At 52.8% G+C, this 57,671-nt stretch carries 45 protein-coding genes and 1 other RNA gene (2 of these 46 running past the window's edge); 18 read left to right on the top strand and 28 right to left on the bottom strand.

Annotated features, from left to right (window positions below; genetic code table 11):
- The 3 genes in view from B0B12_RS17695 to B0B12_RS17685 are tightly spaced (at most 34 nt apart) and all read right to left on the bottom strand, a layout consistent with a single transcriptional unit that may run on beyond the window.
- Positions 1–1,519, bottom strand: partial view of a DUF4957 domain-containing protein gene (locus tag B0B12_RS17695; RefSeq protein WP_076671665.1) — the 5' portion only. 131 nt of this gene lie to the left of the window's left edge; the window shows 1,519 of its 1,650 coding nt (coding positions 1–1,519); it begins with the start codon at positions 1,517–1,519; its stop codon lies off the left edge, out of view.
- A gap of 34 nt (positions 1,520–1,553) precedes the next feature.
- On the bottom strand, positions 1,554–3,365 hold the full coding sequence (locus B0B12_RS17690) for a RagB/SusD family nutrient uptake outer membrane protein (protein ID WP_076671663.1): 1,812 nt from the start codon (positions 3,363–3,365) through the stop codon (positions 1,554–1,556).
- Between the two features lie 18 nt (positions 3,366–3,383).
- Positions 3,384–6,632, bottom strand: a complete 3,249-nt coding sequence (locus B0B12_RS17685; RefSeq protein WP_244554759.1) for a SusC/RagA family TonB-linked outer membrane protein — start codon at positions 6,630–6,632, stop codon at positions 3,384–3,386.
- Between the two features lie 440 nt (positions 6,633–7,072).
- On the opposite strand from B0B12_RS17685, the gene kduI reads away from it, so the two are divergent.
- The 12 genes from kduI (at position 7,073) to xylE (ending at position 20,606) form a co-directional block, all read left to right on the top strand.
- Entirely contained in the window at positions 7,073–7,912 is an 840-nt protein-coding gene (kduI, locus tag B0B12_RS17680; RefSeq protein ID WP_076671659.1) for a 5-dehydro-4-deoxy-D-glucuronate isomerase, read from the top strand.
- A 7-nt stretch (positions 7,913–7,919) separates the two neighbouring features.
- Positions 7,920–8,708 carry a gluconate 5-dehydrogenase gene (locus B0B12_RS17675; RefSeq protein WP_076672134.1) on the top strand — a complete coding sequence of 263 codons (789 nt, stop codon included), beginning with the start codon at positions 7,920–7,922 and terminating at the stop codon, positions 8,706–8,708.
- 36 nt (positions 8,709–8,744) lie between these two features.
- Positions 8,745–9,770, top strand: coding sequence for a LacI family DNA-binding transcriptional regulator (locus B0B12_RS17670; RefSeq protein ID WP_076671657.1), 1,026 nt, complete (start codon positions 8,745–8,747; stop codon positions 9,768–9,770).
- 173 nt (positions 9,771–9,943) lie between these two features.
- Positions 9,944–11,371, top strand: a complete 1,428-nt coding sequence (locus B0B12_RS17665) for a tagaturonate reductase (protein ID WP_076671654.1) — start codon at positions 9,944–9,946, stop codon at positions 11,369–11,371.
- 102 nt (positions 11,372–11,473) lie between these two features.
- Complete coding sequence (gene uxaC, locus B0B12_RS17660; RefSeq protein WP_076671651.1) at positions 11,474–12,907, top strand: glucuronate isomerase; 1,434 nt, start codon at positions 11,474–11,476, stop codon at positions 12,905–12,907.
- Positions 12,908–12,912: 5 nt separating this feature from the next.
- A complete protein-coding gene (locus tag B0B12_RS17655; RefSeq protein WP_076671649.1) occupies positions 12,913–13,932 on the top strand; it encodes a sugar kinase in 1,020 nt (339 codons plus the stop codon).
- Positions 13,922–14,584: a bifunctional 4-hydroxy-2-oxoglutarate aldolase/2-dehydro-3-deoxy-phosphogluconate aldolase gene (locus B0B12_RS17650; RefSeq protein ID WP_076671647.1), complete on the top strand. Its 663-nt coding sequence runs from the start codon at positions 13,922–13,924 to the stop codon at positions 14,582–14,584. The genes B0B12_RS17655 and B0B12_RS17650 overlap by 11 nt, the downstream gene beginning before the upstream one ends.
- 33 nt (positions 14,585–14,617) lie before the next feature.
- Entirely contained in the window at positions 14,618–16,006 is a 1,389-nt protein-coding gene (locus tag B0B12_RS17645) for an MFS transporter (RefSeq protein WP_076671645.1), read from the top strand.
- A 91-nt stretch (positions 16,007–16,097) separates the two neighbouring features.
- Positions 16,098–16,232 (top strand): endo-1,4-beta-xylanase, encoded by a 135-nt coding sequence (locus B0B12_RS17640; protein WP_342039374.1) that lies wholly within the window; start codon positions 16,098–16,100, stop codon positions 16,230–16,232.
- 29 nt (positions 16,233–16,261) lie between these two features.
- On the top strand, positions 16,262–17,746 hold the full coding sequence (locus B0B12_RS17635; protein WP_076671642.1) for a xylulokinase: 1,485 nt from the start codon (positions 16,262–16,264) through the stop codon (positions 17,744–17,746).
- A gap of 33 nt (positions 17,747–17,779) precedes the next feature.
- Positions 17,780–19,111, top strand: a complete 1,332-nt coding sequence (gene xylA / locus B0B12_RS17630) for a xylose isomerase (RefSeq protein WP_076671639.1) — start codon at positions 17,780–17,782, stop codon at positions 19,109–19,111.
- Positions 19,112–19,151: 40 nt separating this feature from the next.
- On the top strand, positions 19,152–20,606 hold the full coding sequence (gene xylE, locus B0B12_RS17625; RefSeq protein ID WP_076671636.1) for a D-xylose transporter XylE: 1,455 nt from the start codon (positions 19,152–19,154) through the stop codon (positions 20,604–20,606).
- Positions 20,607–20,768: 162 nt separating this feature from the next.
- On the opposite strand, the gene B0B12_RS17620 is transcribed toward xylE, so the two are convergent.
- The 21 genes from B0B12_RS17620 to B0B12_RS17520 all read right to left on the bottom strand — a co-directional run bounded on the left by B0B12_RS17620 (position 20,769) and on the right by B0B12_RS17520 (position 41,039).
- The gene (locus tag B0B12_RS17620) at positions 20,769–21,305 is read right to left on the bottom strand and encodes a TetR/AcrR family transcriptional regulator (RefSeq protein WP_076671634.1); all 537 of its coding nucleotides are present in this window, start codon (positions 21,303–21,305) and stop codon (positions 20,769–20,771) included.
- Between the two features lie 384 nt (positions 21,306–21,689).
- Positions 21,690–22,712 (bottom strand): rod shape-determining protein, encoded by a 1,023-nt coding sequence (locus B0B12_RS17615; protein ID WP_076671631.1) that lies wholly within the window; start codon positions 22,710–22,712, stop codon positions 21,690–21,692.
- A 46-nt stretch (positions 22,713–22,758) separates the two neighbouring features.
- Positions 22,759–23,163 (bottom strand): nucleoside diphosphate kinase regulator, encoded by a 405-nt coding sequence (gene rnk, locus B0B12_RS17610; RefSeq protein ID WP_076671629.1) that lies wholly within the window; start codon positions 23,161–23,163, stop codon positions 22,759–22,761.
- Positions 23,164–23,839: 676 nt separating this feature from the next.
- Positions 23,840–26,287 carry a TonB-dependent receptor gene (locus B0B12_RS17605; protein ID WP_083704287.1) on the bottom strand — a complete coding sequence of 816 codons (2,448 nt, stop codon included), beginning with the start codon at positions 26,285–26,287 and terminating at the stop codon, positions 23,840–23,842.
- A gap of 3 nt (positions 26,288–26,290) precedes the next feature.
- Positions 26,291–26,842: a GNAT family N-acetyltransferase gene (locus B0B12_RS17600; RefSeq protein WP_076671626.1), complete on the bottom strand. Its 552-nt coding sequence runs from the start codon at positions 26,840–26,842 to the stop codon at positions 26,291–26,293.
- 139 nt (positions 26,843–26,981) lie between these two features.
- Positions 26,982–28,205, bottom strand: a complete 1,224-nt coding sequence (locus B0B12_RS17595; protein ID WP_076671623.1) for a porin — start codon at positions 28,203–28,205, stop codon at positions 26,982–26,984.
- 131 nt (positions 28,206–28,336) lie between these two features.
- Positions 28,337–29,104 (bottom strand): ABC transporter ATP-binding protein, encoded by a 768-nt coding sequence (locus B0B12_RS17590; RefSeq protein WP_076671621.1) that lies wholly within the window; start codon positions 29,102–29,104, stop codon positions 28,337–28,339.
- The gene (locus B0B12_RS17585) at positions 29,101–30,108 is read right to left on the bottom strand and encodes a FecCD family ABC transporter permease (protein WP_076671618.1); all 1,008 of its coding nucleotides are present in this window, start codon (positions 30,106–30,108) and stop codon (positions 29,101–29,103) included. Before B0B12_RS17585 ends, B0B12_RS17590 begins: the two co-directional genes overlap by 4 nt.
- Entirely contained in the window at positions 30,105–31,142 is a 1,038-nt protein-coding gene (locus tag B0B12_RS17580; protein ID WP_170871906.1) for an ABC transporter substrate-binding protein, read from the bottom strand. The genes B0B12_RS17585 and B0B12_RS17580 overlap by 4 nt, the downstream gene beginning before the upstream one ends.
- 183 nt (positions 31,143–31,325) lie before the next feature.
- Positions 31,326–31,814: an urease accessory protein UreE gene (locus B0B12_RS17575; protein WP_083704285.1), complete on the bottom strand. Its 489-nt coding sequence runs from the start codon at positions 31,812–31,814 to the stop codon at positions 31,326–31,328.
- 6 nt (positions 31,815–31,820) lie between these two features.
- The gene (gene hypB, locus B0B12_RS17570; RefSeq protein ID WP_170871905.1) at positions 31,821–32,540 is read right to left on the bottom strand and encodes a hydrogenase nickel incorporation protein HypB; all 720 of its coding nucleotides are present in this window, start codon (positions 32,538–32,540) and stop codon (positions 31,821–31,823) included.
- A gap of 5 nt (positions 32,541–32,545) precedes the next feature.
- Positions 32,546–32,911, bottom strand: coding sequence for a hydrogenase maturation nickel metallochaperone HypA/HybF (locus B0B12_RS17565; protein WP_076671615.1), 366 nt, complete (start codon positions 32,909–32,911; stop codon positions 32,546–32,548).
- Between the two features lie 9 nt (positions 32,912–32,920).
- Positions 32,921–33,928 (bottom strand): urease accessory protein UreD, encoded by a 1,008-nt coding sequence (locus B0B12_RS17560; protein WP_076671613.1) that lies wholly within the window; start codon positions 33,926–33,928, stop codon positions 32,921–32,923.
- The gene (ureG, locus tag B0B12_RS17555; RefSeq protein WP_076671610.1) at positions 33,921–34,547 is read right to left on the bottom strand and encodes an urease accessory protein UreG; all 627 of its coding nucleotides are present in this window, start codon (positions 34,545–34,547) and stop codon (positions 33,921–33,923) included. Before ureG ends, B0B12_RS17560 begins: the two co-directional genes overlap by 8 nt.
- A 28-nt stretch (positions 34,548–34,575) precedes the next feature.
- Complete coding sequence (locus B0B12_RS17550; RefSeq protein WP_076671607.1) at positions 34,576–35,262, bottom strand: urease accessory protein UreF; 687 nt, start codon at positions 35,260–35,262, stop codon at positions 34,576–34,578.
- 5 nt (positions 35,263–35,267) lie between these two features.
- Positions 35,268–35,747, bottom strand: a complete 480-nt coding sequence (locus B0B12_RS17545; protein ID WP_244554758.1) for an urease accessory protein UreE — start codon at positions 35,745–35,747, stop codon at positions 35,268–35,270.
- A 61-nt stretch (positions 35,748–35,808) separates the two neighbouring features.
- Entirely contained in the window at positions 35,809–37,644 is a 1,836-nt protein-coding gene (gene ureC, locus B0B12_RS17540) for an urease subunit alpha (protein WP_076671601.1), read from the bottom strand.
- A 21-nt stretch (positions 37,645–37,665) separates the two neighbouring features.
- Positions 37,666–38,076 carry an urease subunit beta gene (gene ureB / locus B0B12_RS17535; RefSeq protein WP_076671599.1) on the bottom strand — a complete coding sequence of 137 codons (411 nt, stop codon included), beginning with the start codon at positions 38,074–38,076 and terminating at the stop codon, positions 37,666–37,668.
- 32 nt (positions 38,077–38,108) lie between these two features.
- Complete coding sequence (ureA, locus tag B0B12_RS17530; RefSeq protein ID WP_007653127.1) at positions 38,109–38,414, bottom strand: urease subunit gamma; 306 nt, start codon at positions 38,412–38,414, stop codon at positions 38,109–38,111.
- A 563-nt stretch (positions 38,415–38,977) separates the two neighbouring features.
- Positions 38,978–40,360: a sensor histidine kinase gene (locus B0B12_RS17525; RefSeq protein WP_083704284.1), complete on the bottom strand. Its 1,383-nt coding sequence runs from the start codon at positions 40,358–40,360 to the stop codon at positions 38,978–38,980.
- A gap of 1 nt (position 40,361) precedes the next feature.
- Positions 40,362–41,039: a response regulator transcription factor gene (locus tag B0B12_RS17520; RefSeq protein WP_076671593.1), complete on the bottom strand. Its 678-nt coding sequence runs from the start codon at positions 41,037–41,039 to the stop codon at positions 40,362–40,364.
- 402 nt (positions 41,040–41,441) lie between these two features.
- Here B0B12_RS17520 and B0B12_RS17515 point away from each other — a divergent pair, with 402 nt between their 5' ends.
- The gene (locus B0B12_RS17515; protein WP_076671590.1) at positions 41,442–42,095 is read left to right on the top strand and encodes a trimeric intracellular cation channel family protein; all 654 of its coding nucleotides are present in this window, start codon (positions 41,442–41,444) and stop codon (positions 42,093–42,095) included.
- A 518-nt stretch (positions 42,096–42,613) separates the two neighbouring features.
- On the top strand, positions 42,614–43,846 hold the full coding sequence (gene nhaA / locus B0B12_RS17510) for a Na+/H+ antiporter NhaA (protein ID WP_083704312.1): 1,233 nt from the start codon (positions 42,614–42,616) through the stop codon (positions 43,844–43,846).
- Positions 43,847–43,984: 138 nt separating this feature from the next.
- Here nhaA and ssrA read toward each other — a convergent pair.
- The 3 genes from ssrA to B0B12_RS17495 all read right to left on the bottom strand — a co-directional run bounded on the left by ssrA (position 43,985) and on the right by B0B12_RS17495 (position 48,365).
- Positions 43,985–44,354, bottom strand: a transfer-messenger RNA (tmRNA) gene (ssrA, locus tag B0B12_RS17505).
- Positions 44,355–44,496: 142 nt separating this feature from the next.
- Positions 44,497–45,633 (bottom strand): transglutaminase-like domain-containing protein, encoded by a 1,137-nt coding sequence (locus B0B12_RS17500; RefSeq protein ID WP_076671584.1) that lies wholly within the window; start codon positions 45,631–45,633, stop codon positions 44,497–44,499.
- Positions 45,634–46,007: 374 nt separating this feature from the next.
- Positions 46,008–48,365, bottom strand: a complete 2,358-nt coding sequence (locus tag B0B12_RS17495) for an ABC transporter permease (RefSeq protein ID WP_076671581.1) — start codon at positions 48,363–48,365, stop codon at positions 46,008–46,010.
- Between the two features lie 292 nt (positions 48,366–48,657).
- Between B0B12_RS17495 and B0B12_RS17490 the strand changes: the two genes are divergently transcribed.
- From B0B12_RS17490 to cfa, 3 genes are all read left to right on the top strand, one after another.
- Positions 48,658–50,037 (top strand): sigma-54-dependent transcriptional regulator, encoded by a 1,380-nt coding sequence (locus B0B12_RS17490; RefSeq protein WP_076671578.1) that lies wholly within the window; start codon positions 48,658–48,660, stop codon positions 50,035–50,037.
- Positions 50,027–51,385, top strand: a complete 1,359-nt coding sequence (locus B0B12_RS17485) for a sensor histidine kinase (RefSeq protein ID WP_076671575.1) — start codon at positions 50,027–50,029, stop codon at positions 51,383–51,385. The genes B0B12_RS17490 and B0B12_RS17485 overlap by 11 nt, the downstream gene beginning before the upstream one ends.
- 82 nt (positions 51,386–51,467) lie before the next feature.
- Positions 51,468–52,589: a cyclopropane fatty acyl phospholipid synthase gene (gene cfa / locus B0B12_RS17480; RefSeq protein WP_076671572.1), complete on the top strand. Its 1,122-nt coding sequence runs from the start codon at positions 51,468–51,470 to the stop codon at positions 52,587–52,589.
- A 78-nt stretch (positions 52,590–52,667) separates the two neighbouring features.
- On the opposite strand, the gene B0B12_RS17475 is transcribed toward cfa, so the two are convergent.
- Complete coding sequence (locus tag B0B12_RS17475) at positions 52,668–55,763, bottom strand: T9SS-dependent M36 family metallopeptidase (RefSeq protein WP_244554757.1); 3,096 nt, start codon at positions 55,761–55,763, stop codon at positions 52,668–52,670.
- Between the two features lie 378 nt (positions 55,764–56,141).
- Here B0B12_RS17475 and B0B12_RS17470 point away from each other — a divergent pair, with 378 nt between their 5' ends.
- On the top strand, positions 56,142–57,671 hold the 5' portion of the coding sequence (locus tag B0B12_RS17470; protein WP_076671569.1) for a DNA polymerase III subunit gamma/tau. 372 nt of this gene lie beyond the right edge of the window; the window shows 1,530 of its 1,902 coding nt (coding positions 1–1,530); it begins with the start codon at positions 56,142–56,144; its stop codon lies beyond the right edge, outside the window.

Here is a 57,671-nt window from a genome sequence, read left to right as displayed (position 1 = left end):
GCACATAGCTTGGGAAGGTAAGTTCTACCGCTGGAGTAGCACCATCCAGTAGCTTAAAGAAGTTGTTATTCTTAACTACAAGAATGGAGGAGCCGTCTGTAGAAGCACGCAGTAAGCTGGTGCCTACTGTACCCTCTTTTGGCGTGTTAGCCACAATGCTGTTCTGCATTGTAAACTCTACAGCGTTTGCGTTTGCATCCAATAGAATGTTATTTCTACCAGAGAAGCCAAAATTATTGATGGTTGTCTGATTGATTGAGATAACAGGCTTTGCGGGAGCAGTCATGTTAGTAGCCCATCCGATAAATGCTCTTCCAGAGTTGTAGAAAGTTGAATTCTCGATTTCCAGCTTTTTGAACTCCAGCTTGTCAAGGTGGAAATAGTGATAGGATCCTGTTCCGTTATTAGAGCCTACCGTATTTTTTACGACTATGCTCTCAATTTTATGTGTACCGTTTGAAGAGCCACGGTTAGCACGCATAAAGCAGTTTGCAGTGAAATTTACGGTACAGTTTTCAACTAAGATCGAGGTGAAGTTTGCAGCCTCTCCATCTGAACCAAGCCCAGCCAGGTTTAAGAAATAAGCTGCACTAGCTGCCGTTCCATCGAAACCGATTCCGGAAAGTTTTACACCTGCGCCGTTTCCTTTCAGCGTGATTTCCTTGAAGAGCACCGTTGTATTGGCCGGATCTCCGGAAACAGACTGTAGCGTCAGGTGCTTTTCGCTGATCACGAGGTTATTCGCTGAGTGATCGTAAGTACCCGGTTCCAGACCAATCACATCACCAGATGCAGCTCTTGCAATGGCTGCCTCAAGCTCAGCGGCCGTCGCCACCGTTTCTGTAAACACACTTGGCTCTTTTGTAGTGAACGAAACTGTCCCTTTATGCTTCGTGCCTGCAAAGATGTCTGCTTTGTAAGAGGTGGTTGCTGCTAAGCCTGTAATTGTTTTAGCGCTGGCCTCAATCTCCTCAGCCGAAATCTCATATTCTACAGGTGCCCCATTGGCTGGTGTAACCACAATCTTAGTTAAGCCAGTTGTTGGTCTCCAGCGCAGCACCACCGTCTTATCTCTGATCTCTTTGTTGACGAGAGGAGCAAAAATCTGCTCTCCCCTGATGCTGAACCTGTTACTGGTCACCCATTTCGACTCAGGTCTGGTATCAAGGGCGTTTGCCTTGATGCGGGCATAGTATAATTTCTTAACCTCCAGTTGGTCTTCAGTGAATACAACTCCGGCCGTATCCGTCTGTACCGAAACAATGACAGGAGTTTGAAACATTGAATCAGCCGCGACCTCTACCGTGTAGGTCACGCCGCTGGTAGCTGTGGTGTACAGAGATGGGTTCCATGTCAGTTTTACTTTCGTTTCACCGCTGGTCGACTTCATGGCTCCTGCTGGTGTAAACATCCTCATGGGCTCCACATGATCCGTCTCCTCTTTGCAGGAAATCGCCAGAACACCGAGAAGAACGACAGGAAGAAAGCTACTGGCTATCTTGGTTAGATTTTTTTTCATGCTATGTGAATTTACTTTCATGATTCGCCTATGATTAGTAACCGTAATCCTGTTTCAGGTTGTAATTCTGGTTCAGGACACCTGAGTAGATTGGGAACAGCTCCGATTTATTTTCCTGGAAGGCTACTGCAAAATCCTTTACAAGAGCTGCGTTTACGGCCGCACCCCAGTTCACCCTGGTATACCCCTCAGGTCCTGTACTTCCAGGGCCCGGCGTATAGAACACATCTGAAACCGATCCTCCCGCCAGTTTAAGATCTGCTATCTCTTGCGGAACAGAAGCATTGACTAATGCGCTTGGCTGGTAGTATACATAGCGTGGCACATTGGCATATTCGCCCGTCTGGTTCATCATGTGGGTCAACTTAGCTCTGGTTTCGGTGATTGTCCTTGCAAGGAGGTTCCAGCGAATCAGGTCATACTTGCGGATGCCTTCACCACCAAACTCAAGCAAACGCTCCTTAACGATGGCCTCGAAGAAGCTGCTCTTATCCACTGGGGTAACTCCTATTCTGCCCTCGTTGCCAACAAAGGCTCTTTTTCTTACCGCTTCAAAAGCAGCGATTGCCTCCGCTGTAGGACCGTTCAATTCATTCTCTGCTTCAGCAAACATCAGGAGCACATCAGCGTAGCGTAGCACCGGCCAGTTTATACCTAAGTTCTGGTTTGTGCCGGCTATACCGGTCCAGTATTTTCTGAACTTGCCATCGCGCATGGTGTTGGCAGTGACCACCTCTTTCTGGTCGTCCTTGTTGATTTGGAAGTAAGCCAGCGTCACATCTCTTCTCACATCCCCAACCGGGTCAAACTCATAGAAGTAAGTCGGCAAAGCTTCCAACTGACCGTTGGCCTGGCCATACTTGGAAGTGCGGTCTATCCTGATGCCATTGCTGTAACCCAGCTTACTGTCAGTCCTGGAGTTGCCACCGTAGGCGCCTATTTCAAAAATCAACTCGTTCGTTGGGTCTATGCGCGCTGAAGTATGCAGAGTTCTGAAAACGTTTTCATACACCGGGTTCAGGGCGTGCTGGCCACTTTCGATGATGCCTTTGGTTTCCTCTCTGGCAATCTCATAATACTTTTGATAGTCAGCACGGCGCTCCATTACACGGCTGTCTCTTCTTAAAGCATAGCCACCGCGCGACAAGGCCAACCTGGCTCTGAGCCCTTTTACAGCAGCCTTGGTGATGCGGGTGCTGACCTCACCGGATTCTGTTCTCCAGGGCACGTATTCAGTCGCCAGTTTCAGGTCTTCCAGCAAGCGGTCGTAAATTTCGTCCTGGTTTGTTTTAGGGATATAAAGGTCCGGGATGTCTGCCGATGGCTCAAACTGCGCAGGCACGTCACCCCAGTTTCTGATCAACTCATGGTAGAAAATGGCACGGAGCGTTAAGGCTTCGCCCAGCATCTTTTTCATCTGGGCCTGCTCAGCATCAGTACCGCTTACATAGGCCGCTGATAGCGGGATGTATTTGATGGCAATGTTGGCCCGCTCTATACCTGCGTAGAGTTGCAGAAAGGGTTTGTTCAGCTCTGTGTTATCGGGATGCACGCCAAACCCGCTGATTCCTCTGCGGTCTAGCGGGTTGTAGGCCCCTCCTACTCTGAAATCGTCAGCTGCGTTCGGATACAGCGTGGAGATACGGCTCCCATAGCCATCATCCCCCATGAGCGTGTTGTAGATACCGATAAGCGCGGAGTTGGCATTGGAGACGGTGCTGAAAGCCGCCTCCTGTGAGATGGTAGATGGGTTTTCCACATCCAGGTAACTTTCGCAGGAAGAGAGGGTCATTGAGCCACCTATGGCAAGGGTCAGCAAAAGGGCTTTTATATTATTCTTTTTCATTACTGATCAACTTAGAAATTAGAAAGTTACATTAACACCACCTAGGATGAAGCGGCTGCGCGGGTAAGCGGCATAGTCAACAGCAGGCGTCAGCGGGTTGTTTCTTCTGGTGTTCGCCTCAGGGTCGTATCCAGAGTATCCGGTAATGGTCAGCAGGTTGTTAACGGTTGCGTAAACTCTCATTTTTGAAACCACCCTTGTTTTCTGCAGCAGGCTCTCCGGTAGCGAGTAACCCAGGGTCAGGTTGCTGATGCGCAGGAAGGAGCCGTCTTCGATAGCAAATGAGTGCAGGAAGTATTGGCCACCGGCGGGCGTCCAGTACTTGGTGTTCTGGTTCATGGCGGCAAGCTGCTCAGGGTCTGTCACCAGTTGTCCGTTGTCATCATACCACTTCCATCTGTCGTTCATCAGGCTGAGCATGTTGTTGTCGCGGTACAGGTACTGTGTGGTAAATTCCAGCTTGTTGGCGTTGTACACCTTATTGCCGTAAGAGAAGTTCATGAACACGCTGAGGTCGAAACCCTTGTAGGCAAACTGCTGGTTAATGCCGCCAGTAAACTTAGGCTGCGCATTGCCAAGCACAGTTCTGTCTTCGGTCGTGATCAGCATGCTTTCCGAGTCGGAAAGCTTCTTGAGCTTGAGGTCGCCTGGTTGTGGCGCTTTGTTGCCCAAGGCAACAGCACGGCTATCCGGCACGCCATCTTTCAAGGTATAAGTCTGGGTGGCCGCATCGTAATTAAAATCATTCAAGGAATAGTAACCATCGGTCACGTAACCGTAGAACTGCCCGATAGGCTGGCCAACCTGCACAAGATAATCCTGGTAAGAGCTGCTCACCCATCCGGACTCCACGAGGTAGGAATTAACCGGGCTACCATTAGGGGCAGTTCCCAGGCTTACAATCTTGTTCCTGTTGAAGGCCATGTTAAAGTTGGCGTTCCAGGTAAAGTCCGAGGTAGAAACCACAGCGCCATCCAACTGAATTTCCAGGCCTTTATTCTCCGTTTCGCCGATGTTCTGGAATTGGGCATCATAACCGCTCGTCTGAGGGATTTTTCCTCTCAGGAGCAGGTCCGTTACGCTGTTTTTGTAGAGGTCTACTGAGCCGTTAACTCTGCCGTTCAGGATGGAGAAATCCAAACCTACGTTCCTGGAGATGGTCGATTCCCACTTCAGGCGAGAGTTTGCCAGTTCCTCCGCAATCGTGCCGGGTGTAACTGACTCGGTAAACGCATAACCATAGTTGCTGGAAGTAGTAAACATCGTCTTCCACAGGTCTACTCCGATGCGGTTGTTACCAACAGCACCCGCACTTACTCTAAGTTTTAAGTCAGACAACCAGTTGCGTGTGCCCTCCATGAAGCTTTCTTCGCCGATGTGCCAGGCTAGTGATGCAGAAGGAAAGTATCCAACCCGGTTTCCAGGAGCGAACAGAGAGGAAGCATCGCGACGCAGATTGAACACAGCACGGTATTTGTCGTTGAAGCTGTAGCTCAGGCGACCGAAGTAGGACAACAATCTTTCCTCTTGCTCAAATGTTGTAGGTGCAATCTGAATCATGTCGGCAGGAGGCGTTGCTTTGTCTATACCTGCAAAAGCCTGCTCCGGCGTAATATCAACTGGAAGCCATTTGGTTATGACATTTCTGTTTTTAGAGCCACGCTGCCAGATTTCCTGTCCGATCAAAGCATTTATATCATGCGCTTCCCCAAGCTTAAACCTATAGTTCAGCGTGTTCGAATTAGTAATCGACAAGGCCTCGCCCGCTCTTAACTCTACTACAGGCTGGTCATTGTTTTGTCTGGCCACGCTCGTAACCGGACCATCAAATTCATTTACATCTCTGTTTGTAGTGGTAATACCTGCCACGCTCTTGAAGGTCAGGTTCTTGATGATATCATAGCTAAACCAACCGTTCAGAAGCAGGTCGTTTCTGTAGTCATATCGCAGCTCCTGATTGGCAAGCAGCACAGGGCTGGTCAGGTTGGTCAGGTTGGCAAACTCAGGATCAAACTCATCCACCTGCTGCTCCATACCCGGCGCTACAAAAGGCCTGAACCGAACGGCATTTCTCAGCCTGTTTGTGCTTTGCGTGCCGGTACTGGATGTACCTACCCCCTCAATTGTCTGGCGGCTGTAACGGGTATTCAAACCTACCTTGAAGCGATCATTGACTTTGTGGTCAAACTTGAAGGAAGCCATTGTTCGCTGGAAGCCAGAGTTAAGCATGATGCCCTCCTCATCTGTATGGTTCAGCGAAAGGTTGAAAGAAGTTGTTTTGGAACCGCCCGTTACGCCCAGAATGTGCGTTTGATTGAAGGCATTTCTGCCAAATACTTTGTCCTGCCAATCAGCAAAGGGCATGTCCCTATAAATATCCAGGTCTTCATAACGGCCGTAGCGCTCTTCAAAAGACTCTCTTGTTTTCTGGTCCGTGTTGAAGTTATAAATCTGGTGCTGATACTTCACGTAGTCGTACGGGCTCATCACATCCAGCTTGTTCACGATGCTTCTGACACCGGCGAAGCCATTATAAGTCACCTGCGTTGGCATCTCCCGGCCTCCTTTGGTTGTGATTACAATAACCCCATTGGCACCACGCGCACCATAAATGGCCGTAGAGGCGGCATCTTTCAACACGTCAATCGACTGAATTTCCTGGGGAGACAGAAAAGACAAGGCGTCTTCTACCTGCACTCCGTCCACTATATATAAAGGTGAGTTGTCCTGCGTAATGGAACCGCCCCCACGAACACGGATCTGTATCTGCGCTCCTGGCTGGCCTTCAGACGTTGTTACCTGCACACCGGCCAACCTACCGGCAAGTGCCTCAGCAGCCGTACTTACCGGCACATCCTGCAGCTGCTTGGCGCTGATCGACGACACCGAGCTTGTAAGTTCTTTTCTGGATACTGTCTGATAACCTATGACCACTACTTCCTCCAGCGCTTTCGCATCGGGCTGCAGCCTTACATCAACTGTGGCACGGCTGCCTATCTGTACTTCCTGCGCCTGGTAGCCTATAAAGCGAAACACCAACACGGCATCACCACTTGGGGCAGTCAGCCTGTAGCCACCCTCGGCATCCGTAGGCGCTGCCACTGTGGTACCCTTCACCAGGACAGTAACGCCGGGTAAGCCCTCCCCTTTCTCATCCACTACTTTACCGGAAACAGCAAAGCCCTGGGCAAACGCGCTGGCAAAGGCGGCGAAGACAAACGATACCGTGAGCAGGTACTTCATCTTCTTTAGTAAAACAAGTTGCATAGGTATAGATTAGTTTGTTATAATAAGGACTGTATTGATTCTCCAGGTATAAAACCTTGTGCATGTAATTTCGGCGCGTTGCTGGCTAAGCTTAAATTCCTGCAACGGTTACTTAGTTGCACTACTTGAACTCAAACTTTTGCTTTGCTTGCACAAATTATTTGCGCAACCGATTGCATTTTAATAACTCTCCTCAAAAAAAACAATAAAAAGTTCTTTTATTTTTCAAATAATCATTCCGCAACATGTTTGTTTAAACATTTTTGAAAATAAGATAAGAAAGGAGTCTATTTATTGACATTTTGAAATCTCCATCTAAAAACCAATTCTCCAGCTTCATCCTGCACGCGGACAGCAATTTTTCTAAAAATATTATTGTTGTGTAAAAAAATTTACTACTTTGCGCAAACGATTACGCAAACTGACAGTATAAATCAGCCATGAGCATATCCTATACCGTAAGACACGCCACCCACCCAGCTGACAGCCGGAACTATGATACAGCAAAACTGCGCGAGCACTTCCTGATCGAACAGCTGTTTGAAGCGGACACCGTGCACGCGACCTATACCTTGCACGACAGATTGGTGGTAGGAGGCGCCCATCCGGTGGGGCAGCCTCTGAAATTAGAGTCCTTCCCGACGCTGCGTTCCGAATATTTTCTGGATCGCCGGGAGATTGGCATTATCAATGTTGGAGCGGCCGGAAGTGTGACCGTGGATGGCGAGATTTACGAGCTAGCCCCTAAAGAGGCCTTGTATATAGGGAAAGGCGCCAAAGAGATCTATTTCAACACAAGCGAAGCAGGAAAGGCACTCTATTACTTTAACTCTGCCCCCGCGCACCACACCTACCCTACGCGTAAGGTATCGCTGAGCGAAGCCGAGACAGTAGAACTGGGCGCTCTGGAGAACTCGAATCACCGCATCATCCGCAAAGTGCTTATCAATAGTGTGGTGGAGACTTGTCAGCTGCAGATGGGCATTACCGAGTTGCAGCCGGGCAGCGTATGGAACACCATGCCGGCACATACCCATGACCGCCGCATGGAGGCGTACTTCTACTTTGAACTGCCGGAAGACCAGGCCGTGTGCCACTTTATGGGTGAGCCGGAAGAAACGCGCCACCTTTGGGTGAAGAACAACCAGGCCATCATTTCGCCGCCCTGGTCCATCCACAGCGGTGCCGGAACCTCCAACTATACCTTTATTTGGGGTATGGCCGGAGAAAACCTGGACTACAACGACATGGACAAAGTAGCACCTACTGACCTGAAGTAAGATGAACATGAACGGATTGTTTGACCTGAGCGGACAAGTTGCCTTGATTACCGGCGCCACCCACGGTTTGGGCATGGCCATGGCCACCGCAATAGGCAAGGCCGGAGCTACGCTGGTCATCAACGGCCACACGCCCTCCAAAATGGAGGAGGCCCTCGCAAGTTACAGAGCAGCAGGCCTGACTGCCTACGGCTACTTGTTCGACGTCACGAACGCACAGCATGTAAAGGAAAGCATTGCGCAGATAGAGCAGGAAGTAGGCCCGATCAACATTCTGGTAAACAATGCCGGCATCATCAAACGCATACCTGCGCTGGAGATGGACGAGGCAGATTTCAGACAGGTACTCGACGTGGACCTGACCGCCCCCTTCATCGTATCGAAGCACGTGGCCCGCTACATGGTGGAGCGCCGGCAGGGTAAGATCATCAACATCTGCTCCATGATGAGCGAACTGGGCCGCGACACGGTTTCGGCCTACGCGGCTGCCAAAGGCGGCCTTAAAATGCTGACGCGCAACCTTGCCACGGAGTGGGCCAGGTATAACATACAGGTGAACGGCATCGGGCCGGGCTACTTTGCAACAGAGCAAACAGCCCCTATCCGCGTGGACGGACATCCGTTTAACGACTTTATTGTGCGCCGTACCCCGGCCGGTCGCTGGGGCGATCCGGAGGACTTGGGCGGTACTGCTGTTTTTCTATCCAGCAGAGCGAGTGATTTTATAAATGGCCAGATTATTTATGTAGATGGTGGTATATTAGCAACCATCGGTAAACCGGCCAACGAACAGTAGGGCACCGGCAATCCGGAAAAGGCCCTCAAGACAGATATGTCCACAAAGACGAAAGTAACGATACATGATATTGCAGAGAAGCTGAATATTACGGCTTCTACGGTGTCGCGCGCGCTCAATGATAACCCGCGCATCAGCGATGCCACCAAAAAAGCGGTGCTGAAGACGGCCAAACAGCTGAACTACCAGCCCAACAACATCGCGGCGGCACTGCGCCATGGCAAGAGCTACATCATCGGTGTGATCGTGCCCACGGCGGATCGTTTCTTTTTCGCCTCGGTGGTACGGGGCATTGAGGAGATCGCCAACAACTTGAATTACAAGGTGATCATCTGTCAGTCGTATGACAACTACGAGAAGGAAGTACAGACGATCGAGGCGCTGCTGAATGCACGCGTAGACGGCATTATCGCCTCTATCGGCAAGAACACAGAGAACTTCGACCACTTCAAAAAGGTGCAGTCGAAAGGTATACCGCTGGTGCTGTTTGACCGCACTACCGACGAGCTGGAAGTGAGTCAGGTGATGATCGACGACTACCTGGGCTCCTATAAAACGGTGGAGCACCTGATCCAGCAAGGCTGCAGGCGCATTGCGCACTTCACCAGCCCGAAGAAGGTGAGCGTTTTCAAGGAGCGTCTGCGCGGCTACACCGATGCACTCCGTGACTACGAGATACCATATGATGAGCAGTTGGTCATCAAGAGCGACCTGCAGCTGGAGGATGGCAGAGAGAGCATGAAAAAGCTGCTCAAGCTCAAGCAAATGCCGGATGCGGTGTTCTCCGCCAGTGACTACGCCGCCATGGGCGCCATGCAGGTGCTGAAGGAGCGTGATATCCAGATACCAGAGCAGGTGGCACTGGCCGGGTTCTCGAACGAACCGTTTACCTCGTTCACAGATCCGCCGCTCACGACCGTGGATCAGCGCAGCATCAAGATGGGCAATATCACGGCCGAGCTCTTTTTTGAGCACTTCAAGGCCGGCGAGAAAGGCATTGTGTCTCAGAAGACGGTGTTGAAGCCGGAACTGATCGTCCGTAAGTCGACGCTGCGCAAGTAGCTGGAGGCGCCGGAAGCAAGGCACCAGCCGCTGTAAAAGGCGGCTGTTTTTTAGAAGCAGCATACAATCGATTGCACAGTTTTGTCAAAAACAGGGTGCCATCTGCATCGCAGAAAATATCAAGAAGAAATATTCAACAACAGGAGCTTATACCTATTCAAAATCAGATCATTATGAAGCAGCTCAACCGTCGCACAGCCAGTTTGCCGCAGCAGCACCCAGTAAAGGTATTGCAATTTGGAGAAGGCAATTTTCTCCGCGGTTTCGTGGACTGGATCATTGACTTGCTTAATGAACGTACCGACTTCGATGGGCAGGTGCACATCGTGCAGCCCTTGGACAAAGGAATCGTGCATCTGCTACAACAGCAGGAGGGGCTGTACCACGTTCTGCTGGAAGGTATACAGGGTGGCGAAACGACCCGCGAGCTGCGTCTGATCAGCTGCATCGCCGATGCGACCAACCCTTACGAGAACTACAAGGCCTACCTGGCACTAGCCGAAAACCCGGAGCTGCAGTTTGTCATTTCCAACACCACGGAGGCGGGCATCGCTTTCGATGGAGCCGACACAGGTATGGAAAGCTTGCCGAACAGCTTTCCGGGTAAGTTGACGGCTTTGCTATACCATCGATTCCGTCATTTTGCAGGCGCTCCCGACAAAGGGCTATACCTGATCCCTTGCGAACTGATCGAGAAAAACGGAGAGGCCCTGCGATACGCCATCCTGGCCTACGCCAAACACTGGAACCTCCCGGCTGATTTCACCGCCTGGGTCGAGCAGCACAATCACTTTTGCAACACGCTGGTAGACCGTATTGTACCAGGCTTCCCGAAAGACAACATACAGGAAATACAGCAGGAACTCGGCTACGAGGATAACCTGGTGGTGAAAGCTGAGCCATTCCACCTGTGGGTGATTGAGGCTCCTGAAGTGGTGAGAGCTGCTTTTCCGGCCCACGAAGCTAACTTGCAGGTAAAATTTGTGGAGGACCTTACCCCTTACCGTACCCGCAAAGTGCGCATTCTGAACGGAGCGCATACCGCTCTTGTGCCAGTCGCCTACCTGCAGGGACTCCGCACGGTGCGCGAAGCCATTGAAGACAGCAAGGCGGGCAGCTTTATCCGGAAAGCTATTTTTGAAGAAATCATCCCGACGCTGGACCTGCCACAGGAAGAGTTGGAGCAGTTTGCCAACGACGTAATTGAGCGTTTCCAGAATCCGTTCATCTACCACGAACTGATCAGCATCTCCCTTAATTCAATTTCAAAATACAGGGTGCGTGTGCTGCCATCGGTGCTGGAGTACCATAAGCGCAAAGGTGAGTTACCTAAACGACTGCTGCAGTCACTGGCGGCACTTATTCTATTCTACAAAGGAGAATGGAACGGAGAACGCATTCCGCTCAACGATACTCCGGAAATACTCGCTTTCTTCAAGCAGGTATGGCAACTGGAGTCAGCGCAGGAAGTTGTAAATGCTGTGCTGGCTAATAAATTTTTCTGGGATACCGACCTGACTGAGATCCCGGGATTTGCCGACTTAGTAGCAACGGAACTGCAGGCCTTGCAACGGGCAGAAAAGCAGACGAATATAGCCTAGCGGCAGGTATAGCCGGGCTATACTCGCTTAAAACAGAAAGCTCCGAAACAGGGACTTTCAGGTATACATCAAATTTTAATAGGCATTGCCTATACCATACCCATGAGAAACACGATTACAGACACTTACACCATTACCCCTTTCCTGGACGAGAACTTTCTCCTACAGACAGAGACGGCACGCAGGCTATACCATGAACATGCCAAAGACATGCCCATTGTCGATTACCACTGTCACTTGTCGCCACAGGACATTGCCAATGACCGCAAGTTCGAGAACCTGACACAGATCTGGCTCGAAGGCGACCATTACAAGTGGCGTGCCATGCGCACCAACGGGGTGCCAGAACGCTTCTGCACCGGTGATGCCGATGATTATGCTAAGTTTGAAAAGTGGGCCGAAACCGTGCCTTACACCATGCGCAACCCACTTTACCACTGGACGCATATGGAGCTCAAGCGCCCCTTTAGCATTGACACCATCCTCAAACCGGAGACAGCGCGCGAAATCTACGACGCCTGCACCGCCATGCTGCAGACTGACGAATACAGCGTGCGTGGCATTCTCAAAAAGATGAACGTGGAGATCATCTGCACCACAGATGACCCGATCGACACGCTGGAGCATCACCAGAAAATAAAAGCCGACAACTTTGGCATTCAGGTTCTTCCTGCTTTCCGCGCCGATAAAGTACTGGCCATTGACGATGAAGCCGTGTTCCTACCTTACCTGCAGAAACTGGCTGAGGCCTCAGGTATAGCCATCGACAACTACCAGGGATTACTGGACGCCCTGCAGCAGCGCCACGACTTCTTCCACGAGAACGGTTGCCGTCTTTCTGACCATGGCTTGGAATCGATGTATGCCGAACACTATACTGAGCAGGAAGTAAAAGCCATCTTTGAGAAGGCGCTGCAAAAGCAGTCGCTCACGAAAGAGGAAGTGCTAAAGTTTAAGTCGGCCATGCTGATGCAACTGGCCCTGATGGACCACGCTAAAAACTGGACGCAGCAGTTCCACCTCGGAGCGCTCCGCAACAACAACACCCGTATGATGCGCGAACTCGGTCCGGACACTGGTTTCGACTCGATCGGTGACTTTGACGTGGCGCGTCCGCTGGCCAGGTTCATGGACAAACTGGACAACTCGAACCAACTGGCCAAGACGATCCTCTATAACCTGAACCCGAGCCAGAACGAGCTATACGCCACCATGATCGGCAACTTCAACGACGGCAGCACGCCGGGCAAGATCCAGTACGGCTCGGCCTGGTGGTTCCTCGATCAGAAGGACGGTATGGAGCGCCAACTGAATGCCCTGAGCAACATGGGTCTGCTGAGCCGCTTTGTAGGCATGCTGACCGACTCCCGCAGTTTCCTGTCCTATCCGCGTCACGAGTACTTTAGAAGGATCTTGTGCAACATGATCGGCAATGACGTGGAAAACGGCGAGCTTCCGGCCAGCGAAATGGCCTGGTTAGGCCAACTGGTCGAGGACATTTGCTACAACAACGCCAAATCTTACTTCAATTTTTAAAACACATGGGCAAGGTACTTTCTTTTGGCGAGTTGCTCCTCAGGATATGCCCTGACGAGGACGGACAGTGGCTACGCGAGAACAACCTACCGTTCTATGTAGGCGGCGCAGAAGCCAATGTGGCAACGGCGCTGGCCCTTTGGGGTGTCCCTTCTGCTTACCTGACCGCCCTGCCTGACAACTTTGTAGCGGAGCAGCTGGTCGGCTACCTCAACAGCCGCAGGGTGCAGACGGATCACACGGTGTACGGGGGCAACCGGGTCGGCCTGTACTTCCTGCCAAAGGGAAAAGACCTGAAAAACACCGGTGTGATCTATGACCGGGCCGGGTCGGCTTATGCTGATCTGAAGCCAGGCATCATCGACTGGGATAAAGTATTTGAAGACGTAAGCTGGTTTCATTTCAGCGCGATCTGTCCCGCTATCAACCAATCCGTGGCTGATGTGTGCGAAGAAGCCCTGAAGGTAGCGGTGCAGAAGAATATTACCATCTCGCTGGACCTGAATTACCGCGCCAAGCTCTGGCAGTATGGCAAAGACCCGGTGGAGGTAATGCCTGCCCTGGCGCAATATTGTGACCTGATCATGGGCAACATCTGGGCGGCCAACAAAATGCTGGGCATACCGCTGGATGAGGGCCTGATCGCAAACCTCGACAAAGAAAGCCTGGAGCAGCATGCTGCACTAACCTCCAAGGCTATTCTGGAAAAATTCCCGAAATGTCGCACGGTTGCCAACACCTTTCGATTTGATTATCAGCAGGGCATTCGGTACTTTACTACGCTGTTAGAAGCGGGTAGTCTGTATACCTCGCATGAATACCAGGTAGAGCAGATTCTGGATAAGGTGGGAAGTGGCGATTGTTTTATGGCAGGTCTGATCTATGGTTTCTACCACCAGCTCCCCCCTACTGAAACATTGGAGTTTGCCACAGCCGCTGCCTTCAAAAAGTTATTCATCCCGAGTGATGCCACCACCACCACAGTTGCAGAGATAAACGATACCATTTCAGCTTATGCAAACTAAAGAAAGCGCCCTAAACGCCATTCTGGAACAGGGTATACTGCCCTTGTTCTTCTACGAAAACCCCGAGGTGAGCCTGGAGGTTGTGAAGACACTGTATCAGGCTGGCATCCGAACGCTGGAGTACACCAACAGAGGCCCTGCAGCACTCGAAAACTTCAAATTCCTCAAAAAGGAACTCTCCGAACTATACCCTGACCTGCACCTGGGCATCGGCACGATCAAAACCGTCGATCAGGCCGAAGCTTTCATAGAGGCGGGAGCAAACTACATTGTGTGCCCGATCGTGAACCCTGCCGTGGGCGATCTGACACACGAAGCCGGCCTGCTCTGGATACCGGGCTGCTTTACCCCAACCGAAATACACACGGCCCAGCAGCACCAGGCAGCGCTTATCAAAATATTTCCGGCCAATGTGCTGGGGCCTGCGTTTTTGTCGTCTATCAAAGAACTGTTTGCAGGGCAGCTTTTCATGCCCACCGGCGGTGTGGAACTGGAAGAGGAGAACTTTCGCACCTGGTTCGAAGCTGGTGTATGCGCTGTTGGCATGGGAAGCAAACTTATCAGCAAGGATATCATGGTCAATAGAAAATATGATACACTGCACGAGCTAACCCTGAAAGCAATCGGGCTTGCAAAAGCCTCTCGCCCATAAAAGCCTTTCACTAACCTACAAACTATCTCTCCCATGCAAACGACTAAACTAGCCTCGCCCACCCGCGAAAAAATAGGTGGGTACCGATGGACCATCTGTGCCCTGCTCTTTTTTGCTACCACGGTTAACTACTTGGACAGGCAGGTGCTCAGCCTGCTACAGCCCTTGTTGGCAGAAAAGTTTGGCTGGACTAACACAGACTACGCCAACATTGCAGCTGTATTTCAGTTTACGTACGCTATTTCTATGCTGTTTGCTGGCCGCATTATTGACAAACTTGGGACCAAATGGGGCTATGCCTGGGCATTGATCATCTGGTCGCTGGCGGCAATACTGCATGCCTTTGCAGAACCGCTGGGACGATTGGTTAGTCCGCTTTTCACTACGATAGGCTTCGCTGCCATACCTGTTTCCGTGCTCGGTTTTATGGTAGCCAGGGCCTTCCTGGGCTTCGGCGAGTCTGGCAACTTTCCTGCTGCGATTAAGGCTACTGCTGAATATTTCCCTAAAAAGGAGCGTTCACTGGCGACTGGCATCTTTAACTCCGGATCAAACGTGGGTGCCATCCTGGCACCTATCACTGTGCCTTGGATCGCTTCTCACCTTGGTTGGGAATACACTTTTTTCATCATAGGCGGCGTTGGATTCTTCTGGCTTATTTTCTGGTTTATGTACTACGAACTGCCAGAGAAACAGAAGCGATTGTCAAAAGCGGAAGCAGAATATATCTCTAGTGATAGTGAGCCGGAACTGGAGTCTTCTTCAACCACTGCTGCAGAGAAAGTGTCTTGGTTCAAACTGCTGAAGTTCCGGCAGACCTGGGCTTTCGTGTTTGGCAAGTTTATGACAGACGGGGTATGGTGGTTCTTCCTCTTCTGGTTGCCTGCTTACCTCAAGGCACAATACAACTTAACAGGTATGGATGTAATGCTTCCGCTGGGTGTACTTTATAGCATGACCATGATTGGTAGCATCGGCGGAGGTTGGTTCCCAATGTACTTCATCAACAAAGGCTACAATCCGTACGAAGGCCGTATGCGCGCCATGTTTGTGATAGCCCTTTTCCCACTGCTGGTACTGGCAGCCCAGCCACTAGGCGATTACAGTTTCTGGTTACCGGTATTGCTCATCGGTATAGGTGCCTCCGCGCATCAGGCCTGGTCAGCTAACATTTTCACGACCGTGTCAGATATGTTTCCCAAGAAAACTGTGGCTTCCGTTACGGGTATCGGGGGCATGGCCGGAGGTCTGGGCGGCGTTCTGATCACAAAATCGGGCGGCTATCTATTTGACCACTACCAGATATTAGGACGGATTGAGACAGGCTATACAATCATGTTCAGCTTCTGCGCCGTGGCGTATCTACTAGCGTGGTTTGTGATGAAAGCTCTTGTACCAAAGATGAAACCTGTGAATATTTAATTCACATAAAGCTCGCTAAATAACAGAAGGCAGCTATTAAACTACCTTCTGTTTTCGCGTTTTCCACCACCACAGCGGTAAAATCAGCCGCGTGACGTTCTGGGGCTCGTCTGATGCCAACCCTTGGCTCAACGACTGGCCGATCAAGGGCTGCACCAGCTACCCGCTATTATTTGACCGCAACTACCAGCCAAAACGACGCTGGAGGCGGTACTGCAAACGGTAAACAAACAAGCCAACGCACAATAATTACTTATGCTCCTATTAGGTATAGACGTAGGCACTTCTTCGATCAAGGTCTCTGTGGTGGATGCCCAGACACAGGCTTGCCTGGCTTCGGCCCAGCATCCGGAAGAAGAATCAGACATACTGGCACCAAAAGCTGGCTGGGCCGAGCAGTCGCCGGAGATGTGGTGGGAACATGCCAAAGCTGCCATCCTGAAAGTAAACGCTACCGGCAGGTATAACCCCGACGATATTGGCGCGATAGGTATAGCCTACCAGATGCACGGCCTCGTGGTCGTAAACAAAGAACAGCAAGCCCTGCGCAATGCCATTATCTGGTGCGATAGCCGCGCCGTGGAAATTGGCAACCAGGCTTTCAAGGCGATCGGCGAAGAAAGAAGCCTGTCACGACTCCTCAACTCCCCGGGCAATTTCACTGCCTCCAAACTGGCCTGGGTCAAGGCCAACGAACCAGAACTCTACGATAAGATCGACAAAATCATGTTGCCGGGCGACTACGTGGCCATGCGACTCACCGGCGAGGTTACCACCAGTGTATCGGCCCTGTCAGAAGGTGTTTTCTGGGATTTTCAGGAGAACGAACTTTCCAGCGATGTGCTGGGCTACTATAAATTCGACAGTGGACTTATACCTGCCATCCATCCTGTTTTTTCAGAACACGGCAGCGTACAGCAGCACGTAGCCGACGAACTGGGTCTGAAAGCAGGTATACCGGTGACCTATAAATCAGGTGACCAGCCCAACAATGCCTTGTCGCTGAACGTGCTGCAGCCCGGCGAGGTAGCGGCCACGGCGGGCACCTCCGGCGTGATCTACGGCGTGAGCGACAGGCTGCTCTACGATCCGCAGTCCCGGGTGAACACCTTTGCCCACGTCAACTACACCGACTCCCGGAAAAGGCTGGGCATGCTGCTGTGCATTAACGGCACGGGCAGTCTGAACCGCTGGATGAAAAACATAGCCGGCCCGGGTATAGGCTATGCCGACATGAACGGAATGGCCGCCGCTATACCTGTCGGCAGCAATGGCCTGCTGGTGATTCCTTTCGGGAACGGAGCCGAGCGAATGCTCAACAACAAGATCGTCGGGACACACTTCCACAACATCGACCTTAACCTCCACTCCAAAGCCCACCTGTTCCGGGCAGGGCAGGAAGGTATAGCCTTTGCTTTCCGCTACGGCCTGGACATCATGCGCGAGAACGGTATGAACCCCAACATCATCCGGGCGGGCCATGCCAACCTGTTCCTAAGCGAGTGTTTCACGGAAGCCTTTGTGAACGCTACCCACGTGCCTGTCGAGCTATACCTGAACGATGGCAGCGTAGGCGCCGCCCTGGGAGCTGGCATCGGAGTGAAAGCCTTCACCTCCGAGAAAGAGGCCTTCACCAACAGCAAAAGGCTGCGAGTGGTGGAGCCTAAGGCCACTGACCAGTACGAACCGGCTTACCAGGAATGGAAAGCACTGCTCGAAAAACACCTCAACGAAGCATAACCTTAATCGCAAACAAGCTAACACCTATACCTTATGGCAAACACGACACTAACCCAATCAGAATATTTCAAAGGTATAAGCACCATTAAGTTCGAAGGACTCGAGTCTGACAATCCGCTGGCTTACCGCTGGTATGATGAGAACCGCGTGGTGGCGGGTAAAACACTGAAAGAGCACCTGCGCTTCGCGGTGGCCTACTGGCACTCCTTCAACGCCGACGGATCCGATCCCTTTGGCGGACCTACGCTCAGGTTTGCCTGGAATAAGCAGGACGACGTGATCGGCAGAGCCAAAGACAAAATGGACGCCGCTTTCGAGTTCATCACCAAGCTGGGCCTGCCCTACTACTGTTTCCATGATGTGGACGTGGTAGACTATGGCAACGACATCCTGGAGAACGAGCACCGGTTACAGACCATGGTGGAGTACGCCCAGCAGAAGCAGCAGGAAACAGGTATAAAACTCCTGTGGGGCACGGCCAACGTGTTTTCACACAGCCGCTACATGAACGGTGCCTCCACCAATCCCGACTTCCATGTGCTCACGCACGCCGCCGCGCAGGTGAAAGCCGCACTGGACGCCACCATCGCCCTGAACGGCGAGAACTACGTGTTCTGGGGTGGCCGCGAAGGCTACATGACTTTGCTGAACACCAACATGAAGCGCGAGCAGGAGCATTTTGCCCGCTTCCTGCACACGGCCAAAGACTATGCCCGCAGCCAGGGCTTCAAAGGTACCTTCTTCATCGAGCCGAAACCGATGGAGCCGACCAAGCACCAGTACGACTACGACGCGGCCACTGTCATCGGCTTCCTGCGCCAGCACGATCTGCTGGGTGATTTCAAACTGAACATTGAGGTGAACCACGCCACGCTGGCCGGCCATACCTTCCAGCACGAGTTGCAGGTGGCCGCCGATGCCGGTATGCTGGGCTCTATCGACGCGAACCGTGGCGACTACCAGAACGGCTGGGACACTGACCAGTTCCCAAACAACCTCAACGAATTGACGGAGGCCATGCTGGTATTCCTGGAGGCCGGTGGCCTGCAGGGCGGCGGCATTAACTTCGACGCCAAGATCCGCAGAAACTCCACCGACCCGGCCGACCTGTTCTTCGCTCACATCGGAGGCGCTGATACCTTTGCCCGCGCCCTGATCACGGCTGACAACATCCTGCAAAATTCCGATTACAAGAAGATCCGTGAGGAGCGTTACGCCTCGTTTGATAGCGGCAAGGGAAAGGAGTTCGAGGAAGGAAAACTGACGCTGGAGGACCTGCGCGACTATGCGTTGGAGAACGGTGAGCCGGAAGTAAGAAGCGGTCGCCAGGAGTACCTGGAGAACCTGATCAACCGCTTTATCTAAAAAGCTGGGAGCTAAACATCCACCCCTCACTCACTTCCTTATGATAAAGAACGAAACAGCGACGGCGGAGCAGAACCTCCCCTACATCGCCGGCATTACGTTGATTGCCACACTGGGCGGGCTCCTCTTTGGGTACGATACGGCCGTGATATCAGGCGCCGAGAAGTCGGTACAGCAGTATCTGATCACGAGTCAAGGACTAAGCACCTGGGTGCATGGGGCTACCATCTCCAGCGCCCTGATCGGCTGCATCATCGGGGGAGCTATCTCAGGTCTCTTTGCTTCCGGCATCGGACGGAAAAAGACGCTGATTCTAGCTGCCATGCTGTTCTTTCTCTCTGCGCTGGGCTCAGGGTATCCGGAGTTTCTGTTTTTTAACAAGGGCGAGCCGACGATGGGTTTGCTTTACATGTTCAACTTCTACCGCATCATCGGCGGCATAGGCGTCGGGCTGGCCTCGGCCGTTTGCCCGGTATACATCGGCGAGATTGCGCCGGCTAACCTGCGCGGTCGCCTGGTGTCGCTCAACCAGTTTGCCATCATCTTCGGTATGCTGGTGGTGTACTTCGTGAACTGGGGCATTGCCAATGGTCAGCCGATTGAGTGGATAAATGAAGTGGGCTGGAGAAGGATGTTCCTTTCAGAGGCTATACCTGCCGGTTTGTTTGGCATTTTGCTCTTTTTCGTGCCGGAGTCACCGCGCTACCTGAGCATGGCGAGCCGGGACAGCGAAGCGCTGAAGATCCTGACGAAGGTGAACGGTCCATCGCGTGCCAGCCTTATTTTGGCAGAGATCAAAAACACGGTAGAACACCACTCGGGCAGGCTGTTTTCTTATGGCAAAACCGTGATCGTGATCGGTATTTTGCTTTCGGTTTTCCAGCAGTTTGTGGGCATCAACGTGGCCCTGTACTACGCCCCGAGAATCTTCGAAAGCATGGGTGCCGGCAAGGATGCCTCCATGCTGCAAACGGTCGTGATGGGCATCATCAACGTGATTTTCACTGTGGTGGCTATTATGACAGTGGACCGATGGGGCAGAAAGCCGCTGCTGATGGTGGGTTCGGTTGGGATGGCTATCGGTATGTTCGCCATTGCCGGCCTCTCCTATTTTGAGGTGATCGGCATCAGTACGCTCGTGTTCATCATCCTCTACACTGCTTCGTTTATGATGTCGTGGGGCCCAATCTGCTGGGTGCTTATCTCCGAGATTTTCCCGAACAAGATCAGGGGCCAAGCGGTGGCAGTGGCGGTGGCAGCGCAGTGGGCAGCCAACTACTTTATCTCCTCTACTTACCCGTCCATGATGGAGTTCAGCGGGGCCTTCACCTATGGTTTTTATGGTGTAATGAGTGTGCTATCGCTGCTCTTTGTCTGGAAGATGGTGCCGGAAACCAAGAATAAGTCGCTGGAGGAAATGGAAGCGCTGTGGACCGGTGAGGCGGCGCTTGCCCGGCATAAGGCAGCTCCAATAGCTGCCAAAACAAAGGTATAGCGGCGCATAATTTTTTGATTGTTTTTTTGAAAGAGTCTGTCAGGTATAGGAGCCTTTCTTCCGATTGACTGGCAGACTTCCTTTTTCCTCGCTTGTAGCCGGGCACAAAAAAGGAGCCTCGTGGGCTCCCTATACTTAAGATGCACTCGTATATTGAATCTCCTACTGCCTGGCATACTTGGATTTGATCAGTGCTACCATCTTGCGGCAGTGTTCCTCGTCGCCATTGGTTACGAAAAGTCGCCAAAGCCCTTCCACGAGCAGCATCAGCACTTCCGACTCCATTTCAGGATCATTGTAGCCTAACTCCTTAAAGGCCTGCACCAGCTTTTGCATCACCGAGTGGGTATAGCGGTTGTGGTGTTTCTGCGCAATCTCTTCATCGACAAGGCGGAACTGCATACGCCAGAAATTCCTCTCCTCTTCCACCAGACGCTGGGGCATATCGAGCACGCTGTTGATCAGTTTCTGCGGGTCCTTTTCCATGGCCAGGCCCTTGCTTTTGTCCGTAATGCGCCGATACCCCGCTTTGATCACCTCTTCCAGTAAGTTCGCCTTATTGCTATAGTGCTTGAAGATAAGTCCTTCGGACACATCCGCTTCCTTGGCGATAAGGCTGGTAGGCGTGGCCTCGTACCCTCTATCGGCAAATAAGTCTAAAGCTTTTTCTAAAATATACTCTTTCTTTGATTTAGACATGCTGGTGAAGGACTAATAGTTTCTATGGGAATGCAAACGGAAATGCACTGGCAGGGCAAGCTGAAAGTGCGTGGGTTGATTTTATGCAAAAATAAGGGCTCGCCGGACAAACCAAAAACTGCAAGCCTGTGAGCCGAATAAATTTAAAGATTAATTAACAGTAAAGCTACCCACAAACTGTGAATGAAGCCCTCTCAACCCAAGCTCTGATCCTAGCTGCTGTGCTGCGAATCCTGCTATTCCAGGTATAGCTCGCTAATTGCAATTTCATCTTGGTAGCTCCTCACAAAATAAACCCCACCGGTTTTTCCAGTGGGGCTTTTAGAGTAGCAAGCTCAATTATTAACTGCCAGCTTATACCTAGCGCACTTAGTCCTGACGGATTTAGCGCATCAGGAACCGGAAGCGGTCGATGTTGCGGGTGGCAATGCCAGTACCTCGTACCACAGCGCGGAGCGGGTCTTCCACCACATGGGTCGGCAGCTTTGTTCTGGCAGAGATCCTTTTATCGAGGCCACGCAGCAGGGCGCCGCCACCTGTTAGGTAAATGCCTGTTTGGTGGATGTCGGCCGAGAGCTCGGGCGGGGTCATCTCCAAGGTCTTCATCACGGCCTCTTCTATTTTGGCCAGCGAGCGGTCCAGGAAAAAAGCAACATCCGAATACGAAACAAAAACCTGCTTTGGCAAGCCGGTCAGCAGGTCGCGCCCTTTAATGGCCACATCTTCCGGCGGGTTCTGCAGCTCAGGCAGGGCCGACCCTACCTCCAGCTTTATTCGGTCGGCGGTGGACTGCCCGATGAGCAGGTTGTGGTGCTTGCGCATGTAGTGCACTATGTCGGCGGTAAAGCTCTCGCCAGCCACTTTCAGGGACTGGTCACACACGATGCCGCTGAGGGCGATGACGGCAATCTCGGTGGTGCCGCCGCCAATGTCGACAATCATGTGCCCGTTCGGCTCTTCTACATCCAGTCCGATGCCGATGGCCGCAGCGATTGGTTCGTGCACCAGGTATAGCTCCCTTGCCCCGGCTATGACGGCCGAGTCGCGAATAGCGCGCTTCTCCACTTCGGTTATACCGGATGGCACGCAAATGACCATCCGGAACGAGGAGCCGAACTTTCTCCTGCCGCCGTTGATCAGCTCCAGCATCCCCTTCATCATGTGTTCTGCCGCATGGAAATCCGCAATCACGCCGTCCTTCATGGGCCGCACGATGCGAATGTCCTCGTGCGCCTTTCCTTCCATCTGCATGGCCTTGCGGCCAATCGCCAACACTTTGCCCGATGATCTGCTATAGGCTACGATGGACGGCTCGTCCACCACTACTTTGTCGCCCTGCATGACCAGAAAATTGGCCGTGCCCAAATCAATGGCAATATCCTCTCTGAAAAAATCTAAAAAACCCATTCTCTATGGCGTAAAAAAATTCTTCTCCAACAAACCCAATCGCCGACTAAAGGTTAAGGTCCCCTGCAGCCTCGGGTTGATACAGCACCTCCATCACCTCATACACCACCGTGCCCTTAGGCCCAGGCCGTTCTACCTGGTCGCCCACTTTGCAGCCCAGTATGGAAGTACCCACCGGGGCCAGCACCGAAATCTTGAACTTGGAAAGATCCGCATCTTTGGGATATACCACGGTAACCTCCATTTGGGCACCGCTCTTCAGCTCTCTCAGTTTCACAAGCGAGTTCATGGTTACCACGTCCTCCGGAATCTCTTCGGAGGCCACTACTTGGGCGCGTTTCAACTCCTGGCTGAGCGCTGCCACCGTATGGGCGCCGCTTACCTGACGCTGCGCCTGTACCAAGGCATGCAGTCGCTGGAAATCTTTTTCAGTTAGATAGATCGGGTTCATATAAGTTAAAATCTTAAAGCTTTGTATGTTAATGCAGCAGAACAAAACCATTGTACTTCACTGATTAACAGGAAACTAAATTAAAATATTGGTTGAAAATCGAATCGTGAGCTTGTCTCCAAGTGTAGCGTACTGCCCGGCCCCTGTGGCGGACGCTGGGCCTCCGGCGCACCGGGCGTAGAGGCGATTAAAAAGGCAAACACACAAAAACTCCCCTACCTGCGGACATGGCGCTGTGTAAAGGTGTCTTGTGGAATAGCAAATTCTGGAGAGTTGAGCAGGTTAACCTGCCGCAAAGGATGGTGGCTTTCGCCCGGGGCCGGAGGGTTCCGGCTTACTTAATGAAGGCCTTAGGCGTTGTATAGAAGAAAAGACAATAGCCGTTCAGCACATCGCTTTGGGAAACGTGATGCGATGCCGCCACGAAGCCTGTTAGGGATTCTGAATAGATATGAATTGTTCTAATATAGGGATGCACGGTTCTGCTAGTATTCCTTCAAAGTAACGGAAGAAAGCCCATAAATGCAAGAAAACAACCGCTTTACCACCTGTTTCAGGTATAGCGCGCAGCCTTATACCTGAAACCAGAATACCTGCAGCTATCGCTGAGACGGGTTATGCCTTTCTATCTCAGCTCAAAGCCCTTAGCCCGACTGCGCAGGAGTACTGACCGCCGTCAGAAGGTATAGCCTACCGAGAGGATGAAGTGTCGGGGCGCGCCGGGGAAGGCGCGCTGGTAGTCGTAGCCGCCCACGAAGTAGAACTCATCGAGCAGGTTGTTGACGTTCAGGCTCAGCCGGAACTTGTTGACCCGGTAAAATGCCGCTGCGTTCAGTACCGCATACTCCGGCCAGTAGTCCCAGATCCAGTTCCCTGTGTGAGTGTCCTGCACTTGCAGCTCCATCCGGCGCTCCCCTACGTAGTTCCCGCCCAGGGCCAGCCCGAAGCCCTCCAGACCAGCTCCGGTGAAGGTATACTTGGCCCAGAGGCCGGCCGAGTGCCTGGGCGCATTCGGTGTCATGGTCCCCCGCTCGGCTTCCAGGGCGCTGTTTACTACCTCGGTGTGGTTAAAGGCATAGTTCACGCTCAGGTTGAAGGCAGGGCTGATGCTGCCGTTCGCCTCCAGCTCCACACCCTGCGACTTGATGCTCCCGTTTTGCCGGTAGATGGGGTTGCCCGTGTCCGTCACCTGCCCGGTGTTCACCAGCGTGTTGCGCTTCTCGATGTGGAAGACCGACATCGAGGCAAACAGCCGCTTGTTCAGAAACTCCCCCTTCAGCCCGGACTCTGCCTGAAAACTGGTTTCGCTTTCGAATGGGGCTTCGCTGCCATAGTTCTGTGGGTTGCGGACAAAGGCGGGGTCCACGGGTTTGAAGCCCTGGCTGTAGCTGGCAAAGTAGTTCAGGTTGTCCAGCAACTTGTAGGTGAGCCCCACCCTTGGCAGGAGCACGTTCTGGTGCACTTTTTCTTCTCCGTTGTCATACACCCGCTGGTCGCGGAAAAACTCCTGCCGCAGGCCCAGCAGCAGGCGCATACGATCGGTCACGGTGACCTGGTCCTGCAGGTATAGCCCCGTGGTGCTGTAGCTGGTGTTCAGGTAATCGACAAAGAACGGCGACAGGGGCAGGCGGACGTACTTGCTCGGGTCACGCAGCTCGTAGGTCGGGTTGTTGAGATCGAAGGTGAGGGGAACGCGCTGCCCGTTCACTTCCGTCTGGCGTGCCTCCCACTGGTGCCCCCGTCTGTCCACCTGATATTTAACGTAGTCCATACCTGCTACCACATCGTGCCGCAGCCAGCCGGTGTTACCGCTGAGGGCAAAGTAGGCAGAGAGGTTGTCGGTATAGTCGTTGATCTTCTTCTCCAGGTACCGCATGTTCATGATGGTGTTGGCCGGCGCATCGGCGAACGTGTTGAGGGTGCGGTGCTCGCTCAGCTCTTCGTGGTAGACAAACTTCATGTAGGCGGCGTTGAAAGACAGCCAATCCGTGAGGCGGTGATTGAGCGAGCCGTTGAAGGAAATATCGTTCACGCGGTAGTAGTCGCTGGGCTGGCTCAGCGTAAAGGACCGCGGGAGTGCGTACAGGTCACCGCCCCGGATACCCATGCCCCGGTCGAGGTAGCCGTCGAATTGGCTATACACCAGCTCGGCGTTGACGGTCGTGTTTGCTGTTGGGCGGAAGGTGACGGTAGGTGCAATCATAAGGGAGCTGCGGTCGTTCACATCCCGGAAGGTTTTGGTGTCTTCGTAGCCGATGTTGAGGCGGTAAAGCAAAGACTTATCCTCGTTGAGGGGGCCCGTCAGGTCGAGGCTGGTGCGCATGGTTTGGAAGCTGCCAACCGAGAAGCTCACCGCCTTCCGGTTTTCGTCCAGTGGCTTTTTGGTCACCAGGTTCACCGTGCCGCCCGGGTTGATGTCGCCGAAGAGGGCGGCACCGGGGCCCTTGAGCACTTCCACGCTCTCCAGGTTGACGGTGAGCGGCACCCTAAAGAAGCTCGTGCCATACCCGTAGCCGGAGCGCAGACCATTCACCAGCCTGTACCCGGTATCAAATCCGTTACGGAAGCCCCGGATGGTGAAGTCATCATAGACAGAGTACTGGTTCACCCCCGCGAGGTTCTTTACTACATCTGTTACCAGAAAAGCCTGCTGGTCCTCGATCAGCTCTTTGGTGACAGAGGAGATGGTCTGCGGCACGTCCACGACCCTGCTCTGCAGTTTGGTGCCCACAAAGCTGTAGTCATTCACATAATTAGTCTCCTTGCGGCCCGTTACCAGCACCTCCTGCATCACGTGGGTCTGCCGGTCCAGCACCACATCCAGCCACACATGCGGCGACTGCTCGGTCAGGGCAAACGGGATGGTTTTATCCACCATGCCCAGCCCCTTTACCAGCAAGGTATAGCGCCCGTGGGCCAGCCCGCTCAGCTTGAAGGTGCCATCCAGCGCCGTGACATCCCCCACGGAGGCATCTTTTATGCCCACCGAAACGCCTACCAGCGCCTCCCCTTTTTCGTCCTTCACCTTGCCACCCACGCTACTTGTTGGCTGTGCGAAAACAGGTATACAGATTAGGTATAGCAACAGGGTGTTTCGTATACCTTGCATCAACTTTGCAGTCATGGGCTAGGTTAGTTTTAGCGTTGCTCCGGATTGGAGGTATAGCTGTGCATCCGTGGCCGCTTTCAGTTGCAGGTCCATGTGGATGGTTTTGTAAACGGGCGTTTCGTCCTGACAAACCAGCTGGAAGCCTTGTTTTGTCCAGAACTCCCGGGCGCCGGGAAGGAATGGGTGCGTGTGCAGGTATAGCATTTCGATGCCTTTGTGCTCGGCCTCTTCTTTCAGAGAGTTGAACAGAAGAGTACCGAGCCCGAGCTCGCGCAATGAGGGCTCTACATAGAGTTTCTGCACCTCTGTGGTCAGCTGCCCTCCGTAGTTTAGGTGCTTGAAACGATGGTCGTAAGTGCGCATGCCGATAGTGCCGACGATGGCACCAGACAGGTCGGTGGCAATCAGAAAGGCGGCATACCTGTCTTCCAGGTAAGTCTGCTCAAAACACGCCAGGTCGGGCGGCAGTTGGCTATGGTCTATCATCGGAAACAGCTCCCTGCGGAAATCCACCACATAGCGCACCAACTCCGGAATCCGCTCTTTTTCGATTGCCTTTATCTGTATCATCCTGTCTGTTAATTTTTCCTGGCACCACTTTTTACTATATTTTTCCTCGTCCTATTACTTGACACCTCACTCTACCCTACCTTTATCGCCATGCTAAGCCCGCTGATTCGCTGGCGGCGACAGAAAGGTATAGCCAGACTTAAAAAGCATTGACGAAATAGAGCACACCCACTGCGAAGAGGTGCATTTTCTGATTCGCGTTTACCTGGGCTACCGCATTGTTGTAGCGGGTCGTGTTGTAGTAGTAATAGCTGAATAACCGCATATCCTGGCTCGCGATCGGCTTGTATTCCAGACCTGCCCAATACCCCATGTTCTTTCTGAAATTATCGCCAATGCCGCCATCTTCGCGGTGGCTGGCCGTCTCGTAAAAGCCCTTCGTCGTGAGGAACCACTTGGGTATAAACTCATAGTCCAGGCGCAGCACGGCTGTTTTGTAGTTGACATCCTGCAGAAAGGTGGGTACAAACGCCGGAGAGGCTGCCTCTAATGCATTGGCAGCAGGCGACCCGATGTTCGGATAGTCGACGGCTAGGTTGGTACTCTGCAGATCTAGGTAGCCACTCAGTCTACCCAGCGCCACCTGATTGCCGATGGAGAATCCGTGATTTGTCTTATCCCGGGCAAACTGCGAAACGTTGTAGCTGTAAAATGTCTGCCACTTTTTATCAAACATGTTTCCCAGCCATGCCACGTACAAACCGAGAGGCGTTTTGGATGGCCTCAATCCGTCTTTATCGTAGCCTGCCGAGTTAAAGGTCTCGTTGAAATCGTTGTTGAAGGTGTTGTGCAACTGCACCTGAAAGATATGGTTCTCGGTGACATCGTAGCCTAGCTTCATAGCCAGCAAAAACAGGTTCAGCTGCCTGCCCACATACTCGCTATACTGGTACTCGAACGTGGGGTTCTTGTCGAACTCCCAGCTCCCGACACTCGCGGACTGCTTGCCGGCAGTCAGGTGCCATTTCTTCTCATTGCCAAACCGGTACGTTACATTGGCATGGTCAATGGAGCCCGGCGCATTGTCCAGGCTATTCTGTGCTGAGCTCCTGTTCAGCCGGTACCTCACCCGAAAACTGAGCTCCGGTGTCAAATCTCCCCTTACCTCCAACCGCGATTCATTCAGCCTGATAGCGCCTTGGTTATTAGAGCCACTCGGAAACTCCAGGGAGCTCCGGAATAGAAAATTGATGTCTATCTTTTCGCTTAAGCTCGATAAAATGCTTTTCTCGAGCCCTTGGTTTGCCGGTGTTTTATTCGTGCTGGTACTATCCGTATTAGTCTGCCCGACAGAAGCAGTTGGGGCAAAGGCCGACTGAACCACAAGCAATAGGAAAGCGAAAAAGAGGTAACATTTATTCATGGGTATGATTTATTTAGATACTCCTACTAAAACTTAGAGCTTGACGCCTCTGCTGTTGAAAAAAGATATTGAACAGGTATAGGGCACAGTAAACTCAAGCACTTAATTATCTTTCTGCCAGACACTTGTATTTATCTACCGGGTACTACCATCAGTTTATCGTTCACCATCACGGTCGTGAAGCGCACGTCGTACACATACTCCAGAAAAGCGCTGGCATGGTAATCGAACTCATCAGTTGGCGTTACCACGGTGCGGTCTTTCATGAAATAGCAATGGTCAGCATATAAAAAGGCCATGTTCGGGTCGTGCATGATGGCAATGACGGTCAATTTGTTTTCGGTCAATTTTTTGAGCCTGTCGAGCACATAGGTCTGGTAGTACACATCGAGGTGGTTGGTGGGCTCGTCTAGGAGAATGACTTTCGGGTTTTGGACCAGCACGCGCGCGATCATCACCAGTTGCTGTTCGCCCCCCGACAGCTCGGTATAGGGTCTGTCGGCCAGGTGGCTGATGCCCAATTCCTCGATGGCCTGCCCTACTTTTTCCATGTCGCTTTTTTTGGGTGTGAAAGCCGAGAAGGCGGCCCTGCCCGTCAGTACCACATCCTTCACCTGAAAGGGAAACACTGACTTGTGGAACTGCGGAAGGAAACCTAGCACGCGGGCGCAATCCGAGAAAGACATCTTGCTCCGCTCCTTGCCAATCAGCCTCACAGAGCCCTGCTTATACTTCTGCAGACCCGCCATGATGTTGAAAAGCGTGGATTTACCGCTGCCGTTCCGTCCGAGCAACACCGAAAAACGGTTGGACGGAAAGGCCACGTTCACGTTCTCCAGAATGGGGGTCTGCCCATACCCGAAGCTGAGGTTTTCTACTTCTATTGCCGCATCTGTCATACCCAGTTGATTTTGTTTTTCTTCATCAGAAAGAGGAAAAAAGGCGCTCCCAGCAGCATCGTGAAAATGCCGATCGGAATTTCGAAGTCCATCAGGGAGCGGGAAAAATTGTCGATGATCACCAGAAAGGACCCGCCGAAGAAGATGTTGGCCGGCATGGCTTTCCGGTTGTCAGGCCCCACCATCATGCGGGTGAGGTGCGGAATGAACAGGCCATACATGCTGATAACGCCCGCCGCCGCCACTGAGGTGGAAGTGGTGAGCGTTGCCAGTGCGACCAAGGTTGCTTTGTCAGCTGTCGGATTTACGCCCACCGCTTTTGCCTCCTGCTCGCCCAACGCCAGCAGGTTGAGGCGCCAGCGCATCAGGTACATGCCCACGATGCCTATACCTACTGGCAGGGCAGCTGTCTCAATTTTGTCCCAGGAGGCGTGGTGCAGGTTGCCCATCGTCCACTGCACAATGGCCTGCAGCTTATAGGGGTCGCTCATGTACTGCACCACTGTAAGCGATGCCGTAAAAATACCCGACACGATCATGCCCGATAGAATGACTGCTACGATGGAGGATTTGTTGTTGCTGAAGGCAAAGGAATAGGTCATCACCACGGAAGCCACGCCCAGCACAAAGGCCATCACGTTGATGTGCAGCAGTGGAAAAGCAATGGCCAGCGCCGCCCCAAAAGCAGAGCCGGACGAAATACCCAGCACATAGGGATCTACGAGCGGGTTGCGGAAGATACCCTGCAAGGCCCCCCCGGAGGCTGCCAGACCCGCCCCGATGATGAAGGTGAGCAGCACCCGCGGCAGACGCACATTCTCGATGATGTTGTTGAGCATGTAGATCTTGGTCGAGCTCTCGTGGATGTCGCCCTGCAGCGCTGCCTTGCCCCAATCCCAGTAGTCAGCAAATACCAGCCCCTGCGACGGACCCACCGTCAGGGAATACAGCAACAGCGGTATAGGCAGGCCGTAAATCAGGAAGCCGGTCAGTACTTTTCTCATTCAAACAGGGCAGTGGCTTTGGCACCGTACAGATTCGTCATAATCTCCCTCCGGTCCTTTTCGAGGTCGAAGTTTTGGTTCGCACCATAGGCAACATTGTGCAGCTCGATGGCGGCATACATGATTTTGAGGGTATGGGGGTCGTAGAAAAAAGGTGGGTTCAGCACATGCACGTTTTTGTTTTTGACCGCCGTCAGCACCGCCAGTTCTTTTTTGTCATACAATACCTGTGGGTCGGTGCTCCAGAGCAGAATCAGGTCAGGGTCCCACGAAATCAGCGTTTCGGGGTTGATGTTGGGCTGGTCCACCTCGAAGGTGCAGGCATTGCGCACACCGGCCAGTTCAAAACACTCATGCATGCGACTGTTCTGCCCCGAAGTGGAGTAGATTCTGCCCCCCGACCAGGCGTAGTACACCGATTTCTTTTGCTCGATATGTTTGGTCGCTTCCGCTATTTCGTCCAGCATGCCACGGGTATAGCTCAGCAGTTCCACGGCCCGGTCGTGCGTGCCTGTCAGCTTGCCAATGTTCTCGATCTCTTCGAACAGCTGTTCGTTGTTCTGTGGCGACACTGCATACACGTTGATGCCCAGACTCTCGAGCAAACGAATGGCATCGGTCTGGCCGGAGGCAATGATCACCAGGTCAGGTTTAAGGGCCAGCACGCTTTCGATGTTGGTGGAGGTCTCCCAATTGCCGGGCGACGGCAATTCCTTCCAGGCGATGCGCGGATCCAGTTTGCTGAAATATTTAAAGGTTTCGGGATTGGTGTAGATGTTGTTCTGTATACCGACCACGGTGTGTTCCGCGTTCAACATGTACATACCATCCAGCGCACCTTGGTATAGCACGATCACCCGTTTGGCCGGCTCGTTTAAACGAACCTCCTTGCCGCGGATATCTTTCACGGCAATAGCACCGTCAGCAGCCACGGTGGCTTCCCCATTTTCGCTGTTGCATGCGCTCAAAAACAGCAGGCAGGCACTCAGCGCAAGCACCAAACGGGAGGCCATCTTTTCTCTCCAACTTCTCATATATCTTTCACCAAGTCGCTGTGTGCCTCCTTTAAAGATCATCGTGCAGAACAGTTTTGTCTATCTAAAATATTGAATACCAAAAGGCAGACTGCTCCTGCTGAAGCGGGAAGAACAGTCTGCTTTTATAAATAGGATGTACCAATCAGAATTTATAAAATCGGCCAGGGTATAGCGTCATCCTCATTTTTTCCTGGCCAGGTTGCCATAGGCTTTCACCATTTGGGCAGGATGCAGCACCCGCTCCTCTATCTCCATCACAAAGCCTCCGCTCAGCAGCAGCTGGTACAGCGGCGCATCGTAGGCCACGCATACCTCCTGCGCATCGTTCATGAAAATCGGGACGTGCTTGTTGCCGATCTCAAAGCAGATGGTGCCCACTTCCTGCAGGCTGCTCGGGTATAGCACCACACACTCGCAGGGCTTTATCTTCAACAGAATGGCCAGGTCCTCCGACAGGTATAGCAGGTCCCCGTCTTCCAGGGGTTCTCTATGCGCCTTGTCGACCAGCACCTCCACTCCACCCTGCGTCTTCTTCCGCATTTTCGATCGGGAGGCTTCGTACCATTCTATCTCGAAGTAGTCGACCGTGCGGCCGCCTAACTCCTGCTCTCCAGCAAGCGCCTGCGTCACCACAATTGGCTCCGTCAGCATAGACAATTCGGTCGCCATGGGGTATTATGCCGTCGCCAGTTTGGCTTGCTTTTTTTCCTCTACTTTGGCCAACAGCCAGTTGCACCAGTCGTCCATGCCCTCGCCGTTCAGGCTGCTGATGGACATTACCTCGATGGTCGGATTCACTTCTCTTGCGTCCTGCGCAGCGGCCTCCACCGAGAAAGGCACGTAGGGCAAGAGGTCGGCTTTGGATACCACCATCAGTTCGCTGGTCAGGAACATGCGTGGGTATTTTTTCGGCTTGTCGTCGCCCTCAGTCGCGGCCAGCACCGTTACCCGAATGTCCTCACCCAGGTCGAAAGCGGCAGGGCACACCAGGTTGCCCACGTTCTCGATGAAAAGGAGGTCCACACCCGTCAGGTCGATGTGGTCGAGTGCCTGCAAGATCATTTGGGCCTCGATGTGGCACATGCCGCCGGTTACGATTTGCAAGGCGTTGATACCCACTTCTTTCATGCGCACCGCGTCGCGGTCGGTCTCGGGGTCGCCCACCAGTACGGCCATGTTCAGCTTGTCGCTCAGGCGCTTGCCGGTTTCCTGCATCAGGGTGGTTTTGCCGCTTCCTGGCGAGGAGCATACGTTGATCACCAGCACGTCAGGCAGACGGTCGCGGATGGCCTTGGCCACGAAGTCGTTGGCTTTTAACAGGTTGAGGGTGGTGTTATCGCACTGCACAGAGCCTACGGGCATTCTGTTGCTTTTGGGCATGGATGATGTACTCATATCTATTACGCTTTTATATCTTGTGGTTCGTTCTCTAAAAATTCAATGCGGCTAATCTGCAATTCCTCCCCCTGCACTATTTTTTTGGAGGGGGTGCCGCAGTCGCAGACAAACTTGTGCCGCTTCACTTCAAAGTCTTTGTCGCAGGTATGGCAGTGGGCGATAATAGGCAGCAACAGCACTTCCAGCTCCACATCGGCCAGCTGCGGCTCTTCCATAATCAGCGCCTCAAAGGCATTCTGAATCAGGATGGGCTGTATGTTGCTCAGTAGCCCCGCCTCTATCTGCACCTTGGTTATCCGCTCAAACTTATCGGGATAGGTTTCCTGCAAGGTTTGAAAGACGTTCCGTACAATCGAAATCTCGTGCATGGTTTCTCCTTATTTCTCGGCCACCGCTTCGGCAAGCTCTTCTTCTAACTCCTCTCCAACAGGTTGTACAGGTATAGCCTTTGCTTTTTTGGCAGTGCTTTTTGCGGTTGCTTCTTTTTTCGCTCGTTTGGCGGTTTTTTGCTTTGTTTGTTTTTCAGCTACAGGCGCTGTTTTTTCTTCGGCTTTCGGTTCAGTTGTCTGCTCAGCGTCCAGCTTCGCCTGTTCCTCTTCCTGCTTGTGCACCGTAAACTCCCAGCACAGCTGCCCCATGGCACTCAGCCAGTCATACAGCATCACGCCCTCGTTGCCCATGGCCCGTATCATGACGGCATTGGGCGCGCACTGCGTAAAGCCAAAAGTGAACTCCTCGTACTGGGTGGTCAGAATTTCATCCAACTCCGCTTTCAGCTCCGCGGCATAAGGCGACACATACATCAGCGTGGCCTGGTGGGTATAGCGCTCATAAAACAGGATAGAATCGAAAGGCTGGCGGCCAGGCTCGAGCAACTGGTTGTCGTACAGCACCAGCTTTTTGCCGCTGTATACCTTGGTAATGCTGTGCAGCCGCGAAAACTGAAACGACTCTCCCGAATGCACCCGCCCCGACGCAATGATGTCGCCCCAAATCAGGTTGGCGGTTTCATCGAGCTGAATCTCGTTCACCGTCCTGAAAATGGAGTTGGCAAATGGCGTAATCGGGTGCGGAATAAACTTGTAGATGCCGCCTTTCTTCACCAGCACGTTCGTGCGCTGCACTGCGCCTTTCTCCATGGGGTGCAGCCTGTTGAACGACTGCGTGAAGAGCTTCAACTGGGCGTTCTCGTGCACGTTCACCTCAATGTCAATCTCGTCGCCATCCATAATGCCTGGGGAGGCACTCATCATAATCAGCTCCAGATGCTCGTGCAGGTGTCTGGAACCGTAGTGGATCACCTTATAGGGTGCATTGTGGCTACTCTCTTTCAGAAGCGTCAGCGGCCCCTCCCTCTCTGCATTCACTTTGATGGTACTATGCATGCGCCTCTGTTTTTTCTAGTAAAGCATACGTCTTAATCCAGTTAATCACGTCGTCCAAGCCCTCCAGTTTCATCAGGTTGGTGAAGATGTACGGTCGTTCGCCACGCATTCTTTTGGTGTCGCGGTCCATCATATCCAGGTCGGCGTTCACGTAGGGGGCCAGGTCTGTTTTGTTGATGATCAGCAAATCGGATTTGGTAATGCCAGGGCCTCCCTTGCGCGGCATCTTATCGCCCTCGGCCACATCAATCACAAAGATGGTGACATCGGCGAGGTCGGGGCTAAAGGTGGCCGACAGGTTATCGCCGCCGCTTTCCACAAACACAATCTCTGTATCGGGGTGGCGCTCCACCAGTTCTTCCACGGCCTCAATGTTCATCGAAGCGTCTTCGCGGATGGCGGTATGCGGGCAGCCGCCTGTCTCCACACCCATGATGCGGTCGGCGGGCAGGCAGGAATTCTTTGTCAAAAAATCAGCATCCTCGCGGGTATACACGTCGTTGGTCACAACACAGATGCTGTACTCTTCGCTCATCTTGCGGGTCAGCCTTTCAATCAAAGCTGTTTTTCCTGACCCTACTGGACCAGCAACCCCTATTCTTACATGTTTTTTTGACATAAAGTATCTCGTTAGGTGATGGTTTGCTTTATGATATGTATAGTCTTGAATATTGCTTTTCGTGCTGCATGCACCGTATCTCCTGCCCGATGCAACAGAGCCCGACCATTTCCTCGTCCATGCTTTCCTGTTCATCCACCAACTGTTTGATGGTAGCCTGCAGGTCGAAGAGGATTTTCTGGGCATCGCCCTGCCCGATGGGTACCAGCTTGGCGCAATTGGTCACAATGCCGTTGAGCGTGTTATAGTAAAAGGCGAGCAAGGCATCTTTCAAGGTAATGCCACTGCCGTGCGCATACATGGCAAAGGCCACGGCATAGTGCCCGTGCAGCTTGCCCTCCTGGATTTTGGCCAGGTAGTTACTGCAGCGCTTAATGGGGTGCAGCTCCTGCGTCAGCTTCAGGAAACGGATAGCCAGTTTTTTGCTCGCGTCCCGAATTTCGGCTGGCGCTTTCAGGGCCGTAATCAACTCGTCCAGCTTCTGAAACTCCCGCACCGATTTCTTCTCCTCCAGCAAGGCCCAGGCTTTCTGCAAAAAGGCGGCGTCGTTATAGTAAATGCTGTGACGCAGCATGTTGTTCGCATATACCTTGGCCGATGGCGTGTCGTGCACAATGCCCTGACTCACGTAAGACTCCAAGCCATAGGAATGCGTGAAGCTTCCGATGGGAAACATGGAATCGTTGATTTGCAGGAGGGTTAAGAGTGGCTGCATAGCTGTTATTTAATGTTTATTTTTCTGGTGTAGTTGTTTCCATGCCGGCGCACCCGCAAGGCATGCGTCTTCAGGAGTTTGCGCACTTCCCGCCGTGGCTCGTAGCCCGAGCGTTCCAGCAAGCGGTACAGCGGGTTCTCAAACTCGACCAGCACCTCGGCTGCCTCGTTGATGAAAATAGGGATGTGCTTGTTCCCAATCTCGAAGCAAATGGTGCCCATGTCTTTGAAGTTGTCGGGCTTGAACACAATGCACTCGCAAGGCAGTATGTTGATGGCGATGGCCCGCTCCCCGTCCATGTATAGGATGTCGCCGTCTTCCAGCGGCGTGGAGTCTTTGCGTATACCTATTTCCTGTCCCGCCCTTGTTCGCTTTCGCAGGGTAGTCTTGCCCGTATCAAACCAGTCGAGGTCCAAAAAATCAATCGAAAGGTGACTTGTCGATGTGGTAGATAGGTTGCCGATGACTTTTTCTACTAAGAGCATAGGGTGGTAAAAGGGCTGTCGGCACAGGTATAGCCCTGCCGACAGCACCTTGATAACAGGTTTAGAACAGGAAATAACGCTGCGCCATCGGCAGTACTTTCAGCGGCTCGCATGTCAGCAGCTCGCCGTTGGCCGTTACGGCATAGGTTTCTGGGTTTACCTCCAGCTTCGGCATGGCATTGTTGTGGATCATGTCCTTCTTGGTCACTTTACGGCAACCCCTTACGGGCAGGAAACCTTTGCCCAACCCGAGCTTGTTGATGCTGCCATTCTCCAGCGACACCTGCGACACGAAGTTGAAACCGCTTGTCTGGATAGACCTGCCGTTGTAACCCCACATCGTTCTGTAGATCACGGGCTGAGGCAGGGAAATAGAGCCGTTCGGGTCACCCATACGAGCGCCTACCGCTACGCCGTTCTTGAAGATAATCTCTGGTTTCACCCCGAACATACCAGGATCCCAGAGCACCAGGTCCGCATACTTGCCTACTTCAACGGAGCCCACGTAATCGGCCACACCGTGCGTTTTGGCTGGGTTGATGGTGTATTTGGAGATGTAGCGTTTCACACGCAGGTTATCTGCCCCAGAGGCCTTGTCTTCCTGTAATGGTCCACGCTGCACTTTCATCTTGTGGGCCGTCTGCCAGGTGCGCAAAATAGTCTCGCCGATACGTCCCATGGCCTGGCTATCCGACGACATCATACTGAACACACCCATATCCTGCAGAATATCCTCAGCGGCGATGGTCTGCGGACGGATACGGGAGTCGGCAAAAGCCACGTCCTCAGGTATGCTCTTGTCCAGGTGGTGCACCGACATCAGCATGTCCAGGTGTTCATCCACGGTGTTGATGGTATATGGCTTGGTTGGGTTGGTAGAAGACGGCAGCACGTTCGGATACATGGCTATCTTGATGATATCGGGTGCGTGGCCACCACCTGCCCCTTCCGTGTGGTAGGTATGGATCACACGTCCGTTGATTGCCTTAACAGAATCTTCCAGGAAGCCCGCCTCGTTCAGCGTGTCGGAGTGAATGGCAATCTGCACATCATACTTATCGGCCACCTGCAAAGCGATGTCGATGGTAGACGGCGTGGTACCCCAGTCTTCGTGCAGTTTCAAACCGAGCGCACCTGCCTCGATGGGCTGTGCAGCTGTCTTGAAAGTAGACGTGTTGCCTTTGCCCAGGAAACCGAAGTTCATCGGGGTAGACTCAGAGGCCTCAAACATGCGCTCCATCCAGTATTTGCCTGGGGTTACGGTAGTGGCAAGCGTACCGTCCGATGGCCCTGTACCGCCGCCAATCATGGTTGTTACGCCACTGAAAAGTGCTACCTCCACCTGCTGCGGCGCGATAAAGTGAATGTGGGTATCGACTGCACCTGCCGTTACAATCTTACCTGCACAAGCCTGCACCTCGGTGGCCGCTCCGATAATCATGCCTTTGGTCACACCCTGCTGGGTGTCAGGGTTACCTGCTTTGCCTATCCCTACAATCTTACCGTCCTTTATACCAATGTCGGCTTTCACAATGCCCCAATGGTCAATGATAATGGCATTGAGGAGTACCAGGTCAAGCACCTCGTCCTGCCCTGCGGAGGTAGACTGGCCCATGCCGTCGCGCACCGTTTTGCCACCGCCGAACTTATTTTCGTCGCCGTATACGTTGAAATCTTTTTCTATTTGTATGAAGAGCTCTGTGTCCGCCAGGCGCACTTTATCGCCAGTGGTAGGTCCAAAGAGCGCAGCGTAACGGTCGCGGGGTATGTATAGTTCACCGTCCACATACTTTACCGAAGAAGAATCACTTCCTAATGCATTGAACCCAAGCATTGAGAGCCCGGCGGTAGAAAGCCCTACTACCTTTATCCATTCGCGTCTATTCCAGTTTGACATGGTTTCCCTGATTAAATGATGTTATTTTCTATTTCTTCTGCCCTTGGCAGGTGCGGCAGCGCCTCCCGCTCCCTTAAATCCTTCCTTCTGTGCTTTCAGAATAGCGGCATCGCGCACGGCTTTCTTCGTCACGTCACCTTCCGTCAGGTTGTTGAAGCCGCTGATCAGTTTGTTGCCTCCGAACTCTACCAGGAACACCGCCTTTTTCTCGCCTGGCTCGAAGCGCACAGCTGTGCTGGCAGGTATGTTGAGGCGCATGCCAAAGGCAGCTGCCCTGTCAAACTCGAGCGCCTTGTTAGTCTCAAAGAAATGGTAATGCGAGCCTACCTGAATCGGTCGGTCTCCTGTGTTGGCCACCGTTACACGCACGGTTTTGCGTTTGTCGTTAGCCTTTATCTCGCCTTTCTGTAATATATATTCACCTGGCTTCATAGTATAAGTGTTTTAGTTGTTCGTAGCTTGCTTTAGCGGATAGGGTGGTCTACCGTCACCAGTTTCACACCGTCGGGAAATGTGGCTTCAATCTGCACGTAATGCAGCATATCAGGCACACCCTCCATCACCTGGTCTTTCTTGAGGAGCTTGGTGCCCTCCTCCATCAGTTGCGCTACCGTTTTTTTCCCATCACGGGCCTCCTCCATCAAAATGCCACAGATGTAAGCAATGGATTCTGGGTAATTTAGCTTCACACCTCGTTTCAGCCTTTTGGCCGCGAGCTCACCAGCCAGGTGAAGCAGCAGTTTTTCGTGTTCTATCGGATTTAAGTGCATACAACTTTTTTGTTTATATAATTGATTACAGAAATGTCTGAAACTGAAAGATCCCCCTAGCCTTTTGTGGTGATGATATGGGGTTTGTGGTTGATGTATATGCTTGGCTCGCTATTGAAGTCCCTAATACTCTGAGCACACGCCGCTATAACCGATACCTGGTATATGGCAATTAAAAATAAGACTTTACCCATACGAACGCCATCAATTTAACTTAACTCATAATAAAATGAACTAATTTAGGTGTACTTACCTCATTACGAAAAGGTTTTGTGGACAAGTAAGCCTAGCTAAACGCAAGATAGCGTGGGGGTATTAAGCTGATTTAAGAGCGGTATTAGAGCGAGATTAGAATCCGGGAAACCACACAAACAGGCACACGTGATTTGGAGCGCCCTGTCTGTCAACAGGTTCCTTTGTAAGCAAGCAGGTATAGAGGAGCCAATGCGGACCGTGCCGCAGGTATAGGAGCCGGAAAAAGTGACGAGGAGAAAGAGGCTAACCGCCTCAGAAAAGGATTGGCTCCGCCGCTTGATTCTAAGCGACAGGGCCAAGGTATAGCACTATGCGCTTTGCGCAGCGTATGCGGCAGGCAGCACGACTTCCATCGTGGTTCCCTCGCCCACATTGGAGCTTACCCGGATCGTGCCTTTGTGCGTTTCCAAGATTTTCAGGGCCAGGGGCAGCCCGATGCCGAAGCCTTCATAGTCGGCCGTGTTGGAAGCACGGAAATATGGGTCAAATATCTTGTCGATCTCCGAAGAAGGTATACCGATGCCTGAGTCAATGACCTGCAGCTTTACCTCAGTGCCATCAGCTGCCAGCTTTAGCATCACATGCTGGTTGTCCGAGTACTTAAACCCATTCAGGATGATGTTGCAGATGGCCAGTGTCAGCAATTGCTCGTTACAGTTCACATACAGCATGGCCTCATTTTCAGGAAACCCGCTGTAGTCTACCCTGAGCTTGAAGCTTGTGTCCATTTTGCTGATCGTCTCCTGCACATTCTCCAGTATCTCGTCCAGCCTGCGCACGCTCCATGGTTGCCCCTCCCGGTTGTTTTCCGTCTTGGCCAGCTCCAGCAGGGTGTTGATGATGTGCTTGAGCTTTTCGGTTTCCTGCATGATCATCTGAAGTGAGTAGGTGGCCCGGTGGTTTTGCTCCAGTTGCGAGAGCGCTATCTCGGCCTCACCAGCTATAACAGTAAGAGGCGTGCGGAGCGAATGAGAAATGTTGCTGACATAAGCCTGCTGCGATTTGAAAGCGACCTCAATCCGTTGCAACAGCCCGTTGAGTGTGTCCTCCAGCTCGCTTATCTCATCCAGGCTATGCTCCTTCTCGAGTCTGTCGTTCAGGTTAAAGGCATTGATGCTGTTCACCTTTTTGATGATCTTGACCATGGGCCCGAAGAGTCTTTTCGAAAAGAAAACTGTCGTGAGCGTCATCACAAAAACAGCCGCCAGGAAAGCGATGGTCAAGGTGGTTTTTAACCTTTTGCGGTAGGCGTCGCCCTCCACGTCGCGGGCAGAAGACACCACCAGTATGTCATCGTTTCCGTCTGCATTCTCCTTGAACAGCCCCACATAATGCACGCCGTCCTGGTAGTGCCGGGCCCTTCCATTCCGGATCGCCTCCCAGTAAAAATCCTCGTCCAATGGCAGCACCTCGGGGAATTTGATCTGGTCGCTTTCGCGGTCGAAACGGAGAATGTACTCTTCCTCATCAGCCAGATGCTGCAGAATGCTGTTCTTGACGGCATAGTAATCCTCCGCTTTTTCCTGCTTCAGCACCGCGCTGGCCACAATGGTGGAGCTGTTCTCGAGGCTCAGGAAAAAGTTATGCTGCCTATACCCGGATGACATGGAGTACATCACCAGGTTTATACTTAATAGTATAAGCACCATCAGGCCTGTAAACAGCACGATCAGCCAATATTGTAACCTCATATTACTGCACTCTCATCACATACCCTACTCCGACCACCGTGTGGATCAGGCGAGAGCTAAAATCCTTGTCTATTTTTTTGCGGAGGTAGTTGATGTACACATCCACCACGTTTGTGCCCATGTCGAATTCAGAGCCCCACACGTTCTCCAGAATATCCAGACGCGGCAACACCTTGCGTTTGTTCCTGATCAGGTATTCCAGCAACCGGAACTCTGTCACGGTGAGGGCCACCACCTTGTTGCCGCGCGTCACTTCCATGGTGTCGAAGTTAACGCTCAGGTCGGCTATGGTGGCTACGTTCTGCTGTGCCAACCCCCTGTTCGATCTTCTGATGAGGCTCTGCATGCGTGCCCGTAGCTCAGCCAGATTAAAGGGCTTTACCATGTAGTCATCAGCCAGGCTGTTCAAACCGTTCACTATATCCTGTGTAGAATCCAGGGCCGACAAGATGAGGATGGGCGTATTGGGGTCTGAGTCGCGGATGCTTTTGCAAACCTCCAATCCGCTGAGGCCGGGCACCATCACATCGAGTATGATAAGGTCGTACTGGTTCAGTCCCGCCATTTTCACGGCCGTGTAACCGTCCATGGCGACAGTGAACTCAAGCCCCTCGCCTTCCATTCCCCTTTTGATAAGGGAGATTACCTTTGGCTCGTCTTCTAAGAGTAGTACCTTCATATATCAATTTCATCTGGAAGTCAGTCCCTGTGGGATGCACGCGGCTTGCTCCGGGCATCTGGCAGCTCCCGCAACTAATAGCCATAACTCACTTCTGCTGTTTTGTTATATTTAAATGGCAGGGGCAGGTATATCTTCTACGAAGATCAGCTGCACTAAATTAAGAGGTTCCTGTGAGAACTTCGGAAAGAAACGGCCTGAATCTTCCTCAAATGCCGGGAGACACTCACGGCAGGGCGCGCCAATCTCACGTTTACCGGCGAGACATTAGGTACACTTGCTCGCTGCCAGCAAACGTGGCACAAATCAAAAAACACTTTATAGCTATATAGCCCGAACAGCCGTATCTTCGTGAGTGGGTCTGGGTATACATCCAACCGCTACAACCGCGCAGGCAAGATTATGATAGAACTTACAGCACAGAGTTTTACCACCTTTTTGGACCTCCTGGGGACTTTTGCGTTTGCCGTGAGCGGTATCCGATGGGCTGCCAACAAGCAGTTCGACTGGTTTGGAGCCTATGTCATTGGGCTGGTAACGGCCATTGGTGGCGGCACAACCCGCGATCTGCTGCTCAACCTCCCTCCTTTCTGGATGCAGAATGCCAGTTACCTCATCGTGACAGGTATAGCCCTGCTTGCCACAGTTGTGTTCCGGAAACAACTTTTTCGCTGGGGCAGGGCCTTGTTCCTCTTCGACTCTATAGGCCTCGGTCTGTTTACGGTAGTGGGGGTAGGAAAAAGCCTGGAAGCGGGGCAGCCGTTCTGGGTATGCATTATGATGGGAGCCATCACCGGTTCGGTGGGAGGTGTTATACGGGACGTGCTGCTCAACGAGGTGCCGCTTCTGTTCCGGAAAGACATTTATGCCCTGGCTTGCCTAGTGGGCGGCATCGTTTACATGATCAGCTACCAGTACGGCTTGTCCATCTCCATCACCGAACTGCTTGCTGCCCTCACCGTCATCCTGATCCGGGTGGTGGCGGTGCGCTATCATATCCAGCTGCCATTTCTAAATCCCGTCGATACGGAGCGGGGTGGTGATAAGAAGGTATAGCCCATGTGGCTTCCACAAACTAGTCAATCGGATTCAAGCCTCTTATAACCAGCAGGTATATACCCGTCAGGTACAAGTGGCCGACAAAGCTTTTTAGCATTGACACCTTAAAACTTTCCTCTTTGTACCCTTCCTTGACTTAAATTTTTCAGTATGCTATACCTTTTTCATCCAGCCAGGGCTGCAACATGTTGGTTTTCATCATCCCGAAAAAATCCTACTAAAGAAGGCAACTAGCCCGACCATTAGCATAGGATTGAAGTTCGTGGTCCGGAGTCCTTTGTTTCTTCCAGTTTCTTTTAAAGAATAACAAGAATTTTGAGTGTTTTTTTCAGTGTGGAACAGCCGCGAAAGGTAAAGGGCGCAAACAGCAAAAGCACCTGATTTCTAAAATTTATGCCAAATTTCTATTAGACTTTTTAAAGCTATACCTAAACTGAAGCAAGATTTTACGCCAAATTTTTGAAGATGGCAGACTATAAACTGGTATGCCTAAAATGAATTTTGTAGTTTTAGACATGCTACAAAGAATCAACCTCACTCCTCTCAGAGACTTCTTAAAATCCGGATCAGCCGGCGGCTTCATCTTGATGGCCTGTGTTGTTTTGTCTCTACTTATCGCAAACTCTCCCCTGGGCCCAGGCTTCGAACGCCTGCTGGCGCTGCAGTTAGGGTATGAATCCGATGCGCTGCAACTAAGATATCCTATTCTGCTATGGATCAATGATGGCCTGATGGCTATCTTCTTCCTGCTGGTAGGATTGGAAATAAAACGTGAACTGGTAGAAGGGGAATTGTCCTCCTTTAAACAGGCTGCTTTACCTGTATTTGCCGCTATAGGCGGGATGTTGGTGCCAGCCGCTGTTTATACCCTGTTCAACCTGGGTACAGCTACTGCGAACGGCTGGGGCATACCCATGGCAACCGATATTGCCTTTGCCATTGCCGTGATTACGCTTCTGGGCAAAAGGGTGCCGCTCTCTTTAAAGGTATTCCTGACTGCCCTGGCTATTGTCGATGACTTAGGAGCCATTGTGGTGATTGCTGTGTTCTACACGACTGAAATGCACCTCAACTACCTCCTGTATGCCGCGGGTGTATTCGCTTTGCTCATCGTCTTTAACCGCATGGGGGTGAAGAACATTTGGTTATACCTGCTGCCAGGCGTTGTGATCTGGTACTTTATCCACCACTCAGGTATACATGCCACTATTGCAGGCGTACTGACCGCACTGACCCTGCCTACTACGCCTGACGAAAAGGAATCCCCGCTGGAGAAACTGGAGCACGCCCTGGTTAAACCGGTGAACTTCCTGATCATGCCGATCTTTGCCTTAGCCAACACCAACATTACCTTCGAGGCAAGCATGCTCGACGGACTGACCAGCACACTTGGCCTGGGCATTATCTTTGGCTTGCTGGTAGGCAAACCAATTGGCATTGTCTTTTTCTCGTGGCTGTCGGTGAAACTAGGTATAAGCTCGCTGCCTACAGGCACCAAATGGCTACAGTTCGTGGGCCTGGGCTTACTGGCAGGCATTGGATTTACCATGTCCATCTTTATCGCCCTGCTCTCTTTCAGCGACCCTGATTTCCAAACGCAAGCCAAGTTTGCGATTCTGGTAGCCTCTGTTATTGCCGGTATATCAGGGTACCTGTTCCTGGGAAGAATGGGTGCAAAGAACGAGCTGACGGAAGTACCTATCACCCGGGATGTACCCGTGTCACAGGAAGGCAATCCGATAGCATAAGTACTGATTCAAGACATTCTCAAAATAAAAAAGGCCTTGCAAGTTGTATACCTGCAAGGCCTTTTTTATTAACCAATGTTTGACCCAATAAAATAAAAACGGCCCCTGCAATACGCAAGGGCCGTTTTTTTAGATGGGTTGTGGAGATGCAGGGATTCGAACCCTGGTCCAGACAAGGAAACCGTCGTGCCTTCTACATGCTTAGACTTATTCGGATTGTCGGGAGCTTGCAAGTATAAGTCAAACTTATGCGCACTCCTTAGATGCTTAGTTTCGCCTGTGCACCGCACCCTTACACAGACTAGTCAATCGGATCGAAGCCTCTGATGTGCAAGCAGATTCACGAAACCTGCACGAGACTATGGCTAGTGCTTAATACCTAGATTAAGCAGCCATGGCGTAGTTAGATTCGCCAGTTATTGTTCGAACGGATTTTTAACAGGTGGTACGTTCATCACCCGACATGCTTACACGCAATCTGCACAAGCTGTCAATTCCAGTCATCCCCGTAAATGAAAGAACGTCGTATTCTTACGTGTTATACTTCAAGAAGTATGCCACAAAGGTAGATAATTTGCGGCATACTTCTATCTGTTTTCTGTCTATAGAACACAATTAACTGGTGGGAGGTTTCATTTGCGCCAGGCGACTTACTTTGCTGACAAAACGTCCTGCTGTGCCATTTTTGGGGCTTCGTACAGGTCGATGAGCGAGTGGGTGTATTTGAGGTAATCCATCGGATTCTTCACCTGAAACACTTTAGGCTGTTTGGCACCAGCGGGTACCAGCATCAGCGAGGACTTTCCGTCAATCTTTTCGCGCTGCAGGGCCATACCTTCCCGGTTGTCGAACTTCACGTCGAAGTAGTACAGGTATGGGAACACCCAGCCTATGTACTTGCCTTTTGAGGTGCCGGAGAGGCTTCTGATCTCCAGTGCTTCGTAGTCGTTCACGATTGCTTGCTGAAACTCCACCGCGTTCAGGGGCACATTGTTCAACACGGGCATCACGTCATACTGTCCGTCGAGCATCACCCATTTCTTCAGGTCTGGCAGGTATACCTCCAGCACCACGTGCCCGGCCCCTGACTCAATGGTCTCCACCTCTTTCATTTTGAGGCCCATGGTGCGGGCAGGCAGACCGATCGCATTCAGGGCAGACGTCGTCACGATGCCGTATTCCACGCAACGGAATTGCTTGCCATCTTTCACTTCCGCCAGTATGGTGAGCGCATCAGGTTTGCTAGGTGTGTTGGAACCGTTGTGCTGCCACTGGTTGTGCACCCAGTTTACAATGCGCAGGGCCTTTTCCGTGTCGTTTTTAGCGCCGGCCACAAGAGCATCTAGCTGATACTGCTCGCGCAGTGTTTGCAGGAACTCGTTGTTCTGATTCTGCACATACAGGAAGGTATAACCAGCCACTTTCTGGGCCTTGTTGAACTGGATGCCTTCAAAGCCGAAGCCCCGCAGCTCTGTGAGCGCGTAGTCCTTTTCGTTGAGCTGCACATAGAACTGATAGGTCTTGCCCGGCTTTACCTGAAATGAGATAGAGTCGCGGTCGGTGCGGAAGGTAACGCCTACTTTTTTACCAGGCACCGGTACCAGCATGACATCCGGCACCAGTTCAGGCATGATGTTCCAGGAGCCCTTTGTCCACTCCTTCCCAATTTTATAATCGGCCGCCGGAGCATTTGCCTTGATGACGGGTAAACCTTTGTACTGCTGCTGCGCGAAAGCAGGTATGGCGAATACAAACAACACGAACAGGATTGATGATAATTTTTTCATGGTTTTAAATTGTACTTATGGTGAATGACAGGTAATCTATTTCTTTCAAATGTGACTGATGCTTCTACTTGCGAACCCGGGCCAACCGTATGCCCTGACCAGCTGAAAGGGTATAAGAAAGATAAATGCCAAAAAATTAAAATGCTGATTATCAACATATTAACTAGTATCTCAATCTATACCTGTCCGCTTCCGATACACCTATACCTGATACACTTTTGCGTTTTTAGAACAACCTATTACCGACTCTCGCACAGCAGAATGTTGGCTCGCAGGGGCATCAAAAAAAAGCGCCCTGCAAGCTGGCTGCTTGCAGGGCGATGACTAATGGGGATACATGTTTTCCCATTAGCTATTGTGTTCTAAGTGTCAGTCTATTCTGTCCGCAGCGAGTCAACGGGGTCGGCCATGGCTGTTTTGATGGCGTGGAAGCTGAGCGTGAGCATGGCAATGAGGATGGTGGCGGCAAAGGCTACCCCAAAGATCCACCAGCTCAGCTCCGTGCGGTTGGCGTAATCATTGAGCCATCTGTTCATCATATACCAGCTTAAAGGCAGCGCGACCACATTAGCGATCAGCACAAGTTTCAGGAAATCCTTGCTGAGCATAAACACAATGCCCGACACCGAGGCACCCAGCACCTTCCGGACACCAATCTCTTTTTTGCGCTGCTCTGCTGTGAAGAGCGCCAGCCCAAACAGACCCAGGCAGGAAATGAAGATGGCGATGCCCGCAAAATAGTTATTCAGCTTGCTGATCACGGCCTCGCTCCTGTAGATGCGCTCGAACATGTCGTCCAGGAAATGGTATTCAAAAGGGAAGCCCGGGTTATGCTTCTGCAGGATGCTCTCCATTGCGGCAAGCGCGGTTGTCGTCTGTCCCGGCGCTACCCGGGCATACAGGAAGCTGATGTTAGCGGGGTCCAGTTTGATGATCAGCGGCGCGGCCCCCACCTGCATTCTCCTGGACTGGAAGTTCTCGATCAGGCCGATGATGCGCCCCTCAGCCCCCCAGAGCTTGAGCCATTGGCCAACCGGCTCCTGCAGCTGCATCAGCCGGGCCGCCTCCTCGTTGATGATGTAATTGGCCGTGTCAGCACCGAAGTCTTTGGAGAAGGTGCGTCCGTCTTTCAGCCGTATTCCCATGGTCTCCAGCAGGTCGTAATCCATGTGCATGTAGTCGATCAGTACAGCTGCGCCGGGCTCCTTGCCTTTCCACTCCACATCGCTGGTGTTCGCTCCCATCCGCAGCGCGAACTGGTCTGAGGCCGACACAGCCGTAATGCCGTTCACGCGCAGCAGTTCCTGCTTGATCACTTCGTAGCGGTCCTGCATTTGCCCTTCAACGGGAATGAGCACCATGTTTTCGCGCTGCAGGCCGATGTCTTTGGTGCGGATGTAGTGAAGCTGCAGGTATACGACCAGTGTGCTTACAATCAGCAGGGCCGACAGCATAAACTGAAACACCACCAGGCCTTTGCGGAAAAGCGCCACCCGATCATTAAGCTTCACCGTGCCTTTGAGCACCACCGCCGGGTCGAAGGAAGACAGGAAGAAGGCCGGATAGCTGCCCGACACGATACCCGTAAACAAGGCCACACCCAACAAGAGCAGGAGGAGCGTTGGGTCACTTAGATCAAAAGCCACGGCTTTGCCCGTCAGTTCATTAAAAGCCGGCAGCAGCATACCGGTGAGATTAACTGCTATAAACAGCGCCAGAAACGCGATCAGCACAGACTCGATCATAAACTGCCCTACCAGCGAGCTTTTGCTGGCCCCGATGGCTTTGCGCACGCCCACCTCCTTGGCCCGCTTGGCAGACCGCGCCGTGGCCAGGTTCATGAAATTGATGCAGGCGATCAGGAGCAGAAAAACGGCCACCACCGAAAACAACCGGACATACATGATCAGCCCGCTTTCTGTTTTTCCCTTCCGAAAGTCTGAGTAGAGGCGTATGTCCTTCATCGGCTGCACAAACAAATCTGTATCGCGGGATCCTTTGTCGCCCTTTGTCAGGAAGGGCTTGATCTTCTCGTTGAATGCCGCAACATCCACGCCCGGCTGCAGTTGCACATAGGTGCGCAGGCTGTAGTTGCCCCACTCCTTGATCCAGTCGTGCATGGCCGCATAGTCGGCAAAGGGGATGACGTACTCAAACTGGAGCGAGGAATTCTTCGGCACAGACTGCATCACGCCTGACACGGTATAGCTTTCGGTATTGTTCAGCTTCACCAACTTGCCCACCGCTTCGCGCGTGCCGAACAGCTTCAGAGCCAGGCTGTCGCTGATGACCACCGTTTTGGGCTGCTGCAGCACCTGTGCCGCGTCGCCCTGCAGGAGCGGGAAAGAGAACACCTGGAAAAAGGTAGAGTCGGCATAAACGCCATTGCCCTTGATGGCCTTCTCGCCGTGGCTGAACAGGTTCTCCTGCTCCCAGGAAATGCGAACGGCCTGCTGCACCTCGGGCAGTTCGCGTTGCATGGCCGGCCCCAGCTGCCCTGGCCCCGAATCCGTGGTCAGATCGTCCGCCCCCGGGTAGTGCTGCACGTTCAATACCCGGTAGAGCTGGTCCACATGGGTATGAAAGCGATCGAAGCTCAGTTCATCCTTCACCCACAGCAGGATCAGGATGCTGCATGTCATACCTAAGGCAAGACCCGAGATGTTGATCAGGGAAAAACCCTTGTGGCGCATCAGGTTGCGGTAAGCCATTTTGAGATAATTCTTCAGCATCGTTTTTTATAGTTCTGTTACTTCCTCCAATTCATTTTCAGCATACCTGACAGCACGCAGCCATCATGGACCTGTTAAAGGCAAGAAATAAAAGTGCCACATTCCTAATACATTGATTAAAAGCTAATTATACAGACGCAATAGAAACAGATTGTCCGTTTACGATACACATTCGCCAGGTATAAATGTGCGCTTTCGCAACACATCCTGACCGCCCCAAAAAACTGGCTTTACCTAAGGTAAAATTGCGAAATACTCATTACCTTCGGATTGTAAATTAGCTTTTTTGCTTATGGCTGCTGTTAAAAACGGACGGGTATTGGTAGTCGACGATGAGGCCGATGTGCTCTTCGCCATGAAGATGTTGCTGAAGACCGAGGTTAAGGAGGTGGTGACGGAGAAAAACCCGGAAAACCTGCTGAAGCTGCTCGACAGGGAGCGCTTCGATGTCATTTTCCTGGATATGAACTTCAAAAGCGCCCTCCATACCGGCAACGAAGGCATCTACTGGCTCAACCGCATTCTCCAGAAAGACCCCAACGCCACCGTGATCCTGATCACAGCCTATGGCGATGTGGAGCTGGCTGTACGCTCGCTCAAAGAAGGTGCCTACGACTTTATTGTGAAGCCATGGCACAACGACAAACTGCTCGAGACGCTGCACCACGCCCTGGAGGCGAAGCAACTGAAGCAGAAAGGGCAAGCTGCCAAAAGTAAAACGAACAGCAACGCCTCGCCTATACTGGGCGAATCGGAAGCCATACGCGAGGTGCTGTATAAGATCGATAAGATTGCACCCACAGAGGCCAACGTGCTCATACTGGGCGAGAACGGTACCGGCAAGGAGCTGGTAGCCCGGGCGCTGCACCAAAAGTCCTTCCGGGCCGACAAGCCTTTTGTGAGCGTGGACGTGGGCGCCCTCACCGATTCGCTGTTTGAGAGCGAATTGTTTGGGTATAAAAAAGGCGCTTTCACCGATGCCAAGGAAGACCGGATGGGTCGCTTTGAGGCGGCCAACGGCGGCACGCTCTTCCTCGACGAGATCGGTAACATCTCACCCACCATGCAGGCCAAGCTGCTTACCGTGCTGCAAAACAGGCAGGTGACGCCGCTGGGTTCTAACCAGCCTATCCCAGTGGACATCCGACTGATTACGGCGACCAATGCGCCCATTTACCAGTTGGCTGCCCAAAACCTGTTCCGCAAAGATTTAATTTATCGCATCAACACCGTGGAGGTGGTGCTGCCGCCTTTGCGCACACGCGGTGCCGACGTGGAGCTGCTGGCACAGCACTTTGCTGCTTACTACGCGCCCAAAAACCACAAGCCTATACCTGAGTTTACGCCTGCCACGCTTCAAAAACTACGGCAGCATACCTGGCCTGGCAACATCCGCGAGCTGCAGCATGCCGTGGAGCGGGCCATCATCATGGCGGAGGGCAATGTGCTGCAGCCACAGGATTTCAGCTTCTCGGCCATGGAACTGGAGGGCCCTCAGCCTGCTGCGGCTGGCGCATTGGTGTTCGACCAGCAGTTGCCGCTCAGCGAGATTGAGCGGGAAACCATCCGTCGGGTACTCGAGAAGAACAAAGGCAACATCTCCAAATCAGCCAAGGAGCTGGGCCTGACCCGCACCGCACTCTACCGCCGCCTGAACAAGCATGAAATTTAAGCGCCTCGAGTTCGGCCTGCTGATCCGATTCATCCTGCTGCTGGGCATGATGCTGCTGACCTCTGTCTACCTGGTTAGGTTCACCTGGCTGCAAGTAGGCTCCGGCATTTTGGTGATGCTGGCGCAGGTATGGGAACTGGCCAATTACGTCACCCGCAGCAATTACGAAATGGCTAAGTTTCTGCAGGCAGTACGGCAGCGCGACTTCACGCAGCAGTTCAACGAAAACCCCTCCAATCACTCGCTGGGGCCGCTGCACCAGGCCTTCAACCAGATCAGCTATACCTTCAAGCAATTACAGATCGAGAAGGAGGCGCAGTTTCAATACATGCAAACCATCCTGCAACTCATAGACACGGGCATCATGGCCTACGACGAAGCGGGACAGGTGGAGTGGGTGAACGATGCCTTCAAGAAAATACTGGGTATACCGCACCTCAAAAGCCTCGACAACCTGGAGCGGCGCTATCCGCAGCTGCTGGAGGCGATCCTGGAACTGCAGCCCGGCGAGAACAAGCTGCTGAAACAGAAACTCCCGCAGGGCAACACCCAACTCCTGCTTTCTGCTACCGCTTTCACTATGCAAAACCACCCGCTCACGCTGGTCGCCATCAAGAACGTGAGCGCTGCCGTGGACGAAACCGAAACCGAAGCCTGGCAGAAACTGCTGCGCGTGATGACGCACGAGATCATGAACTCGGTGGCCCCCATCGCCTCCCTGGCCGACTCGCTGGGCAAACACCTGCAGGCAGAGCGCGAAGAACAGGAGGCAAAGGGGCAGCAGCTGCCAAACCACGAGCTGCTGCAGGACACTGAGGAAGGCATTTCCATCATCAAGAAGCGAAGCGAGGGTCTGTTGCGTTTTGCCCAGTTCTACCGCAACCTCAACAAATCGCAACAGCTGCTGCTCACCACGGTCTATATACAGGAACTACTCAACAGCATCGACGCGCTCATGCGCCCACGCCTGGCCGAGCAAGGTATAGCCCTCCACTGCCAGGTATCGTTGCCGGACCTGACCCTGAGCGGCGATGTGAATCTGCTGGAACAGGTGCTGATTAACCTCATCCTGAATGCGGCCCGGGCCGTGAAAGAGGTGCCGGAACCGCAGGTATGGCTCAGTGCCGGCAAACTGGAAAGTGGCAAGGTATACGTTGAGGTACGTGACAATGGCACCGGTATACCGGAGGCACTCATGGAGAGTATTTTCATTCCTTTCTTCACCTCGCACAAAGACGGATCAGGTATAGGCCTCAGCCTGGCCAAGCACATCATGCTATTGCACAAAGGCTCCATCCAGGTAGAATCGCAGGAGGGCGTGGGCTCTGTTTTCACCCTCACCTTTTAGCGTATACCTTTCACTATTAACTATTTAAAACCACTTCCGTTCATAGGCAAACGAGTATATACCTCCAAAATACTCTTGCTTTATGAACAGCCCCTCCCTCCAGCAACATGTAGCTGCGATGCTGGCTACCGCCGGTATTACCGTCAGCGGACCCAACCCATGGGACCTACAGGTGCATGATGATCGCTTTTACAAACGTGTGCTTAGTCAAGGCTCGCTGGGTTTAGGAGAGGCTTACATGGACGGCTGGTGGGACTGCGATCGGATCGATGAATTTGTGTTCAGGGTGATGCGGGCCGACCTTTACAAAAGCGCCCGCTTTGGCTGGCGCACCGTGTTGGAAGTGCTGCTGGCGAAACTGATCAACCTGCAACCCAAAGGCAAAGCGGCCTGCAACGCGCAGCGTCACTACGACATCGGCAACCAACTCTACCAGCGCATGCTCGACAAACGCTTGGTCTACAGCTGCGCCTATTGGAAAGAAGCCGATAACCTCGACCAGGCACAGGAAAACAAACTGGATCTGGTTTGCCGTAAGCTGCGCCTCCAGCCCGGGCAGCGGGTGCTCGATATTGGCTGTGGCTGGGGGAGTTTTGCACGGTATGCGGCGGAAACGTATGGCGTGGAAGTGGTCGGTATTACGGTTTCGAAGGAGCAGGCAGCGCTGGCTCAAGAGCTTTGCAAAGGGCTTCCTATCGAGATCAGGCTGCAGGATTACCGCGACGTGCGCGAGCAGTATGACCACGTGGTGTCGATCGGGATGGCGGAGCACGTGGGCTACCGCAACCACCGCACCTATATGCAAACGGCTGCCCGCTGCCTTAAAGACAATGGCCTGTTCTTGCTGCACACCATTGGTGTCAACTTCTCCAAGACCTCCCCTGACCCTTTCATCGACAAGTACATCTTCCCCAACTGCCTGATTCCCTCGCTGCGGCAACTGAGTGCCGCCATGGAGCATGTTTTTGTGGTGGAGGACCTGCACAACTTCGGCCCAGACTACGACCTGACACTGATGGCCTGGTTCCAGAACTTTAACCGGCACTGGCCCGAGCTACAGGGGGAGTATGGGGAGCGTTTCTATCGTATGTGGACTTACTACCTGCTCTCCAGTGCTGGTTCCTTCCGGGCGCGCAACAACCAGTTGTGGCAATTTGTGCTTTCTAAGAAGGGTATACCCGGCGGCTACGAAGCGGTGCGGTAGGTATAGGCTATACCTAAAAAACAAAGGCCGGTGAAACTAGTCACCGGCCTTGTCTTAGTTAGGAGAGTTAAACATGCATTATTTTTGAATCAGGATTCGGATGAAAGAAACCCCTTCGTCGGTTACCAGTCGGGCAATGTACATGCCTCCGGCCAGTCTGCCTCTTTCGAACTGATAGGTATGATGCTGGCCTGCACTACCTGTACCATGTGCCAGAACAGCTACTACAGCACCTCGCATATCGAGCACCTCCAGTTTATAGCTGCCATCTTGCGTTAGCGTGAAACCAATGTCGGTTTTAGCACCGAATGGGTTCGGCACGGCACGCAGGGCCATTTTCTCAGCACTGATCTCAGCTTTGGCAGCGGCGGTTGCTGTCGCAGCCAGTCCACAGTTACCCAGGCTTCCTTTGGCAGCTGTGAGCAGGTATGGCACTGCATTCGGAGCCACACATTCTGCCACACCATCCACACATACCAGTACTTTGTCTTTCTTCTTGCCATCGCCGCAGCGCACGTCTACCACCGTTATCGTGATCGTCTGGTGCTTGATGCAGCCATCGCCGTTCACGGCGCGCACCGTGAAGGTATAGGTACCAGCAGCTTTCGGCGTGAATGTCACGCTGGCACCTGTCGTTGCGCTCAGGCCTTCTGGTCCGCTCCAGGTATACACGTTGTCGGCATCGCCACCCGCCTGCAGGCGCACATTCTGCGGACCGTAGCCCAGGTATAGGTTAGAGGCCACGCCGCCTGTGTAAACGTTCGAAGTGGCCACCGCCTCCAGGGTAAGCGGAGTCGTGCAGGCGTATGTTTCCGGCAGATCGAAGGCCTCTACCTGATCGAAGCGGTTGGTGCTCAACCCTTGTTTGGCGCTGTAGCCCAGTCCTCTTCTGGCAAACACCTTCCAGATCAGTTCCTGGTTGGCACCCTCATAGTTCTGGCGGTCGGCCAGCAGAATCGCGTCGCGGCCGTCGATGAAGCCAGGGCGGCAAACCTGCAGCTTCATTCCGTCGATCACCAGCTGCATGGCCATGTTGTTGCCACCTTTACCATGGTACAGGTCCGCATCGAAACCGTATTTGTCGATCATCGCCCAGGTCATATCCCAGAGCATGGTAGACCACACAAAGCCCACCCCGTGCGGCTGGCTGATAGCCGCGTTGTTCGTAGAAGCATAGGTATGCGCGTTGATGCCGAAATCCGTAGAGTAAGGAGCAGGGCGGATGCCGTTTCCGTCAGTGGCCTGCCCCTGTGCATAGGTACCGATGCCGCGCTTTTTAGCGCCTGTGTCACCGGGCTTCATGGTCATCATCAGGCCGAACCAGTCGCTCCAGCCCTCTCCCATCTGCTCGGCGTTGCTCAGGCAGCCCGTCACCGTGCGCCCGCCCGTCAGGCGGTTGGAGATGCCGTGGCCGTACTCGTGCACGATGATGCCGTTGTCGAAGTCGCCATCAATTTCCGGTCTGCCATCGTCCTTCAGGCGAACGATCACATCCTCGCCGGCATCCAGGCGGGCTCTCAGCAAGGCGCCTGCCTCCTGGCTGATCATCACAGCAGGTATCGTAATAGGCATAGTCGGTGTTCCTCCCATCGCAATCGGGTCGCCTGGGGCATTATTGATCACGATCACAGCAATGGCACCTGCCAGTTGGGCTGCTTCTACTTTTTCCGTAAACGGACAGTTTCCTCTGTACGCCACAGCGATGTTACCGGCAACCTCGGCCGTGTTAGAGAGCACGCCGCAGCCTTCCTGTGGTACAGCCGATGTGCCTTGCCCTACCACCAGTTTGCCGACTACAGGGTCTGAGGTGAGTTTCCGGGCCCAGGCCGCTTCCGTTGCCGGGTAGCTGCCGGCCACTGAGGCTGGCGAAGAAACAGACACCATGTCCGGATCGGGCGGGCTGCTCCACAGGTACATCTGCATGCGGGGCGCAAAACCGTCGGCCGGCGTGGAGAAGTTGGCGTTGTTGCGGGAAGTGCCGTTGCGGTTGTCCTGCGCCTCAGCCAGCACCGGGTCACCCTGCGATCCGCCACGGCCGTAGTTGTTGAGTTGGAAGTTGCCGCTGGCCTCGTCAAAGCCATATTGATACCACACATCATGAATCACGTTGTTCCAGTAAAACAGGTTGGTGATGGCCGCGTCGCGGTTCTCTACCGGCGGTTTAGTGAAGTCGATCGGAAAGTCGAAGCTTAGCTCCGGTCCGCCGTCTGGGCTGTAGTTGAGGCTCCAGCTGTTGTTGTTAATGGGATCTTCGTAGGCGTACACGTTATTGCCACGCGTTCTGGTTTCGGTGTGCCAGCCTTGCGGCGAGGCCGTTTGATGGGCAGCGGAGGTGCTCACCATGGAACGCGGTCCATGGCTCGGGCTCTCCACCGGCATGGCAAACACATTGTAGGCATTGGATACGCGCACGATGCTTGCCTGAGGCGCCGCTACATAAGGCGAGGCCAAGGTATGGCTGTGGTCTTCGTGCATAAAGCTGCCTCCGGGGCCGTCATTCTCGAACTGGCAGTGTACCACCATGTTGTCTTTGTCGAGCACAGCGCCTGTGGTGGCATCCAGGCGGATGTTCCACCAGTTCTGGGCATCCAGTTCGTAGATGGACACTTCCCAGGCCAGGCGCAGACTGCCGTCTTTCATGGGCTGGTAAACCAGTTTGGCAGGTATAGGCTCGAGCGAGATGCCCGCTTTGGAGAAGACGACCGCTCTGTTGCGGCCATTGCCCCGCTCCTGTATAGTCAGCGGCTCTTTCATGGCGATGCCTAAGTGCTGGGCAGCGGCGGCCACGGCCCCGGCAGCGTCCAGGCCCGGCTGGTTCGATTTTACCCACTTGCCCACCTGCTTGTGCATGCGGTTGCCCATTGTGAGCACACGGCCCTCTTTGCTCATGCTGATGTTGGTCACGGCGCCATGTACCTCAATCCCTCGGTAGAGTTGCTTGATGTAGAGGTGCTTCATGCCGCTTTTTGGGCTCTCGCTTTCGCTGCCCAGTTCGAGCTCGGCTACGTCCTCGTCTTCTAATTCGAGTTGTTTTTTGTTTTGCTGAATGTGGTTCAAAGCCGCCTGCGGGACAGGCCTTTGGTCGGACTTCCCCTGCCCGAAGGCGGTAAAGGTTCCGGACAGGAATACGACCAGCAGCAGGAGCTGCCAGTGCAGTTGTACATGTGTTTTCATGCGCTAAGTTTTTAAGAGTTAGACAATCGCGGTTGGAAGGCACGGATTGTTGGAGCGGAGTAATTAACTTCCTAAAAGTAAAGAGCTTACAGCACGAAAAACAGGAATTATCAGAGCAAAAAGTAACTTATACTATTTTTCTAAATAATTAAATAAAGCAAATACAACATCATTGCTTTGAGTAAAAATAAACAGCTCGCAGGTACCTTTTTTTCTGTATAGTTTATTTTATATATAGACTTTGCGTGGTGCAACTTAAAGATTTTTTTCTGCAGTTTGTCTCCATTCGGCCTGCTAAACACTGTGGATAAACCCTTGGAAAACTAGTGTATAAAAAGCACTCCCATCTGAGCATCAGATTGATTATCTTTGTAGGGAATGGAAAATTTTGTAGTATCAGCGCGTAAATACCGTCCGGCCACGTTCGACAGCGTGGTGGGGCAGCACCACATCACCAACACCCTCAAAAACGCCATCAGCAGCCATCATTTGGCGCAGGCATTCCTTTTTTGTGGTCCGCGTGGTGTGGGCAAAACCACCTGTGCCCGTATCCTGGCTAAGACCATTAACTGCCAGAACATCACCCCGGAGGTAGAGGCCTGCAACGAGTGCGAATCGTGCCGCAGCTTCAACTCCAACAGCTCTTTTAACATCCACGAGCTCGATGCCGCCTCCAACAACTCGGTAGAGGATATCCGGAACCTGGTGGAGCAGGTACGCTACGCCCCACAGACCGGCAAATACAAGATCTACATCATAGACGAGGTGCACATGCTCTCGAACCAGGCCTTCAACGCCTTCCTGAAGACGCTGGAGGAGCCGCCTGCCTATGCCATTTTCATCCTGGCCACCACGGAACGCCACAAGATCATCCCGACCATCCTGTCGCGCTGCCAGATCTTCGACTTCAACAGAATCCGGATCGAGGATATGGTGCGCCACCTGGGCAATATCGCCCAAAAAGAAAGCATACAGGCCGAGGCCGACGCCCTGCACCTGATCTCGCAGAAGGCCGACGGCGCCTTGCGAGACGCCCTGTCGATCTTCGACCAGATGGTGACCTTCTCCGGCCACAACGTGACCTACAAGGCCACGGTCGAGAACCTGCACATCCTGGACTACGACTACTACTTCCGCCTGACAGACCACCTGCTTCACCAGAATTTATCGGGCGCTTTGTTGTTGTTTGATGAAATTCTGAAGAACGGTTTCGATGCGCATAACTTCCTGATCGGTATAGGCGAGCACTTCCGCAGCCTGCTGGTATGCAAAGACGTGCAGACGGTACAACTGCTCGAAGTATCGGACAACATCAAAGCCAGGTATGCCGAACAGTCGCAGCAGGCGAACGTGAGTTTCCTGCTGTCGGGCCTGAACCTGGTGAGCACCTGCGACATGCACTACAAGAGCAGCAAAAACCAGCGCCTGCATGTGGAGCTGTGCCTGATGAAAATGGCGCACCTCAACGCGGCCTTTAGCTTTGCCCAGGAAGGAGCCGAATCAAAAAAAGCTAAGGTAGCAGCCCCGGCACCAGCCGCTACCAAGTCAGTTGGTGCCCCGGCTATACCTTCGGCAGCGATGCAGCAGCCCGCTAACGGCTCGGTGCCTTCAGCCGCCATGCAGCAGCAGGGCACAGCTATACCTTCGGAGAGCCTGCAGCAACCCCACCGACAGGGCCATGTACCTTCTGAGGAGCTGCAACAGCCGCCCAAACCCCAGCACGTAACGCCCGATGGCCGCTTGTCGCCTGCGCAAGACGCGCAGCCGGCACCTGTCGCGCAGCGTCCTTCTATACCTGTGCCGCCTCAGAAAAAGCTCGGCAAACTGCCAAGCCTCAAAGATCTGCAGAACCCGCCTGCAGCTATAGCCGATGTGGCCGTGGCGGAAGAAGAAGACGACACAGCCTAC

The organism is Pontibacter indicus (assembly GCF_900156345.1).
GTDB classification, from domain to species: domain Bacteria; phylum Bacteroidota; class Bacteroidia; order Cytophagales; family Hymenobacteraceae; genus Pontibacter; species Pontibacter indicus.
This window is presented reverse-complemented; position numbering and strand designations above follow the sequence as displayed.

Excerpts from the sequence above, each read along its gene's own strand:
- ureB (WP_076671599.1), bottom strand. The coding sequence starts at position 38,076 with ATGAAGCCAGGTGAATATATATTACAGAAAGGCGAGATAAAGGCTAAC.
- xylE (WP_076671636.1), top strand. The coding sequence starts at position 19,152 with ATGATAAAGAACGAAACAGCGACGGCGGAGCAGAACCTCCCCTACATC.
- hypB (WP_170871905.1), bottom strand. The coding sequence starts at position 32,540 with ATGAGTACATCATCCATGCCCAAAAGCAACAGAATGCCCGTAGGCTCT.
- B0B12_RS17675 (WP_076672134.1), top strand. The coding sequence starts at position 7,920 with ATGAACGGATTGTTTGACCTGAGCGGACAAGTTGCCTTGATTACCGGC.
- B0B12_RS17485 (WP_076671575.1), top strand. The coding sequence starts at position 50,027 with ATGAAATTTAAGCGCCTCGAGTTCGGCCTGCTGATCCGATTCATCCTG.
- ureG (WP_076671610.1), bottom strand. The coding sequence starts at position 34,547 with ATGTCAAAAAAACATGTAAGAATAGGGGTTGCTGGTCCAGTAGGGTCA.
- B0B12_RS17490 (WP_076671578.1), top strand. The coding sequence starts at position 48,658 with ATGGCTGCTGTTAAAAACGGACGGGTATTGGTAGTCGACGATGAGGCC.
- B0B12_RS17565 (WP_076671615.1), bottom strand. The coding sequence starts at position 32,911 with ATGCACGAGATTTCGATTGTACGGAACGTCTTTCAAACCTTGCAGGAA.
- B0B12_RS17575 (WP_083704285.1), bottom strand. The coding sequence starts at position 31,814 with ATGGCGACCGAATTGTCTATGCTGACGGAGCCAATTGTGGTGACGCAG.
- uxaC (WP_076671651.1), top strand. The coding sequence starts at position 11,474 with ATGAGAAACACGATTACAGACACTTACACCATTACCCCTTTCCTGGAC.
- B0B12_RS17635 (WP_076671642.1), top strand. The coding sequence starts at position 16,262 with ATGCTCCTATTAGGTATAGACGTAGGCACTTCTTCGATCAAGGTCTCT.
- B0B12_RS17495 (WP_076671581.1), bottom strand. The coding sequence starts at position 48,365 with ATGCTGAAGAATTATCTCAAAATGGCTTACCGCAACCTGATGCGCCAC.
- kduI (WP_076671659.1), top strand. The coding sequence starts at position 7,073 with ATGAGCATATCCTATACCGTAAGACACGCCACCCACCCAGCTGACAGC.
- xylA (WP_076671639.1), top strand. The coding sequence starts at position 17,780 with ATGGCAAACACGACACTAACCCAATCAGAATATTTCAAAGGTATAAGC.
- B0B12_RS17475 (WP_244554757.1), bottom strand. The coding sequence starts at position 55,763 with ATGAAAACACATGTACAACTGCACTGGCAGCTCCTGCTGCTGGTCGTA.
- B0B12_RS17580 (WP_170871906.1), bottom strand. The coding sequence starts at position 31,142 with ATGAGAAGTTGGAGAGAAAAGATGGCCTCCCGTTTGGTGCTTGCGCTG.
- B0B12_RS17600 (WP_076671626.1), bottom strand. The coding sequence starts at position 26,842 with ATGATACAGATAAAGGCAATCGAAAAAGAGCGGATTCCGGAGTTGGTG.
- B0B12_RS17685 (WP_244554759.1), bottom strand. The coding sequence starts at position 6,632 with ATGCAACTTGTTTTACTAAAGAAGATGAAGTACCTGCTCACGGTATCG.
- B0B12_RS17500 (WP_076671584.1), bottom strand. The coding sequence starts at position 45,633 with ATGAAAAAATTATCATCAATCCTGTTCGTGTTGTTTGTATTCGCCATA.
- B0B12_RS17525 (WP_083704284.1), bottom strand. The coding sequence starts at position 40,360 with ATGAGGTTACAATATTGGCTGATCGTGCTGTTTACAGGCCTGATGGTG.
- B0B12_RS17645 (WP_076671645.1), top strand. The coding sequence starts at position 14,618 with ATGCAAACGACTAAACTAGCCTCGCCCACCCGCGAAAAAATAGGTGGG.
- B0B12_RS17545 (WP_244554758.1), bottom strand. The coding sequence starts at position 35,747 with ATGCTCTTAGTAGAAAAAGTCATCGGCAACCTATCTACCACATCGACA.
- nhaA (WP_083704312.1), top strand. The coding sequence starts at position 42,614 with ATGCTACAAAGAATCAACCTCACTCCTCTCAGAGACTTCTTAAAATCC.
- B0B12_RS17590 (WP_076671621.1), bottom strand. The coding sequence starts at position 29,104 with ATGACAGATGCGGCAATAGAAGTAGAAAACCTCAGCTTCGGGTATGGG.
- B0B12_RS17650 (WP_076671647.1), top strand. The coding sequence starts at position 13,922 with ATGCAAACTAAAGAAAGCGCCCTAAACGCCATTCTGGAACAGGGTATA.
- B0B12_RS17605 (WP_083704287.1), bottom strand. The coding sequence starts at position 26,287 with ATGACTGCAAAGTTGATGCAAGGTATACGAAACACCCTGTTGCTATAC.
- B0B12_RS17515 (WP_076671590.1), top strand. The coding sequence starts at position 41,442 with ATGATAGAACTTACAGCACAGAGTTTTACCACCTTTTTGGACCTCCTG.
- B0B12_RS17550 (WP_076671607.1), bottom strand. The coding sequence starts at position 35,262 with ATGCAGCCACTCTTAACCCTCCTGCAAATCAACGATTCCATGTTTCCC.
- ureA (WP_007653127.1), bottom strand. The coding sequence starts at position 38,414 with ATGCACTTAAATCCGATAGAACACGAAAAACTGCTGCTTCACCTGGCT.
- cfa (WP_076671572.1), top strand. The coding sequence starts at position 51,468 with ATGAACAGCCCCTCCCTCCAGCAACATGTAGCTGCGATGCTGGCTACC.
- ureC (WP_076671601.1), bottom strand. The coding sequence starts at position 37,644 with ATGTCAAACTGGAATAGACGCGAATGGATAAAGGTAGTAGGGCTTTCT.
- B0B12_RS17655 (WP_076671649.1), top strand. The coding sequence starts at position 12,913 with ATGGGCAAGGTACTTTCTTTTGGCGAGTTGCTCCTCAGGATATGCCCT.
- rnk (WP_076671629.1), bottom strand. The coding sequence starts at position 23,163 with ATGAACCCGATCTATCTAACTGAAAAAGATTTCCAGCGACTGCATGCC.
- B0B12_RS17670 (WP_076671657.1), top strand. The coding sequence starts at position 8,745 with ATGTCCACAAAGACGAAAGTAACGATACATGATATTGCAGAGAAGCTG.
- B0B12_RS17520 (WP_076671593.1), bottom strand. The coding sequence starts at position 41,039 with ATGAAGGTACTACTCTTAGAAGACGAGCCAAAGGTAATCTCCCTTATC.
- B0B12_RS17690 (WP_076671663.1), bottom strand. The coding sequence starts at position 3,365 with ATGAAAAAGAATAATATAAAAGCCCTTTTGCTGACCCTTGCCATAGGT.
- B0B12_RS17615 (WP_076671631.1), bottom strand. The coding sequence starts at position 22,712 with ATGGGTTTTTTAGATTTTTTCAGAGAGGATATTGCCATTGATTTGGGC.
- B0B12_RS17560 (WP_076671613.1), bottom strand. The coding sequence starts at position 33,928 with ATGCATAGTACCATCAAAGTGAATGCAGAGAGGGAGGGGCCGCTGACG.
- B0B12_RS17585 (WP_076671618.1), bottom strand. The coding sequence starts at position 30,108 with ATGAGAAAAGTACTGACCGGCTTCCTGATTTACGGCCTGCCTATACCG.
- B0B12_RS17665 (WP_076671654.1), top strand. The coding sequence starts at position 9,944 with ATGAAGCAGCTCAACCGTCGCACAGCCAGTTTGCCGCAGCAGCACCCA.
- B0B12_RS17595 (WP_076671623.1), bottom strand. The coding sequence starts at position 28,205 with ATGAATAAATGTTACCTCTTTTTCGCTTTCCTATTGCTTGTGGTTCAG.
- B0B12_RS17620 (WP_076671634.1), bottom strand. The coding sequence starts at position 21,305 with ATGTCTAAATCAAAGAAAGAGTATATTTTAGAAAAAGCTTTAGACTTA.